This is a genomic window from Neobacillus sp. D3-1R, assembly GCF_052180215.1.
GTDB lineage: Bacteria > Bacillota > Bacilli > Bacillales > Cytobacillaceae > Pseudoneobacillus.
This window is the reverse complement of record NZ_CP197471.1, coordinates 2,593,538-2,651,208: the sequence shown is the minus strand read 5'-3', so window position 1 is coordinate 2,651,208 and position 57,671 is coordinate 2,593,538. Positions and strand designations below refer to the sequence as shown.

The window sequence follows — 57,671 nt, the reverse complement described above, 5'->3', positions numbered from 1 at the left end:
TACAAAAAGAACCATTAATAAAAAGGAATGGCCTCAAAGGGGCTGGATATTATGTGGAATATCGTACAGACGATGCCAGACTAACCATAGAGGTAACGAAGGCAGCTTTTACTCATGGGGCATTAACAGTGAATTATACAAAGGTTCAGTCACTTAAATATGAAAACGGTAAAGTAAGAGGAGCATTTGTAAAAGATAAACTTTCAGATGAACTCTTTGAAATTCGTGCAAAATATGTGGTTAATGCTGCAGGTCCGTGGGTTGATTCTATTCGTGAATTTGATCAATCTAAACAAGGGAAATTTTTAAGACTTAGTAAAGGTGTTCATATTGTCGTAGATCAAACACTTTTTCCATTAAAGCAGGCTGTGTATTTTGATACTCCAGATGGGAGGATGGTTTTTGCTATTCCGAGAAGTACAAAAACTTATATAGGAACAACTGATACTTTTTATGATGATGATCCCATCTCTCCCGCCACTCAGCTAAGTGACTGCACCTATATTCTTAATGCCATCCAATATATGTTTCCTAACATCCATATAACAGAGAAGGATGTGGAATCCAGTTGGGCAGGAGTTCGACCCTTGATTTTTGAAGAAGGGAAAAAACCTTCGGAAATTTCTAGAAAGGATGAAATATGGGAATCCAAATCAGGATTATTAACCATAGCAGGCGGAAAGCTTACAGGATATCGGAAAATGGCAGAAACGGTTGTTGACTTGTTAGCAGATAAGTTTAAAAAGCAGAGCGGATTAACGTTTAAATTATGTTCCACTAAAGATTTACCGATTTCTGGAGGGGATTTTGGAGGATCTGTTAATCTAGATGAATTTATTAAAAAACAAGCTCTTCTAGGAAAAAACTTCGGATTGACTGAAGAAGAAGGAAGAGAGTTAGCTGAAATTTACGGGTCAAACTCCTCGAGTGTGTTTAAACTGATACCTGAGGCAGATATACTTTCCAAAGAGTATAACATAGCCCGTTTAGTAGTGTTAAAACTGCTTTATGCTATCCATTTTGAAATGATTGTAAATCCTAATGATTTTTTCTTTCGAAGAACAGGAGAATTATTATTCGATACGGTAAGTGTAAGGAAAAATAAAATGGCCGTAATGGATATTATGACTAACTATCTTCAGTGGGATCGTCATACAAGAAGCAACTATCTTGAGGAATTAGAACGTACGCTTCAGGCTGTTCAATATCCTTTCACGTAATGTGAAATGATTTAATATCATTAATAATTGATTCCTAATATAAAGTGTAATGAAGAAATATACCTGAGGAGTTGAGGTCATGGATAACAATAAGTATAACATTTTAATGTTTGTTGATTCTGGTGTCGATGATTCTTTAGCATTAATGTACGCTTTGCTTAATCCGAAATTAAATGTCGTCGGGGTTGTAAGTGGATATGGAAATATTACAAAAGAGCAGTCTGTCAATAATACAGCATATTTATTAAAATTAGCTGGTAGAGAAGATATACCGATCATTGCGGGAGTAGCGGGCCCCTTATCAGGAGAATTAAGTAAATTCTATCCTGAAATTCATGGTACAGAAGGTTTAGGACCTATTCAACCACCCCCAGATTTTAAAGGGCTAAAAGTGTACGATATTGATAAAATAATTGAAATTGTCAATCAATATAAAGATAATTTAGTTATTGTGGCTGTTGGAAGACAAACTGAATTAGCGTTACCTTTTATTATATATGGTAGAGATGCTTTAAAGGATATTATGGCCTTCTATATTATGGGAGGGGCTTTTTTAGTACCTGGAAATGTGACAGCCGAAGCCGAAGCAAATTTCTACGCTGATCCAATAGCAGCAGATTCCGTCATAGAAAAAGCCCATAATGTCTTTTTACATCCACTTAATATAACTAATAAAGCAATTATTAAGCCGAAAGATATTGATTACTTGGCAAAGAATAGTCAATCCCCCTTTAAAGAATTAATTAAGCCTGCTTTTGATTACTATTTTAAAGCTTATCAAGATTTAGTACCTGGCATTCAAGGAGCACCTTTACATGATGTAGTTCCACTGTTCGCATTAACTAATCCAGGAGCAGTACAATATGTACCAAGACAAGTTCGAGTAGAGCTTTTTGGAAGATCAAGAGGAAAGACGATTGCAGATTTCCGTCCAAAACCAGAAGAGGCACCAGAAGAGAAGAAGGACTGGATAGGTTTGGTCATCGACCTTGATAAGTTTAGAGACGACTTTATGAAAATATTTCTTCAAATAAGCTAGGGTAGGATCATCCACAGTCATAGAGGCTGTGGATGATTTCATGCAGGGAAATAACCATGATAAGAGGAATTTTTAATAACTATCTCGAATCTATTATAGTTGGAAAATAGTAGACTTTAAAAAAGGGGAATATCAATGAAAAAGGCATTAGTATTGGGTGGAACGAAGTATTTCGGGAAAAAACTAGTCCACCTTTTAATCCAAAATGGAATAGAAGTAACGATAGCTACCAGAGGAAGGGAAAAAGATGATTTTGGTGAAAAGGTGAATAGAGTTATCATTGACCGTGAAAGTCTTCCTTCTCAAGAAAAGGCTTTTGCCAATCAGACTTGGGACGTTGTATTTGATCAAACCTGCTATTCACCAAAAGAGGTTGCGGATACTTTACAAGCTTTAGAAGGAAGAGTTAATCGATATATTTTTACATCGTCACAAGCCGTTTATGATTTTGGTCTAAATCATAGCGAGGAAGATTTTAATCCTTATCATTTTCAATTTGAAATGAAAACTAGAAGTCAATACCCAGGGATTGTCGGATATCAAGAGGCAAAAAGAGCTGCTGAGGCTGTGCTTTTTGCACAATCTGATATTGAGGTAGTAGCGGTTCGTTTTCCAATTGTTGTGAGTAAGGATGATTATACGGAAAGATTAAAATTTCATGTAGACAAAGTGTTAAAGGATGAACCTATCGGCATTCCGAATATAAAAGAACGATATAGTTTTATCGATGCAAACGAAGCGGCAAAATTTTTATTTGACATAGCTTATTCTACCTTTACAGGGCCCATTAATCCTGGTTCTAAGGGTAGCATTTCATTAGAAGAGATCATAAAAAAGATAGAGGGATTAACTGGAAAAACAGCTTGTGTTGAAAAAGAACTAACAAAAGAAAATGCCTCACCATATGCAATGCCCGGCAGCTTTGAAATCAATACAGATAAGGCAACTGGTTTAGGCTTTAAGTTTTTTAATTTAAACGAAATGATAGATGAATTACTTTCTTTTTATGTTGAAACCTTTAAATAAATTCAAAAAACAGCTCATCCTATTGTGGATTGAGCTGTTTTCATCTTATAAATTAGTAGTAAGATGGGTTATCCCTTCCATCTTTCAAACTTTAAATAACGTGTTCCTTGAAAGGTTAGGTTCCCAAAATCTCCTTCAATATATTGTCCATAATCATGATCGCTAACCTTTAATTCCAAACGATCGCCACTATCAAATTCAAATGTTAAAAAATAACTCGTACTTGAGTGATGATGTACATGATTATCATGATTGTGTGCATGTCTACTTACATGAGTCCGCTTTGAAACCAGTTTAGCATTTACTGTTAATACTGGTTGTTGATTATTATAATTCCATTGCTTTACGCCCTTAAAAATTTGAAAAATAATGAAACCAAAAACGAAGAGGAAAAATATCGGAAAAATCGCAGAAAAAAAAGAGAACATCCCCATTGGTTCTATACCCATCTTGGTACCTCCAATCTTGTATCACAATAATTTACGTTTAGGTACTAAAAAGGTTTCATTATTCTTTTTATACAAATAAAAAAAGGACGAAATCATCGTCCCATTCTTTAAAAATTTTGAACTTCTTTGTCACACATTTCTTTAACTAAAGCTTCTTCTTCATCCTCGAGGCCCATATCAATATATTTATTTGTATCTTTTTCATAGATATGATAATGAGAAACTCGTGAGCCGTTTTCATCTACTACATATACTGCTTTCAGTAATAATCCATTTTCATGAAAAAGTTCATCATCCTCAGGTACTTCTAAGTTAAAGAAAATTTCATAACGGTCACCAGATAAAATACCAAACGGATCCTCTAGTTTTTCGATTGAATGTAATGTTAGATTCATCATTTATTCCTTTCTTGCAAACATTTTTATATAGTTATTATACACAAAAAATCTTTACACCAAAATGAAACGCTATAAATTGCTAGAAGCACCCATTACTTTTATCAACATAATATATAGATGATTGATGAGTAGGAGGTGTGGAAAGGATGTATGACCCGTACACTATAGCTTATAGACAAACTAACAAGTTAATCAATGACTTGGAAAAAGCAATAAATGGAGAATTTACAGCTGTACAATGCTATTCTCAACTCGTTCAGATGGCACCAACAGATATGGAAAGAAGAAGAATAATGGAAATTCGAAAAGATGAGAAGCGTCATCTTAGACAGTTCTCAACGATTTACAAAATGCTAACCGGCAAAGATGCTGCACCTCAGTTAAAAGAGGGGTGCCCGAATGTTTATGTAAATGGGTTACATTTCGCATTTGTTGATGAGCAGGAAACAGTTGACTTTTATTTAGACATTGCTGAAAACACAAGTGATTCGTATATTAAAGAAACCTTTAAAAGAGCATCAGCAGATGAACAAAATCATGCGGTATGGTTTCTTCACTTTCTTACTATGAAAAGATAGATAAATAAAAGATACTAACAATTGTTAGTGTCTTTTTTATGGAAATTTTCATTTTTACAATTATTAAATTAAAAAATATATTTTTCCACTAGACATAAATCATGATATTTCTTATAATTTGTATATTCAAAAATTCAAATATACAAATATAGAAAAGAAGGGTCATACGTGAGAAAGTATCAGTCAGAAAGATTCATTCATTACTCATTACAAAAATTTCAAAAGGATTTGTTTTCGGGATTAATCGTAGGGGTCATTGCAATACCTCTAGGTATGGCATTTGCCATAGCATCTGGGGTAAAACCAGAGTATGGGATTTATACTACCATTATTGCAGGTATACTCATTTCATTATTTGGTGGATCAAAATTCCAAATAGGTGGCCCTACTGGTGCGTTTGTTCCAGTGCTTTTGGGAGTTGTTATGACCTATGGATATGAAAATTTATTAATAGCAGGGTTTTTGGCTGGAGTCATGCTATTTTTAATGGGACTATTTAGATTAGGAGTTCTTATCAAATTTATTCCTAGACCTGTAACAACCGGCTTTACAGCTGGAATTGCTGTTATCATTTTCACAGGGCAAATAGCCAGTTTTCTTGGATTAGAAGGAATTAAGAAGCATGAAGATTTTATTTCAAATATGAAAGAAATAGGGTTGCATATCCATTCAATTAATCTTTACAGTTTGATCGTAGCGCTAACTTGCTTTATTCTTATTTTGTTAACTCCTAAAATATTTCCAAAAGTACCAGGACCACTAATTGGACTAATTATTTCTAGTTTGGTGGCAACTGTTTTTTTTCCGGAGAAAGTGGCGACTATCGGTTCTACCTATGGGGCTATTAAAAGCGAATTACCTAGCTTACACTTGCCAGAAGTAAGCTTTGAACAAATCAAACAATTACTTCGCCCGGCATTTGTTATAGCTATATTGGGAGCGATTGAATCTTTACTATCTGCTGTTGTAGCAGATGGAATGACTGGAAATAAACATAATAGTAATCGAGAATTAGTTGGGCAAGGTATAGCTAATATGATTACTCCCTTGTTTGGGGGAATTCCAGCAACAGGTGCAATTGCAAGGACCGCAACCAATATAAAAAATGGAGCCACATCACCGATATCAGGTGTTATTCATGGTATAGTGGTTCTGATGGTGTTAATGGTCTTAGCTCCTTATGCATCGAATATTCCATTGGCTAGCATGGCTCCTATTTTAATGGTTGTTGCCTGGAATATGAGTGAAAGGAAGGAATTTCTTCATGTCCTTTCGACTAAGACAAGTGATTCTATTATTCTTTCTATAACCTTTATACTCACAGTATTTACAAATTTAACATTAGCTGTTGAAGTAGGTTTAGTTTTAGCGGCTGTTCTTTTTGTCTTAAGAATGAGTAAAATTCTTACTGTTGCAAAGGTTTTACCAGATCCAAATGATAAAAATATGAAAGTAAGACCAAATATGGTGAATCAAGGACACGATTGTCCTCAAATCAGTATTTATACTATTGAAGGAGCCATATTTTTTGGTGTAGCTCAATTCTTTGAAACATCCATTATGAGTACGATTAATCATCACCCTAAAACGTTGATTCTCAGAATGAGTAAGGTACCCTATATGGATACAACAGGTGAATCTAACTTAACTAGTCTAATCCGGCATTTTAAGAAACAAGGAGGTACCATCGTCATCTCCGGTCTTCAAAAGCAACCAGAAGAGGTCATGAAGAGAACTGGATTATATAAGGAGATAGGACCTGGGCATATTTTTGAACATACAGGTGATGCGATTAATTTTGCCTTAAAGAACTTAGATGAAAATAAATGTTTGGGATGTAAGCATTATGCATTTAAGGAATGTCATAGTCTTTCAAAAATAGAGGTAAATGAAAGAAAGGATATGAGTTCAATATTAGCAGATGTACATGAAGCCTAGAAATGGAGGGAATACATGAATCTGGAACTTCAACAATTTAAAGCGGATTTCTTCAAAGCACTTGCACACCCTTTGAGAATCCGAATTTTGGAATTATTAGCAGAAGGTGACAAGAACGTTAATGAACTTCAAACATTAATCGGTTCTGAAGGCTCAGCCGTATCGCAACAATTAAGTATTCTCCGTAACAAAAATATTGTTTATGGTACAAAAGAAGCGAATAGAGTGACATACTCCCTCAGGGATACGATGATAATCGAACTCTTAAGTATTGCGAAGCAGATATTTAATAATCATCTTATTGACCAGGCATCTATGTTAGACAAATTTAGTGATGATTTTACGAAAGAACCTGAGGATACTATGACAAAATAATACTTTTAAAGACCTTGCAAAGTTGCAAGGTCTTTTTTTAAAATCCTCTTAAATTGACATTGAATTAGTTTTACTCTGTTCTTTCCTTTGCTGTTTAAAGAAAAATAATTCATAGATTACCGGTATTAATATTAAAGTTAACAAAGTGGAAGAGGTAAGTCCTCCAATGACAGTGATGGCTAATCCCTTTGAAATCAATGTTCCAGATGATGTGGTTAGTGCTAATGGAATTAACGCAGCAATCGTGGCAAAAGCTGTCATTAGAATAGGACGTAATCTTGTTTTTCCAGCTTCAATAAGCGCTTCGCGTATAGGCATTTGTTTTTCGTCACGATTCTGACCAATACGGTCAACCAGTACAATGGCATTAGTTGTCACAATCCCTATTAACATTAATAATCCAATCATGACGCTGACGGACATTGGTTCGTTGGCTAGATAAAGGCCTAAAAGGGAACCAATTGGCACAAAAATGAGCGACGAAAGAATAATAAAAGGAATCCTTGCCTTACCGAATGTAATTAACATCGTTAAATAGACTAATCCTATAGCAATAATCATGGCTAGGCCAAGCTGAGTAAATGTTTCAACTGTATCGTCACTTCCACCGCCGCCTTCGAAAGATACGTTATCAGGGATATCTACCTCATTCTTCACCCCTTCAATAACCCTAGTGGAAACAGCTCTAATATCATTAGAATCAATCACAGCTGAAATTTGTGCAAAAATTTTGCCATCCAATTTCTGAATGGATGTGAATTCATCTATTTGGGTAATTTTTGCTACTTCCTTTACTTCAATAGGGCCTTTTGAAGTAAACAATTGGATGTTCTTTAATTCATCTATAGAATCTGTTTGTAGGTCGTAGGATAATTGAACACTCTGATTTTTACCGTCTAATTCAAGTGTTCCAACTGTGATCGGTTTTGTCATATCACTGATTGTTGCCAATAGTTGATAGCCAGAAATGCCTAATCTTGAAGCCTTTTCAGAATCAATATCAACAACAATTTGTTTTTGTTTCTCTGAAAAATTGTTTGTTACATATTTTAAATCCTTTTGCTTAATCATGAAATTTTCAACATTTTTTGCTGCTTGCTGTAAAGCAACTAAATCAGTTGAGTAAAGATTGATATTAACGTTGTTATTAGATGGTGGGCCACCTGTTGATTGCTCTTGTAATCCTAATTTAGCTTTTGGCTCTTGAGCTAGAACAATATCTTCCATTTCTTTCCCTAATTGTTTAATAAACTTAGTTACCTTTATATCATCTGCTAAACTAATAAAATAGTTTGCTTGATTTTGTCTTTTTACCCCTGTTTGAAAATCACGACTGCCAATTCCAGCTGTAACTTCCTTAATTTCTGGCTTGCTGTCAAACATTTTTTCCACTTCTAGTGAAATGTCATTAGTTCTCTCTAGAGATGTTGATGCTGGAAGTTGGACAGTAGCAACGAGTAATTTTTGTTCTTCATTAGGTATGAAGGTAAAGCCTAGTCTTGGTACAAGAGCTCCAGAACCAAGTAATGTTAATAGTGATAAACCAATGATGATTGCCTTACGATTTAATGCCCAATGTATTAATTTTTCATAAGTACGTTGAAGGATACCCTCTTTTTCCTCTTTTGGAACTTTCTTAAACGAAAATTTCGCTAAAATCGGTACAAGGGTAATGGCTACAATCAAGGACGTTAATAACGAAAACACGATGGTCAAAGCAAATGGTAAGAAGAATTCGCCGGTAATTCCTCCTACAAACCCTAGAGGTAAAAATACTACCACTGTGGTAATTGTAGAAGAGGTGATAGCCTTTAAAATTTCCTTAGTAGAATTTTGAATTAAGTCATTTGATATATTGGATTTTTCTTTACGGACACGTCTGAAAATATTTTCAATGACTACAATACTATCATCTACTACGCGACCAACTGCAACTGCCATTCCACCTAAAGTCATAATATTTAATGAAATATCTAGCTGGTATAAAAAAATAGATGAAACCAGTAATGATAAGGGGATGGAGATGATCGCAATGATGGTAGCTCTAAAATTGCGTAAAAATACTAGTACTGCCATAGAAGCAAATAAAGCCCCAAGTAATCCTTCTTTGATTAAAGTGTTTACTGACTTTTCGATACCTTGAGCCGAATCAAATCCTATGGCGAAGTCTAACTGATCCTCATATTTCTTTAAAACTTTTAAAACTTGCCCCGCAACTTCAACCGTATTGGCATCTTGTTTTTTCGTCACTGCCATTGAAAGGGAATCTTTCAAGTTAAATCGAGTGATTTCAGCCTTAGAGGTGATTTCTTCTATATTAGCAATTTGAGATAATTTTATTGCAGGACTATTGGGGACAAAAGGTGATTGTAAGATTAAATTTTGAAGGTCATTTACGACATCAACTTTTTCCTGAACGCGTATCGGAATAATGACGTCGGTCCCTTTAATGCTCCCTGCTGGAAAAGAGAATTGTTTTTGATTGATTTGGTCTTTAATTTGATTCAAGGTTAGACCATACTGAGATGCTTTATTCTTATCCACAGTGATTTGTAAAAGATCCTCTGTTAAGCCACCAATAGAAATACTATTTATTCCTTGAATTTTGTTTAGTTCTGGAATGACTTCATTGTTTAACAAATCTTGCAGGTTTGAATTTTTCTCTGAAAACAATGAAATATTAAAAATGGGAAACGTTCCAAATGAAAAGCGATTCACATCAATCTGCACATTTTCAGGAAGATTAGCTTCCTTTATTAAACTATTTACATTTTCTTCTACCGAATCCAATTCAACATTAAATGGAAATTCAAGGTTGATGATGGAAATGCTTTCATAGGAGGAACTCTGTAGTTTTTTTAATCCTTCAATTCCTTTCAATTTATCTTCCAGTTTTCCTGTAACTTGTTCATTAATATCCTTGGGGGAAGCACCAGGATAAACAACTTGTATGGATAATTGTGGAAACTCAATATTAGGCAGTAAATCAACCTTTAATTTCGAAAAAGAAAAAAGCCCACCTAGTATGAATAGAAAAGAAATAATAAAAATCGCAAAAACATTTTTTAGACTAAACTTTGTCAGAAAGCTCAAATGAAATCCACCCCTTTAATTGTTGGTTTAATTAAATCCTAGTACTCATAACTTCTTCAATCGAATTGGTAACACGAATGTTGTGTAGCACAGTATCTTTTGTATATTCCATAGCTCCTGCTCCACCAAGATAAAATTCTATCTCCTCAAAGTTTTTTGCAAAGTTATCCAGATTTTCTAATAAATTAGGATTCTTCTTAAAAGGAAGTGTCGTTGTTGCAGAAAGGAGAACCTTAGCGGGTTTTAATTTTTTGACCATAGCTTCAATGGAACCAGGTGCGGGAGAAGAACCTATTAAATGTGTTTTCCACCCTTTAAGCATTACTTGAAGTAGAAGTAAATGTACTGGTACCTCATGTTGCTCATCTGGAAGGCATGCACCCAGGATTAAAGGAGCTTCTTCTTTCATTTTATAATTTCGTCTAATGGGTACTAAATAGTCTCGTATTGCAAGACTGGAAAGGGCTTCTTGGTGTTCATCCCATTGCCCCTTTTCCCAACGATTTCCTATTTCTTTTAATAAAGGAATGATAATGTCTTTTATTAATTTTTCGAGTCCTAGATGGTTATAAGCTTGTTGTAAGATGAGATGTATCCCAACCTCATTACAGTGTGTTCCTTCTTGTAATAGCTCTAATACATATTGATTTATTAATTCAGGTTTATACATTGATTGATTGCTATCATTTTTCTTTATGTTCAAAGATGCATCATGATCAATCATCATGGTTGCCTGTTTAATCGTGTAGCCCTGGTCAGAAAGTGATTTTGCTGTAAGAAGAATATTTATGTCCTTTTCATTATAAATTCGATATCCATTGTCCAATCTTTTAGGTTGAATTAATTGATATCTTTCTTCCCATTTTCGAATTAATTGTTTTGATAAGCCTGTTATATCAGCGACCTGTTGTATACTATAAGCCCCGTCAGTTGGTGCATTGTTCATCAATTTCATCCTTCCCTAGGATATAGGTTTGTCATTATCCATATTTTTCTTATAGATAGTATACCTAATAAAGACTTATTTGTAAAACGTTTTAGCGAATAACTTTATACAAACATTATACGACTATAAGTATGTTTTCTTCGTACGAATAAATAGGCTTCATATTCAATTTCGTTATGTGGAATACTCTTTATATTCAAGTGTTGGATGAGTGAAACAGATATAGGGGGGCTTTTATAAATGGATCAGTTTAAGAAAGAACAAAATGATGTGGAAATAACATTGGAACAAATTAGTCCGTTTGAATTAAAAAATGAGCTTATTGATCTTGCTGAAGGCAGAAAAAAAATGACAAGAGCGATGCTTGATGCAGGACGTGGAAATCCGAATTGGATTGCAGCGACCCCTCGTGAAGCATTCTTTGTACTTGGTCAATTTGCGGTTTCAGAATCCCGAAGAACCTGGAATGAGAATGACCTTGCTGGAATGCCTAATCGTTTAGGAATAGCGGAACGATTTGATAAGTATGTCAAAGACCATCCACAAGTACCCGGTATACAGTTGTTAAAAGAAATAATTGACTATGGTATTAAGGAGAAACAATTTGACCCAGACACATGGGTTTTTGAATTAGTGGATGGAATAATAGGCGATAATTATCCAGTGCCTGATAGAATGCTTATACGTGTTGAACAAGTAGTTGAGGATTTTTTAGTTCAGGAATTATACGGAAAAGAAATGAGCGGACAGTTAAAAATCTTTGGAGTAGAAGGGGCAACTGCTGCCATGTGTTATATTTTTGATACTTTAATCGAAAATTATTTACTTCCTAAGGGATCAAAAATAGCTATAATGGTACCTATTTTTCCACCTTACATAGAGATTCCGCATCTAGTAAGATATGATTTTGAGGTTGTAGAAATTCGTGCATTGGCATTAGATGCAGAAGGGCACCACACATGGCAATACCCAAATCCTGAATTAGAAAAGCTTGCTGATAGAAGCATAAAGGCTTTGTTTTTAGTGAATCCAAGCAACCCACCGTCGGTTGCGATTGCTCCAGAATCAATTGAACGTATGAAGGATATTGTGAAACATGATAATCCGAACCTGATGATTATTTCTGATGACGTCTATGGAACATTTGTAGATGGTTTTCGGTCTCTTATGACTGAATTGCCTTTTAATACGATCGGTGTATATTCCTTTTCTAAATATTTTGGAGTCACAGGTTGGCGGTTAGGTACCATCGCAGTTCATGAGACTAATTTATTCGACACTTTATTAACTCAATTAACGAAGGAACAAAAGGAGAACTTATATCATAGATACTCTACACTTACTCAGCACCCGGAAGAACTAAAGTTTATTGACCGTTTAGTAGCAGATAGTAGAACGGTTGCTCTAAATCATACAGCCGGACTTTCGACCCCGCAACAAGTCCAAATGGCTTTTTTTTCCATTTTTGCCATACTTGATAAAAACAATCGATATAAACAGCAGACAAAAGAAATCTGTCAGAGAAGAATGAACCTTTTATACGAAGGTTTAGGATTAACACGACCTAACTTGCCTTATGATGCAAATTATTATACAGAAATAGACCTTGAAGAATGGGCGAATCAACATTATGGTAGGGAATTCACTGAGTACCTTCAAAAGAAATATACACCTGTGGATATTCTAATGCGTTTAGCGGAAAGATCATCTATTGTATTACTAACTGGGGGAGGATTTCGAGCACCTGAATGGTCCATTCGAATTTCTCTTGCTAATTTGGATGATGAAGCTTATTCAAAAATTGGACAAGAATTACACAATACTCTTGAGGAGTATGTAAATGAATGGAAGCACTCAATAGAATAAAACCTACCTGAGTATTCAAAAGGAAAAAGTAACTATTCCATCCTTCTGAGAAAAAAGGGGAATAGTTACTTTTTTAAATAGATTTAATATTTCATGACCATTTCTTCCTTAGATTCATATTGCCCATTATAGACACAGTTGTGGCCATTGTTTTTGGCATTGTAGAGAGCTTTATCACACGAGATGTAAAGGGTCTCTAATTGTGAGTTTTTATTGGGAATAATAGTTAGATAACCTATACTTATGGTATAAGATTCAGGAACCCCTAAAATGACAGCCTCAGCGATTAATTCTCTCACTTTTTCAAGATAATCATAAGTTGCTCTCGAATCCAAACCGGTAAGAAGCATAGCAAATTCGTCACCACCATACCTGCCGAATAGATATTTGGGGTCTAAGAAACTGTTGATCCGCTTTGAAAAGTCCTGTAGGATACGATCTCCTACCTCATGACCGTATTTGTCATTGTATTTTTTAAAGTTATCTATATCAAACAATACAAAAGATAATGGCTTTTGTTCCTTCTCACATTCAAGAAGGTAGTTCTTTGCCGTAGAAATAAAAATTCTTCGATTTAATGTACTAGTTAGTTCATCATAGTAAGCCATTTGAATTAATTCCTCATCAGCACGTTCCTTCAATAAAAGAATAAATCCAGTATTTCCAAGAAACATCACGAGATAAAGGGTGAAAAAAGATATTGTTTGAATGAATCCGGGAGTAAATAATCCAATACTATTGGTTGATATGATGGCTGCTGAACCTCTTAAAATAAAAGAAATGATAGCAAGAAAATATAAAGAACCCATAATTTTCATTAATAGTGAGGAGGGCTTCTTTTTCATTAGTTGATAGGCTGGAATCAGAATAAATGCTGCGGTCCCGAATGAAGCGAAGCAGATTCTAATATTCTCTTCATTTATAAACAATAGAATGAGATGAAATCCTAAAATATTAGAAGTTGTCAATATCATATATATCTTCTTAATGAAGGAGGTAAAACTTTTCATTACTAACATTATAGCAATCGTTTCCAAAGAAACACCTAAAAATAAAAGAGTGTTGGAAATGGAAATGGTAGAAATATCAGGGATACCCCCTTTAAGAGTCAGCAGCAACCATGCAAGAGCTTCTACAGACTTAGCCAAAAAGAAAGTATTGAGAGATGAGTCTCGTTTATGATTACGCCAGTAAGCACTAATTAATATAACAGTAAATAAATGCCCAGCTACTAAAGTAATAAAAATAGTTTTCATATCTAGTAGAAAATTCATTGTTCGTCACCCTGCTTTTTTATAACGTTTACCTGTTTCATAAATTAATATTTTTTAATTCTATCACTTTCGCCTATACTATCCTACATAAATTTGTTATCAATTAAATAAAAAGGAATTAATGGGATTTTATGGTATAAGTATATAAAAATATTTCTTTTGGAGAGTAAATAAATGAAAATAAACGGCTTAGATCATTTAGTTTTGACTGTATTGAATATTGAAGTCACTTGTGAGTTTTACTCGTCTGTTTTAGGGATGGAAGTGCAAACTTTTGGTGATGGAAGAAAGGCCATTAAATTTGGAAATCAGAAAATAAATCTTCATCAAAAAGAGAAGGAATTTGAACCGAAGGCGCAAAATCCAACATCAGGTTCTGCAGATTTATGCTTTATTACAGATACACCAATTGAAGAAGTAATTCAAGAATTGGAAGAGCAGAATGTTACCCTTCTAGAAGGGCCAGTTTACCGGACGGGTGCTTTAGGGAGAATATTATCTGTTTATTTTAGGGACCCGGATTTAAACTTAATTGAAGTTTCCAATTATTTAAATGGGAATGAAATTTTATAACCTGAATTGATTAAACGTTATCTTCCTATTAATAGTTAATAAATGTATATAGTAAAAAAGGATGGGGAAATTACACCCATCCTTATTTTTTATTAACTTGTTTTCCACTTTTCTTTTGACTTTGGCTTTTACTGTTACCTATTTGAAATTCAGAACCTAATTCAATGTCATTTCGACCTGCTTGTCTAGCTAATGATTGAGATGTTTGATTTTTATCCTGTCTACCTTGTTTAGACATATCCTCACTCCTTTCTACCCATTACTTAGTATGAGTAGAAAATAAGCGTTTATTATAGTATATATTTTCTGATAACGTTCAAAAACGTTCATAATTTTGATTGTTTTTGAAAGAAAATGATTGAAAAGTGTAATCGGTTTCAGTATACTAAATTTATCAAATCTCGATTAGGAGTGTTTGAATGCTAACAGAGGAGCGTCACCGCTTAATTCTACAGCTATTAAAAGAACGTAATGTTATTAAAATAAATGAAATAGTTGAACTAACAAATACTTCTGAATCCACTATCCGCCGTGATTTAACACAATTAGAGGAAGGCAAATTCTTAAAAAGGATTCATGGAGGAGCAGCAAAGCTTCAAGGAAAACTTCAGGAACCAAGTATGTCTGAGAAATCTTCCAAAAACACTCAGGAAAAACGTCAAATCGCTCAGTATGCAGCAAGTTTAGTTGATGTGGGTGATTGTATTTATTTGGATGCAGGTTCAACCATTGCTGAAATGATTGAGTTTTTACCTAAGAAAGATATTGTCGTTGTGACAAATGGATTAATGCATCTTCCGTTATTATTGGAAAATGAGATTACCACCTATTTAATTGGCGGTTTAGCAAAGGGGAAAACGAATGCCGTTATTGGAAGAGGGGCTTTATTATCACTAGAACAATATCGATTTGATAAATGTTTTATTGGTGTAAACGGAATCCATATTGAATTTGGCTATACAACCCCTGATCCAGAGGAAGCAATGGTGAAACAAAAGGCTATTTCTTTAGCACGAGAAGTGTTTGTTTTGGCAGATCAAACTAAATTCTCAGAAATTGCTTTTTCAAAAATTGCGGATTTACATGAATCAACTATTATTACCAATGAATTAGACTCTACAACAAAACAACAATATGCAAGCAAAACATCTATAAAGGTCGTGACAGCATGATTTACACACTTACCCTAAATCCTTCGATTGATTATATTGTAGAGCTTCCAACACTAAACTTAGGTGAATTAAATCGAACAACTGGAGAAACAAAATTTCCAGGTGGAAAAGGGATTAATGTATCAAGAGTTCTTGAAATAAACGAAGTGAAGAATATCGCATTAGGATTTATTGGCGGTTTTACGGGTCTTTACATTGAATCTTATCTTCAAAATGAAAGAATTTTAACTGACTTTGTTCAAGTAGATGGGGATACTAGGATAAATATCAAGCTAAAAACGGCAAAAGAAACGGAAATAAATGCAAATGGACCAATTATAAGTAAGGATCATATTGCACAATTATTGAACAAGATTGAAGCACTTCAGCCGGGTGACATTTTAGTCTTAGCTGGCAGTATCCCTTCTACAATGCCTAAAGATATTTACGAAAGCATCGTTAAAATATGTCATCGTAATCAAGTCGAATTTATTGTAGATGCTGAAGAAAAACTGTTAAAAACCGTTTTACCTTATAAACCATTTTTAATAAAACCAAACCACCATGAATTAAGTGAATTCTTTGAAACGGAAATAATGGATATTAATGATGCACTATATTATGCTCGTAAACTATTAGATTTTGGTGCGAAAAATGTCATTGTTTCTATGGCAGAAAAGGGCGCTATCTTTGTCAATCAAGAAATGGAATTAGTTGCCTCTGTTCCAAAGGGAGAAGTGAAAAGCTCGGTTGGTGCAGGAGATTCGATGGTGGCTGGATTTTTAGCAGCTTTTCAAGATTCAAGTGAATTTATTGAAGCATTCCGATACAGTGTTGCTTCCGGATCTGCAACTGCATTCTCATTAGGTTTATGTGATAAAGAAAAAATTAAACAATTGGTAGAGCAGATAGAGATTCATAACCTTCAAGGGTAAAGGAGAAGACATCTATGAAGATCACAAAATTAGTAACAGTAGATACCATTCTACTATCGATGAGTAGTACTCAAAAACATGATGCGATTGACGAGCTAGTTAAGGTACTCGATGCAGCAGGAAAAATTTCAGATAAGGATGCATTTAGAGAAGCTATATTAAAAAGAGAAGCTCAAAGCACAACTGGAATTGGTGAAGGAATTGCGATACCACATGCTAAAACAGCAGTTGTAAAAGAACCAGCAATCGTTTTTGGTAAATCAGTAAATGGGGTTGAATATGAAGCATTAGATGGACAACCATCACATTTGTTTTTTATGATTGCTGCCCCTGAAGGTGCCAATAATACTCATTTGGATGCACTTGCTCGATTATCAGGAATGCTAATGAATGAAGAAGTTAGAGAAAAATTATTAAAAGCAAGTACTAAAAAAGAGATCCTTGATATTATTGATAGCTATGATCAAGAGGAAGAAAACGAAGATAAACCAGAACAAGTGCAACAGGGGCGAAAGAAAATTGTCGCTGTAACGGCATGTCCAACTGGAATAGCTCACACCTATATGGCAGCTGACTCGCTTAAAGCAAAAGCAGCAGAATTAGGAGTAGATATTAAAGTAGAGACAAACGGTTCTGGTGGAGCCAAAAATATCTTATCAGCATCAGACATTGAAGAGGCAGAAGCTGTCATAATTGCTGCTGATATAAATGTTCAAATGGAACGATTTAATGGTAAACATGTTATACAGGTACCGGTTGCAGATGGAATTCGACGTCCAATCGAATTGATTGAAAAAGGTTTAAAACAAGATGCACCTGTTTATCATCATGTGGCGAGTAAAGAAGATTCAAGCAGCCGATCGAAGAATGGGAAAGTAGGTTTTTACAAACATTTAATGAATGGTGTCTCCAACATGCTTCCTTTCGTAGTAGGTGGCGGGATACTGATTGCCATTTCGTTTATGTTTGGATTTAATGCATTTAAACCTGAAGATCCAAGCTACAATAAAATTGCTGAGGCATTAATGACCATTGGTGGAGGAAATGCGTTTGGATTAATTGTTCCAGTTTTAGCTGGGTTTATAGCATTAAGTATTGCAGACCGTCCAGGTTTTGCCCCTGGTATGGTTGGCGGTATGATGGCAGCAAGCGGTGGTGCTGGTTTCTTAGGCGGTATTATCGCTGGGTTCTTAGCTGGTTATGTTGTGGTAGGATTAAGAAAAGCTTTCTCAACATTGCCACAATCCCTTGAAGGGATAAAATCCATTTTATTATTCCCGCTATTTGGAATTGCCATAACTGGCTTCATTATGTTATATGCAGTAAACGGACCAGTTGGAAAAATAAACACCGGGATTACGAATTGGTTAACCGACTTAGGAACAGGTAATGCTATTCTATTAGGAATTGTGTTAGGTTTAATGATGTCCTTTGATATGGGTGGACCTGTTAACAAAGCTGCATACGTTTTTGGTACGGGTCTTTTAGCAAATGGTGTTTACGAACCAATGGCAGCAGTAATGGCAGCAGGGATGGTTCCTCCATTGGCGATTGCTTTAGCAACAACATTTTTCAAAAATAAATTTACTAAAGAAGATAAAGATGCTGGAAAAGCAAATTATATTATGGGATTATCCTTTATAACGGAAGGTGCTATTCCATTCGCAGCAGCTGACCCATTACGTGTTATTCCATCTATGATGGCAGGTTCAGCATTAACAGGGGCACTTTCCATGATGTTTCATATTGGCTTAAGAGCTCCGCATGGTGGATTTTTCGTAGTACCTCTTGTTGAAGGAGGAGTATTGCAATATATCATCGCTATTTTAGCTGGTTCTATTCTTTCAGCCATCCTTTTAGGAGTTTTAAAAAAGCCAGTTAAATAAAGAAGAAGGAGAGTGACTTTGGTCGCTCTCTTTTAATGTTCTAAAGACATAACCTATCCCCCATCTGAATACATTTAATACGGTTATCTTTGATTCGGAGGGGGAGTGCGAATGTCCAATCAATATGAGGAAGTTGCCCAATTTGAACATCGATTTTGGCTACAGATTTTAGGAGATCACGCCAGATTTATTCATGATTCATTAGCAGTAAGTGAAAAAGAGGCACTTGAGAAAGCGAACCATTTTATCCATGTTTTTGATCAGCTTTTACAGAGTGTAGGTCAATCAGATTTATTAGATATTAGTAACATGGCTGAAAAAGAAGTTTTGATGTTAAAGGAATTTAAATTAAAGTTGCTTGAGCGCCTACTGATAGGGAAGATTAAAATACATCTGTCTCCAACCTTTTTTAACCATATGGTGAATGAATTGGAGGAGTATCAACGACTTCTGGCCTTTTTAAAAGAAGGTAAGGTTCCACCTGTTTTTCATGAGCTACATCATCATTTAGTATGGCTAATAGATGCAGCCGGTCATGCAGGAGCCATTAATGATAATTTAGATCATGTAGAGAAACGATTAAAGAAAACGACAGATGAGTTTGTAAAGACATTTGAGCATTTTTATATAAAGGCGGTCGAGTTGGCAGGTTATTTGAGAACCAATCTATCTTCATTTCCGGCATTAAAAAAGTTTAATCAAGCTGTTTATTTAGAAATGCAAGTTTTTAAAGGTTTTTTACATGAAATAGAAGAGATGGGGCTTACAAAAGAAATGTTAGGAACATTTGCTCCTCTAATGGCTGACCATATGGCCAGGGAGGAATGCTACTATATGACAAAACTAGCTCAGGTTACTGAACTTCCTGATCCTAATTGTGACCCAACAAAGCCGCGCCTGAAGGAATAACAAACTTTGACTAGGGAAAAATAAATCTGAACCACTAAAAAAGGAGTGTTTCGGATGACAAAAAGAAATCTTAAATCAAAGTCTGGTTTACAGAGTGCAAAAAGTTTAACTAGTCAAGAATTTGCCGGTGAAATTCGTCCACAAAATAAAAAGGCAGAAAAGCAAAAACCAAATACTTAATAAAGTTGAAACCAGGGCAAGATAAGATTGCCTTGGTTTTTATTTTGTCAAAAAGGAGGTTCTTGATTTGCCTATATGTCCTTATGAAAATCGTCAATTGTATTTTGAGGATAAAGGGAAGGGTACTCCTATTCTATTTATTCATCCTCCAGGTATGGGGAGAAAGGTCTTCTTTTATCAATACTTATTAACCGAAGATTTTCGCATTATTTTACCAGATTTAAGTGGACATGGAGACTCTAAAGGTAGACAAGAGGAATTTTCCATTCGTGGATATGCAGAAGAAGTGAAAGCTATATTAGATCATCTTGATATTCAAAAAGCAGTAATCTGCGGGTATTCATCAGGGGGGATTGTAGCGCAGGAGTTTGCGACTCTGTATCCTGAACGTATATTAGGCATGATCTTATCAGGAGGTTTTCCGGAAGTAAAGTCAACCTTATTAAAGTATGAACACTTAGCAGGAATGTTTCTGTTAAGGAAGTATCCAAGAGCTTTGATGAAAATTATTGCCGGAAGTCATACGGAAAATAAAGAATTAAAACAAGTACTAATCGATCACATGGAAAAAGCAGATCTCAATGTATGGTATCAATTTTATCAGGAATCATTGGATTATTCCTGTTTAAATAAAGTGGAACAATGGGACTTCCCATTACTGCTCATTTACGGGTCAAAGGATTTTATAAATAAACATATCCGAAACTACCCTAAAGGAAAATTTAAGGCGGAATTTATTGCCAACGCTTTTCATCAACTACCTATGAAAACATGGAAGTCATTTAACCATATTGTTTTCCATTTTATGATGAAAATAAAGTGTAATAAAGAAACACATTGATTTTTCTAATCAATGCGTTTCTTTTGCTTGTGGCTTAATTGCCTTAAATATAATAAAAGCGGCAACAATACTTAATGCACTTAAAAGAATAAATAGTGCTTTTTCATTATTTTTCATCATCAAAGCAACGACAGGTGGTCCCGCTGCTACCCCTATAAAACGCATCGAACTATAGATAGAAGTGATCGTTCCCCGTTCTTCTTTCTCAACACCTTCAGTTATTAAGGCATCCAAGCAAGGCAATCCAGCTCCAATACCTATTCCGCTAACAATAAACATGGAGATTAAATACCAGAGATTATCTGATATCATTAGAAGAGCGCTTGAAATGGCCAATAATAAAATACCAATTAAGGTAATCCATTTCATTAATACTTTATTTTTTTTTATAACCTTACCGGTTATATACGATGATAGGCAAAGAGCACCTAAAGGCAGTGCTAAGAATAATCCTTTTTTTAAGTCTTTAATATCGTAAACTTTTTCAAATATATCCGAGAGATAAAAGAGGATACCAAATAATACAAACATTAACGCAGCGCCAACAAAAAAGATAGCGTATAACCAACGACCTTTTTCAGTAAACGTCTTTTTAACATTGATAAAGAATTCTTTAAAAGGGACTTTTTTGTCATCGTTCTTCGGGCATTTTACTAAAAAAAACATTAGTAAAATGGAAATAGCACAAAAAACAGGAATAGAAAAAAAAGGAAGAAACCAAAGAAAACCTGCTAAAAAAGCACCTAGTATCGGGCTTAATACTTTTCCTAATGTGTTGGAAGTCTCTATTAACCCTAAGGTACTACTTACATCTTCATCATTTTTAAACATATCTCCAACTAACGGCATCACAATTGGAGCAGCTCCAGCAGCCCCTACACCTTGTAAAGCACGTCCGATTAAGATTAACCAATAAGCACCATCCATCTTCCATGCGGCAAAACCAGAAATAAGTCCGCCAATACCAGCGATTAATAAGCTTGGGATAATTACTTTTTTTCTGCCAAGGTGATCGGAGATATAACCTGCGACTGGTATTAGCAAAATAGCTACAATAGAATAGACCGTTATAATCATACTGGATTGAAAAGAGGAAATATTAAGTTTTTTTTCCATAGTGGTAAGTACAGGAATCAGCATCGAATTACCTAATGTCATGATAAGTGGTATAGATGATAGAGAGATAATGGCCCATTTTTGTTTCGCCACTTCGCCACTTTTGGATGATGCTTTTTCATTCTTACACATATTCAATTGTTCAGTATGTTCCATTATATAAATAACCGCCTTTACAATGTGATACTGACATTGCTATTATTATCTGCATTGTTTTTATAAAAAATCTTATGTTTTTTTGGTAATTTTTCCTTTATGTTATAATGATTCAAAATTAACAATCTTTTATTGAAGGGAATCGTATTGATGCAAATACATAAATTGGCTGTTGGTGGGGTAAAAACGTTTGAGTGGAAAAATAAAGTGGAAACTTCAGCAATTGATAAGCATGAAGTGGAAGAGGTGTTCCTTTCATATAATGGATTCGAGGGAGATACTGTTGCTAATCCTAGTTTTCACGGTGGCCCAGAAAGAGCCGTTTGTCTTTATCCATTAGAACATTATCAGTTGTGGGAATCTGAATTTGGTGTAAGTATACCAAAGCCTGGATTTGGTGAAAATATTTCTATTCAAGGTATGAAAGAAGATCAGGTTTTCATTGGTGATACGTATCAAATAGGAGAGGCTGTTATTCAAGTAACTCAGGGGAGAATTCCTTGTTCGACCATATCAAAGTTTAATCAGATAGATGGATTACTAAAGAGAGTAGTCCAAACTGGATATACTGGTTACTTTTTTAGGGTCATACAAGAAGGTGTCATTAAAAATGACTCCAAAGTATCTTTAATCCACCGTAATCCACATCAAATTTCCATTTTATTTGCGAACCAAATTTATTTTCATGATCGATCAAATAAACAAGCAATTGAAAAAATCTTAAAGGTGGATGAACTTGCTGCAGCATGGCGTGAAATTCTTTCTGAACTTCTGACTAAATAGAATTTTATTAATTTTCTAAATTAACACTTGACTTTTATGCTTTACCGTAATAATATAAAAAACAACTTAATCTTATTCGGCGTTGACGAAGAGTAGTAACGATTAAAAGAAACTTAAGAGAGCTGATGGTTGGTGCGAATCAGTGTGGAAATAATCGTGAATGGACTTCCGAGCCTCCAAACCGAACCTTGTTTAGCAGTAGGCTTTGGCGAGTTGTCTTCTCGTTATAAAAGACGGGTATTCATAATTGGATACTGTCAAAGCGAGCTGTTAATCAGCTAATGAAGGTGGCACCACGGGTCTCTCGTCCTTTTTAAGACGAGGGCCCTTTTTGTATTTATTTTTGGCTCTTTTCTGAAACTTTATTGCTTTTTGTTACTAATAAATAAGCATTTCACCAAATAGGGTGTTAAACTCATATGAAAATGAAGAAAAGAGCTGAGCACTTATTAAGAGATCCTGTAAAAATCCGGCTTTAGGGATTTTTACGAAAACGACAAACTATACGAAAACAGCTTTTTTTAAAAATAAAATAGGTAAATCGATGAGTAAGAAGAGTAAATAATGATGAATGTCACAGAGAGTCGGACATAGGTGGGAGTCCGATACAGGAGTCATTATCGAATGGGCTTACGAGAGGCAACCTGAACTTTTAGTAGGGATGCACGGATTTCCACCGTTAAAAGGATAGGATATCGGAATGACCATGCTGTTTTCCCGTATCTGAAGTGGGATTAATTTTAATCCAATCGAGGTGGCACCGCGGTAAGCAATCGTCCTCTATATGCACTATTTTTGTGCATATAGGGGACTTTTTTATTTTCTTTTATGTGACGGGAGGTTGTACCAGATGAATCAAACAGTTCAACATGAGGAATACCTGATTGAAACAATTGAGGGCGATACATTTACACCAATATCACTTTTTCAAAGATTGGTTGGTAATAAAAAATTTTTACTGGAAAGCTCTGCAAAACATGAAAAAGCAGGTAGGTTTTCTTTTATTGGCTCTAATCCTTTATTCGAATTAATTGGAACAAATGAAGGAACAAGTATTTTATATAGTAACGGGAGTCGTGAAAATTTTAATGAAAATCCAATAACTAAATTAAAAGAATTAATTCCATTCAAACAAGGTATGAAAATAGGAGACATTCCCTTTAGCGGGGGAGGAATTGGATATGTCAGCTATGATATCGTAAGACAATTTGAAGAGATTGGCCCTATATTATTGGATGAAATTCAAATGCCAGATATTTATTTTTTGTTTTATGAAGTTTTCATTGTTTTTGATCACTTAGAACAGAAAATTCATCTTATTGGTCAGCCTTTAACAAAAGATACGAAATTGGACGATTTAAAAAAGAAAATCACACAGTTGAAAAATGAAATTATGACGGAGCAAATTCAAAAGGAAAAATCAAATATTAGCTTTTCTCCGTTTACTTCAGAAATCTCTCAAGATGAATTTATGAAAAAAGTTGAGACAGCTAAAAAGTACATTCAAAAAGGTGATATTTTTCAAGTAGTTCTGTCACATCGAATGAAAGCAGCATATGAAGGAGATCCCTTTGAATATTACCGTAAATTGCGAATAAAAAATCCTTCTCCCTACATGTACTTTATCGATTTTGGCGACGCAGTGGTTGTGGGGACCTCGCCAGAAAGCTTAATAAAGGTAAAAGGTAATGAGGTGGTTACCAATCCAATTGCTGGAACTAAACCGAGGGGATTGACAGATGATGAGGATTTAGAAATTGAAAAAGCACTACTTCAGGATGAAAAAGAGCTAGCTGAGCATAAAATGCTTGTTGATTTAGGAAGAAATGATCTTGGTAAAGTATGTCAGTTTGGTTCCATTACTCTGGAAAAATATATGGTAGTTGAAAAATACAAATATGTGATGCATCTTGTTTCTGAAGTTAGCGGAATGCTGCAAGAATCCTATACAGCACTTGATGCACTTATTTCTTGTCTACCGGCTGGTACAGTATCGGGTGCACCAAAAATTAGAGCGATGGAAATTATCAATGAACTTGAGGAGTCGAAAAGAGGTGTTTATTCAGGAGCAGTTGGGTACATCTCTTTGAATGGTGATATCGATTTTGCATTAACAATTCGAACAATGCTGTTGAAAAAAGGGATTGCTTATATTCAAGCAGGTGCGGGAATTGTATATGATTCTATACCAGAGCAGGAATTTCAAGAAACTCTAAATAAACTAAAAGCGTTTTTGGAGGAGACGTCATGATTATATTAATTGATCATTATGATTCGTTTACCTATAACCTATATCAACTTTTAGGGGAGCTGGGAGAAAAAATCCACGTAGTAAGATATGACAAAATTAGTCTCGATGAAATAAAGAGATTACAACCGAAAGCGATTATTCTTTCTCCAGGACCTGGGCATCCCGAAGAAATTCCAGAAACAATCGAACTAATTCAAACTTTTTATAAGAATATCCCTATTCTTGGCATTTGTTTAGGGCATCAGGCAATTGGTTATGCGTTTGATGCAAGCATTACAAAAGCGAGCTCAATCATGCATGGAAAAACCTCAAATATTACCCACAATGGGAACGGCTTATTTGCTTATTTATCACAGCCAGTTGAGGTTATGAGATATCATTCTTTAATCATTCAGAAAGAAAGTCTCCCATACAGTTTTGAAATACTTGCTACAACTATAAGTGACAAAGAAATTATGGCAATAAAGCATAGGGATTATCCGATTTTTGGTATGCAATTCCATCCAGAATCCATAGGAACCAAATATGGGAAACAGTTACTATCTAATTTTTTAAAAGAAATAAAGGAGGAACTAGGAAATGAAAGAGTATCTTCAACGATTAGCTAATCGAGAATCATTTTCTGAAATAGAAATGCAAAAGGCAGTTCAAGAAATGCTGGGAAATGAACAGATATCCGATAGTGAAATTGCAGCATTTTTAGTAGCTTTAAAAACAAAAGGAGAAACGGTAGATGAAATAGCTGGTTTAGTAAGGGCCATAAGAAGTAACACCGTTCCTTTCCAGCGTAAATTTAATAATGCTATTGATAATTGTGGAACAGGAGGGGATGGTGCTTCAAGTTTTAACGTTAGTACGACTTCTGCATTTGTTATTGCAGGATGTGGAATTACAGTAGCTAAACATGGTAATCGAAGCATTTCAAGCAAAACTGGTAGTGCGGATGTATTAGAGGAATTGGGAGTGGAATTAAGTTTACCGACAGAAATGGCTGAGGAGCTATTAGAGGAGATCGGAATTGCCTTTTTATTTGCACCTTCCGTTCATCCAAGGCTTAAGAGAGTGATGAAAGTAAGACGGGAGCTTCAAATACCAACCATCTTTAATTTAATTGGTCCATTAACCAATCCAGTCGATTTAGACACTCAACTACTAGGAATTTATCGTCGCGATTATTTAGAAATTTTTGCAGAGGTATTAAAAAAATTGGGGAGAAAAAGAGCCTTGGTATTAAATGGTGCAGGTCACCTTGATGAAGCGACTCTTGCAGGGGAAAACCATTTAATACTTTTGGATAAAGGTGAAATATCCAGATTGACCCTCCATCCTGAAGAGCTAGGTTTCTCCATTTATCCTAATTCAGCTATTAGAGGTGGAGATTCAAAAACGAATGCGGACATTCTCTTACGAGTCTTAAAGGGAGAAAAAGGACCTTTCAGAGATACAGTACTTTTAAACGCAGGTTTAGCCATTTTTACTTCTGGTGTAGTTGAAAGTATTCCAGAGGGAATTAAAAAAGCTGAAGAAAGTATTGAGTCTGGTGCCGCCTACGAAAAGCTAGTTAAGTTGGTTGAAAAATCACGAGATTATCAGAGAGAGGTTATATAAATGGAAACCATTTTAGATCGGATTATTGCAGAAAAGCGAAAGGAAGTTCAGGATTTACAGGAATTCGCTCAGCTCCCTATAAGCTCTAATAAGGAATATTCGTTCATTAGGTATCTAGAAAAAGCCAATCATTTGGGCGTTATCGCAGAATTCAAACGAGCCTCACCCTCCAAAGGAAATATTAATATAAGGATTGAACCGGATAAACAAGCTAAACTTTATGAAAAAAATGGGGCTGCTGCCATTTCTGTTTTAACCGATTCAACCTTTTTTAAAGGATCATTTCAAGACTTAAAAGCAGTTCGTGATGCAGTTGATTTACCAATACTTTGCAAAGATTTTATTATTGATCCCATTCAAATCGAAATGGCTAAAAATCATGGTGCAAATATTATTTTACTTATTGCTGCAGCTTTAAGTCATTCAGACCTTGAAAAATTATATCAATATGCAAAGCTTCAAAATTTAGAGGTTCTTGTGGAAGTACATGATGAGGAAGATGTCGAGAAGGCTTTAAGGGTTAATCCCAGATTATTAGGAATAAACAACCGAAATTTAAAAACCTTTGAAGTAGATTTAGAGGTAACGGAAAGATTACTTCCTATCATCCAGCCAACTGGTGCTTTTGTGATAAGTGAGAGTGGTATTTTTTCTAGGGAAGATGCCCAAAGGGTTAGAGATGCGGGTGCAAAAGGGATATTAGTCGGCGAAGCCCTCATGCGCAGTAGCAATCTTTCTCTTAGTCTTAAGGATTTAATGGTTCCTACCTCAAAGGGGGCTATCAAGTGAAAGTAAAGATATGCGGAATTCGTGATAAACAAACAGCAAATATATCGGTAAAAGCTGGGGCTGATGCGCTAGGATTTGTCTTTGCTGAAAGTAAAAGACAAATAAGTATTAGTAAAGCTAAAGAAATTATTGCGTCTTTACCAAAAGAGGTTCTTAAAATAGGTGTGTTTGTTAATGAAACGAAAGATAATCTAGTAGAAATTTTTGAAGAAGTAGGATTAACGCATGTCCAGCTTCATGGAGATGAGTCCCCTGAGTTTTGTAACAGTTTAGATTTACCAGTCATAAAGGCAATCTCGATTAAATCACAAGAAGATGTCAAAAAAATAGAAAAATATGATTGTGAGTATATTTTAGTCGATAGTCCATATGGCAAGTATCGAGGTGGAAATGGAACAACGTTTGATTGGCATCTTCTATTAAATCAGGAATTCCAAAATAACAGATTGATTTTGGCAGGTGGGTTAACAATCGAAAATGTCCAAGAAGCGGGTGTCCTAGTGAATCCTTATATGGTGGATGTTAGTAGTGGTGTAGAAACAGAGGGAGTAAAGGACATGAATAAGATTGAATTATTTATCAGAAAAGTTAAATTAGGGGGAGCAAACAATGACAACTTATACACTTCCAGATGAAAAGGGACATTTCGGAACATATGGAGGGAAATATGTACCAGAAACACTCGTTCAAGCCATTACCGAATTAAACGAAGCTTATCAGAAGGTCAAACTAGATCCAAGTTTCTTTGATGAAATGGAAAAACTGCTAAAGGATTATGTTGGAAGAGAAACGCCACTTTATTATGCTGAAAACTTAACGAATCATGCAAAAGGTGCCAAGATTTATTTAAAAAGAGAGGATTTAAATCATACGGGAGCCCACAAAATTAATAACACTATTGGGCAAGCGCTATTAGCATTAAGAATGGGAAAACGAAAAATAGTTGCAGAAACAGGTGCTGGGCAGCATGGGGTAGCAACCGCTACAGTATGTGCCTTATTAAATTTAGAATGTATCGTTTTTATGGGTGCAGAAGATGTTCGTAGACAAGAATTAAATGTGTTTCGAATGGAATTATTAGGTGCAAACGTAGTTAGTGTTGAATCAGGCAGTGCTACTCTAAAGGATGCTGTTAATGAAGCATTGCGTTATTGGGTGGCAAATGTAGAGGATACACATTATTTATTAGGTTCAGTTATGGGACCTCACCCTTTTCCAATGATGGTGAGAGATTTTCAAAGTGTTATAGGTAAAGAGACTAGAAGTCAATTTTTAGAAAGATACGATAAGCTCCCGGATGCCGTTGTCGCATGTATTGGCGGCGGCAGCAATGCAATGGGTATGTTTTATCCATTCATTGAAGATGAAATGGTCCGATTATTTGGAGTGGAAGCAGCAGGACACGGCATTGATACGGATAAGCAAGCAGCCTCATTAACAAAAGGTGTACCGGGAGTGCTTCATGGGGCACTCATGTATCTTCTTCAAGATGAGCATGGACAGATACAAGAAGCCCACTCCATTTCTGCTGGATTAGATTATCCAGGAGTTGGCCCAGAGCATTGCTACTTAAAAGATATCGGCAGAGTGAAATATGAATCTATAACAGATGGTGAAGCACTTGATGCCTTTCAATTGTTAGCAAAACTTGAAGGCATTATTCCTGCTCTTGAGAGTGCACATGCTGTGGCCTACGCTATTAAACTTGCAGGTACTATGGCCAATGATGAAAGTCTAGTCATTTGTCTATCAGGACGTGGGGATAAAGATGTACACACCATTAGAGAAAAGTTGAAAGGGGAGTAATAAGAATGAATCGAATCGAACAGCAATTTTCAGAACGTATGATAAAAGGTGAAAAGCTCTTTGTCCCGTATATTATGGCGGGTGATGGGGGACTTGAAGTGTTAGGGGAGCGTCTTACTTTATTAGAAAAATTAGGTGCTTCTGCCATTGAAATTGGCATTCCATTCTCAGACCCTGTTGCAGACGGTCCTACCATTCAAAAGGCAGGAATTAGATCATTGAAAGCTGGTACAACTTTAAAAGAAGTAATTGAAACATTGGCCGATATTCGATTAAAGGTTCAAATACCACTTGTGGTAATGACTTATATGAACCCTATTTTAGCTTATGGGATTGACCGTTTTGTGACTGATGTCAAACAGTCCGGCATTGATGCATGTATTATTCCGGATTTGCCGATAGAGGAAGAAGACATCATTGCGCCAAAGCTTGAAGCAGAAGGAGTTGAATTGATAAGGCTGGTGACAATGCTAACACCAAAAGATAGAATTAGAAAAATTGCCGAAAGAGGCAATGGCTTTTTATATACAGTTACAGTTAAAGGGATAACGGGAGCTCGAAATGAATTTGACCAAACTCTAGTAAGCTTTTTAGAGGATGTAAAAGAAATTAGCAACAAACCTGTTTTGGCTGGATTTGGTGTATCTAGTCCAGAACAGGTAAGAGAGCTTAGTCAGCATTGCGATGGAGTAGTAGTAGGAAGTCGGATAGTTGATTTATTTCATGAAAACAATTTGGAGGGGATTAAAGAATTAGTGGAAGCTAGCAAATACACTGGTAAATTAGTGTGAGAATGAAAGAGATTTATAACCCTAATGGACAAAATTGCATCAAATAAAAAAAGGAATGTCCATCATAAGGTCTATGATGGACAGAACTGAATTAAATAAAAAGGAAAATGTCCATCATAAGGTCTATGATGGACAAACCTGTAATTGTTTTTCCTGAATTTGTCCATCATTTCATAATAAAAACAACTAAACTACCTCACTTCAATTCCCTCTTTTTCAAAAACGGCACGAATTCTTTTGGCAAATTCTACAGCAAGTGCTCCATCGCCATGCAAGCAAATGGTGTCTGCAACAATAGGAACCAAATCTCCATTCAGTGTCGTAACACGCTTTTCCTTAACCATTTGAATAGTTTGTAAGATTGCTTGGCCTTCTTCTGTGATCAATGCCCCTTTTTCTGTTCTTGGCGTTAAAGTGCCATCATTTTGATAGGTTCTGTCCGCAAATACTTCTTGTGCGACAGTTAACCCGTATTTTTTTCCAGCAGTGATTAATTCACTATTTGCTAAACCGTATAGGATTAAGGTAGGGTCAAAATCGTAAACCGCTTTCGCTACTGCCTCAGCTAAATAAGGAGTCACTGCACACATATTGTATAAAGCTCCGTGAGGCTTTACATGATGTAGCTTAGTTCCTTTAGCTTTCACAAAGGCATGTAGCGCTCCAATTTGATATAGAACCATGGTATATACATCCGTTGCAGATAGATTCATTTCTCTGCGTCCAAATCCTAAAAGATCAGGTAATCCTGGATGTGCGCCAATTTTTACACCGTGATGGATAGCCATTTCTACCGTTTTTTCCATTATTGACGGGTCACCAGCATGATAACCACATGCAATATTCGCAGAGGTAATGTATTTCATCATTTCAGTGTCGTTTCCGACTTTAAATGCACCAAAGCTTTCGCCTAAATCACAATTAAGATCAACAGAAAACATCTATAATTCACTCTCTTTCCATTTTGCTAAAATAATTTTTTTGAGTACTTGTATTTCATAATGTTGTTGTAATGCTAATTGCTGTGCCTCCACCAAAGTAACTTCGCTAAAAGAAATAGAATCACCGATATTAAGCTGAGCTAATCTAGGTAAATCAGCTTGAATAACTTGGGCAATTTTCGGATATCCTCCTGTCGTTTGTCTATCTGCCATCAAGATAATCGGTTGACCGTTGGCAGGAACCTGAACTGAACCAAATGCAACCCCTTCAGTAATCATTTCTTGTTGTTTGCGTAAAGTTAAGTCAGGACCTTGCAACCGAAAACCCATTCGATTAGAGTCTTTTGTAAGAATAAATGACTTAGTCTTAAAGGTTTTAATACTTTCTTCAGTAAATAAAGCATGTTGGCGTCCTTTTATAAACCTGATAGGCTCTTCTTTGAAAAGCAATTGGCTGAAGTTTGAAGATATACGCCAGTTCAATTTTCGATTAGGAGAGATAGAAAAATCCTTTATAGGCAGCAAGTCATTTTTTAATAACGGTCTGCCGTTAAATCCGCCAAATTTTGCTGGAATACAGGTACTTTTACTTCCCAATACTTTTTGGACTGGAATGCCACCCTTAAAAGCAATATAGCATCGGCTACCTTGTTGAACTGTACCAAATTCCAATGTATCTCCTTTTTGGACTATCAATGGTTTATACATAGCAACAGGAATGCCATTTATCGTCGGCGAAAAGTTACCGCCACATATTGAAATCAGTGTATTAACGGAAAAAATAAGAGTTGGACCGATTAAAGTAATTTCTAAAACAGCTTCTGTCTCCTTATTTCCAATAAGGATATTTGCTAGCTTCATAGATAAAGTATCCATAACGCCAGATACCATAATTCCATCTCTCTGATAACCAGTTCTACCTAGGTCTTGTACGGTTGTCAATAAACCTGGTTTTTTTACGATTACTCCCATGGCTTATCCTCCCATTGAAAGTATTCTTTTAATGTAATTGGATAAAATTTTATTCGGTCCCCAGCCTGAAAAAGGGTAGGTTTTTTATTGTTAAAGTTAAATAGTTTAACAGGTGTTCGTCCAATTATCTGCCATCCTCCAGGTGAATCTAGCGGATAAATACCAGTTTGTTTTCCAGCTATCCCAACAGAACCTTGGGAAACTTTTAATCTTGGAGATGTTTTTCTTGGATAAAAGAGCTTCTCATCCAGACCATAAAGAAACGGAAATCCGGGTGCAAATCCAATAAATACAACATCATAAACAACCTTTGTATGTAGCTGAATGATTTCTTCTTTCGTGATTTGTATACTTTTAGCTAGTTCATCTAGATCAGGAGAAAATTCACCTTCATAGCAAACGGGTATTTCAAAATATCGTTTATTTTCATCCGCTAAAGAATGGTAGGAATGGAGAATCTTTACCATTTGTTTTTTAACGTACTGGTAGGGGAAGGGGTCCTTTATGATAAATGGATTATAATAAACTGTAATGGTATTATAGGCAGGAACAACTTCTCGAAATCCATCAAATGGAAAAGCTTGAAGTGTATAAATAACTTGTTGAATTTCTTGGATTGTCGCTTTTAAATTGTCAGGATTACTACCAAACTGAATAAGGATTGCATCTTCACTTAACGGAAGGATGGAATATTCCATGTTTGATTCACTCTTTTCTTAATGCTTTATAACTTAAAGATAACAAATAATTATGAAAATGATAATGGAAAAGTGATAAATACTTCCATTCCCAATCGTGTAAACTTTGTTTAAAATAATAATAGTATAATTTGTATGCTTGAGAGGCGAAATAGCATGTTAAAAGAAATATCAGTAGAAGAATTCATTAAGTTAGCAAAAGCTGTTGCCATTGATGTTCGTTCCCCAATTGAATTTAAAGAAGGTTCTATTCCAGGGGCCATCAATTTACCATTATTCTCTGATGAGGAAAGATCAGAAATTGGAACAATATACAAACAGCAGGGACAAGAAAAGGCAAAATGGAGAGCAATGGAAATCGTATCTCCAAAGATACCGTATCTTATGTCAGAGGTAAAGAAACTGCAGGATAAATCCACGATACCTGTTATTCATTGTTGGCGTGGGGGGATGAGAAGTAAAGCTGTAGCTACCTTTATGGAGTATGCAGGTTTACCTTCTTTAAGGTTAACAGGTGGATATAAAAGTTATCGACAATATATATTAGATAAAACAGAAGAATTACTACCTAATAAAGCAATCGTATTACATGGCAAGACAGGAGTAGGTAAAACAGCGATATTACATCAACTACAGTCGAAGGGATATCCAGTTCTTGATTTAGAGGGAATAGCTGGGCATCGCGGTTCAATTTTTGGATCCATTGGAATCGGTGAAGGAAATAGTCAAAAGAATTTTGATGCACTTCTCTTTTCTGAGTTGGAAAAATTAAAGGATTTCCCATATATCATTATGGAAGCCGAAAGTAAACGAATTGGAAGAGTTGTTCAACCACAAGGGCTATTGAAATTAAAGGAAAATGGACATCATCTTTATTTGGAATTACCTATTGCAACCCGTGTTGATCATATTATGGATGAATACGTTTATCCTTTCAAGACGTTACCATGGTTTAAAGATAAAGTTCAAACAGCTTTAGAAAAAATTGAAAAAAGAATGAAGGACTCCGAGCGTAGATTAGAGTTAAATCAATCTTTTTTAGAAGAAAATTGGCCGTTATTTATCAAAGTTTTATTAGAAGATTATTATGATCCTAGGTATGACCATAAGAAATTAGAATATGCAGGGAATTTTGTTATGTTTGAAGCTGAAGATATTAATCAAGCCGTAACAGACATTGAGAAATATTTAATTAAATTAAATGTACCAACAGCTAAAGCTGTTCTGAATTAATATACTTGAAACAAAAAAGCCGCTGCTATTTGCAGCGGCTTAGCTTATTTACTCGTTTTTTCATTTTTAAATGGTTTCAACCCTCGTCTTCTTATTTCATCTTTTAGAATACGTACCCATTCTTGTTCCTTACCCGACTTCAAAGCATCTCGATACGAAAACACTAATTGCTCGTTACTTAAAATTTTCACTTGCAAACCTCCTCGGATAGGATTTTGAATATTCAGTTTTTTATATTGTAAACCTTTATTTCAAATTTGAAAACCCTAATAAACAATTTATTTATAAATTTAATCTGTTTGTAAATAAAGATTGTCTTCATTTTGAATACGTTTTTAAAATATTGAATATTCTGAAATATGAGATACAATAAAGAAAGGAATGTTATTTTTGGAACTATATGGGAGGGGATAAAATGACAAATTTACTGAACGTAACTATTGGAAAATTACTTGAGGAGAAAGCGGTAAAACATCCTAATCATGAGGCAGTTGTGTATCGTGAGCCGAATATAAGAATGACCTATAAAGAATTTGATGACTATTGCTGTAAAGTAGCGAAGGGATTAATGAGTTTGGGGATAGAAAAGGGCGATCATATTGCCATATGGGCCTCTAATACCCCAGAATGGCTTGCCTGCCAATTTGCAACAGGTAAAATGGGTGGAATACTTGTTACGGTTAATACAAACTATCGGACAGCAGAACTTGAATATCTTTTAAAACAATCAGATTCTAGCACGATTATTTTGATGAATCAATTTAAAGACGCCTCCTATATAGACATGCTTTATGAAATCGTTCCAGAATTAAAATGGTCCAAACCTGGAGAATTAAGCAGTTCGAAATTACCTTATTTAAAAAATGTTATTGTATTAGGTAACCATTCCTATCCTGGAACGTTTAATTGGGAAGATATTATTAATCTGGCAGATGAAATAGATGACAAACGGTTTCAACAGCGGATGGAGTCGTTAGACCCGCATGATGTGATTAATATGCAATATACGTCTGGAACCACAGGATTTCCTAAGGGAGTCATGTTAACCCATTCTAATATCATTAATAATGCTTATAATATCGCAAATTGTATGAAATTAACAGTCGAAGATAGACTTTGTATCCCAGTACCATTTTTTCACTGTTTTGGATGTGTTCTTGGAACAATGGCATGTGTCTCAGTTGGTGCAACTATGGTTCCTGTACAGGAATTTAGCCCAAGAAAAGTTTTACAAATTGTCCAAGATGAAAAATGTACAGGTTTACATGGGGTACCTACCATGTTTATAGCGGAGCTCAATGACCCTGAATTCTCATCATTTGATTTATCATCTCTACGTACAGGCATTATGGCGGGATCTAATTGTCCAATTGAGGTAATGAAGGCTGTAATCGATAAAATGGGAGCTCATGAAATTACCATTGCTTACGGACAGACAGAATCGTCCCCTGTTATTACCCAAACTCGGACGGATGACCCTCTGGAAATAAAAGTAGAAACAATCGGTCGTGCTCTTCCAAATGTAGAAGTGAAAATTGTAGAACCTGGAACCAACAAGGAGGTACCTAGAGGAAATCAAGGGGAATTATGTACACGTGGATATCATGTAATGAAAGGTTATTATAAGAATCCCGAAGCAACATTGGAAGCAATTGATGAAGATGGCTGGCTTCATACAGGAGATTTAGCGGTAATGGATGAAAATGGCTACTGTAAGGTTACAGGCCGATTAAAAGATATGATAATCCGTGGAGGAGAAAATATTTATCCGCGTGAAATAGAAGAATTTTTATATCAGCATCCAAAAGTATTGGATGTTCAGGTTGTAGGAGTACCAGATGAGGTATATGGGGAAGAAGTAATGGCGTGGATAATCCTTAAAGAAGGAGAAAAAGTGACAATAGATGAAGTGAAAGAGTATTGTAAGGGGAAAATTTCAAAGCATAAAATCCCTCGTTATATTCATTTTACGGATCAATTTCCAATGACAGCTTCCGGGAAAATTCAGAAATTTCGTCTAAGAGAACAAGCGAAAGATTTAGTTGATTACATAAGTCCTCAGTCATAAGAAGGAGATCTTAAGCTATAGATTCAATCTAAAGTTGGAGCTTAATTCATTCGCTTTACCAATGTTTACAATTTGTATTTTTAATAAGATAAAAGTACAGAAACAAATGAAAAACATTGGAAGGAGCGATTAAATATGTACGATCATTTATATGTGATAGGAGAATTAGTAAGACAGAGAGAGGAAGAAATTGCAAAAATGGTTTTTGAAGCCAATGCAAAAAGTAAGAAACCATTCATCTGTTATATACCTATTTTAAAAGAAAATAAACAATGTGATTGCTATTAGGGGGCAGGGTTTCTGCCTTCTCTTTTTTTGTTTAAACACTAAAAGAAGCAGAAAATTTCTGCCTCTTTTAAGTTAAAAGTGAACCACGTCCATAATGATTCATTTCTGTTAATTCTATTATATAGTCATAATTAAGGATGGTTTTTTGCAGATTTTCTTTTTCTTCATTAGATAAATTAGGATTGACCATTTTCATTTCTAATTCCAGTTTTAATGCCTCTAATTTTGCTTTAATTTCATTGTAGTTCATTTCCAACCCACCCTTTCACTCTTTTTGAAAATGATGATATGCATTTCTTAATAGGTAAAGAAGATTAACTGGATATGTGAAAGCGTTTTCTTATCTACTATTATTATACAAGTAAAACTTTTATGGTTTTCATTGTATATATTATAAAATTGTGAATTTTATCTTAAATTATTTCTTAAATAAAACTGATAAAGTGTGTTATTCTAGTTTTAAAATAAGGGGGAAATGGTTGTGGAAAAACTTCTAGTATTTGTATATGGTACCTTAAGAAAATATGAACGGAATCATGGTTTATTAAAAACGGCGAAAATCATATCAGAGCAGGCCTGGACTCAGGGCGAATTGTTTGATACTGGAAGGGGTTATCCAATGATGAAACCTTCAGAAAATGAAAAAGTATATGGGGAACTCTATGAAGTTAGTTCAAGCCAGCTATCTAGTCTTGATGCATTAGAAGATTATCAGGTTGGTAGAAAGAATAATCTATATGAACGTGTCACTCAAATGATTTATACCGATTTGGGTACATTTGAGGCTTATGTCTATATTTCTGAAGAAGTGGATCATCAACACCGAATCCCTTACGGCGATTGGAAGGTCTATCAGTTTACAAAAGAAAAACCAGAAAAAGTATTCTATTTTGCTTACGGCTCCTGTATGGATGTTGAAAGATTTGAAAAAGCAGGCGTAAATAGATTCTTTGAAGAAGTGGTGGGGGCTGCGACTTTACAGAATTATTCTATGAAATACCTATTTACCACACATGATGGTGGTCGCGCAGACATCGTTGAGGATGGCGGAATAACAGAAGGGATATTATACGAATGTCCGTATGAGGCTGTGGAATATTTATTTACGCGCGAAGGTTATTATACAGGATGGTACAGAGCTACATTTGTTGATGTATATATTGATGGCAAGTGTTATCCAGATGTATTAACTTTTCATGTTTATGAAAAAAAGGATGAAGTGGCACCACCGGAGCATTACGCTACGGAAATTTTAAGAGGTTCCAGAAATAGAGTAAGCGAAAATTATTACGGGACGCTAATAAAGCAATTAGAAAATTTAAAGGTATCATTTGATTTGAGTAATTGGAAATAAAAACAAAATAAATAAGTACTTGCACCCAAAACTTAGATGATGTTTGAAACAAGCAAATATTGTGGTAAAGAACAAATGCCATCATCTAAGAAAGAGGGTAGATATAGATGACTATTTTTTCTGATTGTGGCTATTATGAAATGGATTTTCAGAATATGCATTTTAGACATTTACAGTTTGTGAGAATGGATAAAATATGTGAAGTCTTGTATGTCACGATGAAAAATGTGCTAACAGGAGAACTGTTAACCTTTGAGCATAATGAAATAAATTGGATTCGAAAAATGGCTTTGACTTCTGAACTTGTTCCTTTACATATAGTAGGTATTGCACAAACACAGGAGCATTCATTATACTAGAAAAAGGAACTAGAAGAAGGAGTGGCAAAATTGATACACCAAATATGGCAAAATAAAGAGACTGTTAAAAAGGTAAAATGCGTTCATACAGATGCAAAGAAATACATTGTTAACAATGCTCTAACCGTTGGAAAAGAGTATGAAGTAAAGAATGAGACAGAAGAATTTTACTTCATTATTGATAACTCAGGAAAAGTTGGCGGATTTTATAAAGAGTATTTTCAGGAAGCATAATCGAAGAAATCAGTACGCAAATAGGCGTGCTGATTTTTTTTTGCAAAAATGGTTGTGTTTTCCAAAAGGCTAACATATAATCAAAGTGTACTAAGGTAAATAATACAGTTAATACACACCGAACAGATAGCAGGAAGGAGGTTTCTAATGTTTGATTTAGATGTTCGTAGTCGAATACCAATCTATGAGCAGTTGGTGGAGAAACTAAAGGACTTAATTATTCATGAAGTTTTTAAAGCCGATGAGCAACTGCCATCTGTTAGAACATTATCAAAAGAACTAACAATAAATCCAAATACGATTCAAAAAGCATACCGTGAGTTAGAACTCCAAGGATATATCTATTCAGTTCCAGGTAAGGGGAGTTTTGTTGCCCCAGCATTAGAATTAACGAATGAAAAGGTGGAGAAAATGAAGGAAGCTTTAATTAAGCTCATTTCGGAGGCGTTGTACTTAGGGATGAAAAAGGAAGATATTGTTTCCTTACTCGAATTGGCCGAAGTTAGTGTGAAAGGCAGTGATAAAAGTGATTGATGTGAATGGTGTATCTAAACGATTTGAGGATATAGAAGCATTAAAAGAGGTTAGCTTTCATGTGAAAAAAGGGTCCATTTATGGATTATTGGGAACAAATGGCGCTGGTAAAACAACGCTGTTAAAAATTCTTGCGGGTATATATAGAGAAGGTAAGGGGGAGGTTTTGATTGATGGTGAAAAGGTATTTGAAAATATCCCCTTAAAACAAAGGATCATCTATCTCCCGGATTCCCTTTACTTTTTCTCACAAGTAACCATCAGGCAAATGGCTAGTTTCTATCAATCTACTTTTGAAAATTGGAATCAAGAGCGTTTTGAATTACTAAAAGATTCGTTTCCTATTCAAATGGATAAGAAAATCCATCGACTTTCAAAGGGAATGCAAAGACAAGTAGCATTCTGGTTAGCTCTTTGTGCCATGCCAGATGTGATGATTTTAGATGAACCGTTAGATGGTTTGGATGCAGTCATGAGGCATAAAGTAAAAAATTTATTAATTCAGGATGTAGCTGAACAAGAAATGACTATTTTAATATCCTCTCATAATCTTAGAGAGGTAGAAGACCTATGTGACCATATTGGTATTTTACATCAAGGGTCTTTAGTGATTGAAAAAGAACTAGATTCATTGAAATCTGATATTCATAAAATTCAGGTGGCTTTTTCAAAAACGGTCTCTGATGATTTCCTAAAGGGCTTTCAAGTTCTGCATCATGAAAAACGCGGAAGTGTAACAATTTGGATCGTAAAGGGGAATAAACAACAAATTGAAGCTGATATTCGCAACCATAACCCCGTCATTTTTGATTTATTACCGCTAACTTTAGAGGAAATATTTATATATGAAATGGGGGATAAGGGTTATGCCATTGAAAACATTGTCGTTTAATCAAGGAATACTTTCGCAAAATGTAAGAAACCTTAGTTGGATAGGTATCATCTATTTCCTTATCCTTCTATTTGTCATACCATTACAATTTGTTCTTCTCTACAATAACGGACGAAATCAATACAGTTACTATCATTGGGAAAATGTATTTGCATTAATGGAACCCATTCAAGTTTTCATTATGTTTATCATTCCTGTATTGTTAGCCGTTGTATTATTTCGGTATCTACATGTAAAAGGTGCTGCGGATTTTTATCATAGTCTTCCGGTGAAACGGGAAATTATTTACACGCAGAACGTGGTTTTCGGATTATTTACCTTAACAATCCCCGTTTTTTTAATTGGTCTAATTTTAACGGTATTTTATAATAATCTTCACGTGGTTGGTTCTATTTCAATAACTGAAATATGGAATTGGGTTGGTGTAACCCTGCTTTTTAACTATTTTGTCTTTTTTACCAGTGTGTTTGTCGCAATGGTTACAGGTATATCTGCAGTCCATGCCATTTTAACCTATGTTTTATTTGTATTACCAGTTGGGATTTTTACATTTTGCATTTTAAATCTTGAATATTTCTTATTTGGTTTTTCTTCGCAGTATTATATCAATTCAAATGTTGAACGATTTGTACCGTTTGTAAGAGCTGTTGATTTAGCAAGAATGCCATTATCTGGGCTAGAAGCGCTTACCTATTCTGCGATAACCATCTTAATGTCTGTTCTTGCATTAGCCATCTATAAAATAAGAAGAATTGAGTCAGCCCAACAGGCGATTGCTTTCCAAAATTTAAAGCCATTTTTCAAATATGGTGTAGCTTTTTGCTGTTTATTAGTAGGTGGTTTTTATTTTGGGGAATCTCAGGATCAGTTGCAATGGATATTATTTGGAATGTTTGCGGCTTCTTTAATTGGTTTTTTCGCAGCGGAAATGGTCCTTCAAAAAACATGGAGAGTTTTTAAAGAGTGGAAAGGTTTTGTATTTTTCATAACCGCAATGGCGTTAATAGGAGTCCTCTTTCATTTAGCATCGGCTAAATTTGAACATAACCTGCCAAATGTAGCGGATGTAAATAGAGTGTACCTTGGTGAATCAGCTATATTTATTAAAAGAGATATAAACCAAAATCAATACGAGTTTAATACCAATCCAAACTTCTTTCTAGATGAAAAAGAAAATATACAAAGAGTCTTTGATATTCACAAATCCATTATTAATGGGCAAAATAGATTAGAGGGTATACCCAGTTACGATACAAGGTCTGTAGTGATAGGGTATGAACTAAATAATGGTAAAATGATTGTTAGAGAATACAATATCCCAGATGAAGAATATAACCATTATTTTGCGGAGATTGTGGAGACAAAAGAGTATAAATATAATCATTTTCCTTTGCTTGGCTTTACTAATACACAAGATATTAAGAAAATCTCCTTTCATCCCAATGGACCAGTGAGTGACAGTGTTGTCCTTACGGATCCGGAAGAAATGAATGAATTAGTAGAGATTTTAAAAGATGAAATGCTAAATGAAAGTGCCTCTACGATGGTTAATACGAATGAACAGGAATCATGGGCTTATCTTGAGATTTTTGCTTCACCTAATGTTCATTTCCAAGTTGATTGGAAGAAATCGTATCAAAAAGTGGAAGCATGGTTGAAAGAAAAGGAATTACTTGATCATGCACGTTTAACCTCAAAGTCTATTTCAAAAATAATAGTGGCTAAAAATGATCAAAAGTTAACTGAAATGGAAATGAAAGGGTACGTTGATCGTACTGCTTACCTAGAAAAACTTGAAAATAAAATAGTCATCACTGATCCTGCCCAAATGGATGAAATTCTCAAAAAAGCGAACTGGTACGAAAATGGGGACTATATTGTCGGTTACTTTTTTAAGGATAATAATATCGAACCTATGCTTCAAAGTTTTACAAATGAAAATGTACCTGATTTTGTAAAAATGTCCCTTAAATAATAATCATCTTTCCTTAATGTAATAATCTTTAAAGGCCTACCAACCTTAACTAAAGCTGACCTTATGAGAGGTCAGCTTATTTTCGTTCATTCTAGAAATATATTTTACAAATAATGGGGACAATAAATATATCAAAGCTTAGGGAGTGTAATGATGGACGATACTTCATTAAATAGATTTGAGGAAATGATACCGCCAATGACTTCTATTAGAAGCGGTGTTGGGCAGTTGATTATGCCTGATATTTATTGCTATTGTAATCAGATTGTTAATTTATTTTTTATTGGAGAGATTGGAAATTCTAATAATTGGGTTTTAATAGATGCAGGGATGCCTCATTCAGCAAAGGAAATTATCGATGAGGTAAAAAATCGATTTGGAGAAGTTAATGCTCCCAAAGCGATTATTTTAACTCATGGGCATTTTGACCATGTAGGAAGTATCGCTGAACTTTTAGACCATTGGAATGTTCCTGTATATGCACATCACCTTGAGATTCCATATTTAACGGGTGAAAAGAATTATCCTCCTGGTGACTCAACTGTAGATGAGGGCCTAGTCAGTGAATTATCACCGATGTTTCCCAATCATGGAATTGATATCTCAAAACATGTAGAAAAATTACCGGATGATGGAAGCGTACCTGGAATGCTAGGGTGGAGATGGATTCACACTCCAGGTCATACGCCTGGACATATTTCTCTTTATCGAGATGAAGACCGTGTTCTTATTGCAGGTGATGCATTTGTCACGGTAAAACAAGAATCATTATATAAAGTAATGGTTCAAAAACAAGAAATAAGTGGTCCTCCAAAATATTTTACAACTGATTGGGAAGCTGCCAAACGAACAGTGGAAAAATTAGAAGCATTAAAGCCATCCGTTGCAGTAACTGGGCACGGATTACCGATGACAGGTGAAGAACTAGCCAATGAATTAAACAAACTGGTACAGCATTTTGATGAAATTGCTCTACCAGAGAACAGAAGATATACGTAAGAACCTCCACGTAATGTGGAGGTTTTATTTTTTAACATCAAATACAAATCTTTACCTTGTGAACGAGTATTTACTATATAATATTACATGTACTGGAAGAGGAGGATTTTTTTATGAAGTTATGGGACGAGCTTTTTGAACTAAACGGGGAAACCATTAAACTGGTACCAATGCAACTAGATCAAATAGACGATTTATGGGAAGCAGCAAAACCAGAGATCATTTGGGAGTTTACTTCCGGTAAGATTGGAAGTCTTGAGGATTGCCGTAATGTGGTTGGAAGTGCAATGATAGATAGGGATAAAGGAACATCATACCCTTTTGTTATTATAGATAAAAAAACAAATCAAGTAGTAGGTAGTACTCGATTCTTAGATATTCTTCCATTCCATAAAAGTGTAGAAATTGGTTGGACATGGTATAACCCAAATGTTTGGAGAACAAGGGTTAATACTGAGTGCAAATTACTATTACTGGAACACGCGTTTGAAAAGTGGGATTTAAATCGAGTTCAATTGAAAACAGATCTTCGCAATGTCCGCTCCCAAAAAGCCATTGAGCGAATTGGTGGGATAAAAGAGGGTATTCTTCGCCAGGATCGAGTGATATATAGTGGATATACAAGAGATACTGTTTTTTATAGCATTTTAAAACAAGAATGGCCGCAAGTTCGCGGTAACTTGCAAAATAAACTAGTGAAATAGAAAAATGCCGGGATAATATTCCCGGCATTTATTTATGACTATGACTGTTGCTGTTGTTGATTAACTTTAACCTCTTCGCTTTTAACTGTTGGATACATTTTTCTTCCAATCATGGTTTGGATGATGAGGAAGGTTCCTCCAACTGTCCAATAAAGTGGAAGGGCGGCAGGGGCTTTAAAAGAAAAGAACATAATCATTAGTGGAGACATAAGCCCCATAATTTTCATTTGTTGCTGTTGTTGAGTTGGCATATTTGCCTGGGAAACCTTAAATTGAAAATAATAAATTACACCTGCTATTATAGTAATCACTGTGTCCGGTTGACCAAGACTAAACCATAAAAAGGAATGTGTTGCAATTTCTTGGGAACTTCTGATCGCATAGTAGAAACCCATTAGGATAGGCATTTGAATCAAGACAGGTAAGCAACCCATTGATAAAGGATTTACACCGTGTTTTTGATATAACCCCATCATTTCCTTTTGAATTTCTTGTTTCTTCTTTTCATCTTTTTCAGTCTTTAATCGCTTTTGAATAGCATCCATCTCAGGCTTTAATCGATCCATTTTGACTTTCATTTCGGCTTGGTTTTTGTATTGCTTTAACATTAACGGTAATAATGCGAATCGAACAGCTAACGTTAATAATATGATTGCAATACCAAAATTACCACCAAATATATCAGCTGTAAAATGAATAGCTGTTTTAAATGGCCCCACTAAATAATGTTGAAACATTGAGGGGTCTTTACTGTTATTTGCAGAACATCCTGTTAGAGTTAATATTAATAAAGTTATAACAATTCCTAGATATTTTTTCATCGTTTTTCCGTTTCCTCCTAAAATAAAAAATTATTATGGGTTAAGGAAAAACGATACTGTCTGTTTCGTCGGAAGGGTTTTCTTTTCTCCTGACAATTTGGATAATCCAATTCACTAATAAATTTGATTTAGTTGCGTATTTTTTTAATATGATTTTTGGTGAATGTATGCGGCTTCCAGTTAATTCATGAGTAAATGAAGTAGAGTCCCAATATTCATATTTAATTGATGACCAAACGTATTTAATGGCGAGACCAAGTATGATTCCTGTATATATCGCATCAAGAGTGTTCATCTCTGAAAATTCAAGCAAAAATTCAAACATTAGTCTCACCTCATTTTTAAACGAATGTATATAGTGTAATCTGCTTTTCAAAATAATACAATAGAAGGTTTTTTCCTATTTGTACATACGTGATAAAAGGTTGAAAGGTTTCATTTCAAGTTTGGTAAATATTATAATATGAAAAATTAGAAGATACTAAGTAGCAGGGAGGAATTAAATGAATGAATTAGATTTGCACCATGTATTTGAATTAAGTTTATTTCTAGTAATGATTGCGGCAGGCGTGACAGCCATTGCTAAAAAGTTTAATCAACCATATCCAATTGCTTTAGTCATTGTAGGCGCTTTAATTGGACTTTTTAACATTCCTATTCTTGAATCGGTTAAACTTTTTATAACCGAAGGAGAGGTATTTAATTTTGTTATTATCACATTATTTCTGCCAGCATTACTAGGAGAAGCTGCATTAAAATTACCTTTTCATCATTTGCGTGATAATAAAAATCCCATCTTGTCGTTATCCTTTGGTGCTACCTTTATATCATTTTTAATTATCGGCTTTTCAGGGTATTATTTTTTAAAATTGCCGCTATCGAGTGCTTTCGTCTTCGCGGCTTTAATGAGTGCAACAGACCCTGTAAGTGTATTATCTATTTTTAAAAGTGTTGGAGTAAAAAAACGATTAGCCATCGTGATTGAAGGGGAAAGTCTTTTTAATGATGGTTTAGCTGTAGTTTTATTTAAAATCTCCGCTTTCTATTTATTGACCTATATAGATGCTGGATGGTTAGGGCTTGGCATGGGACTATGGGAGTTTATTAGAGTGATTTCACTTGGCTTAATCATTGGGGGATCATTAGGGTATGGATTTTCCATTTTAACAAAGTATTATGATGATTATCCACTAGAAATCATTTTTAGTGTGATTTTATTCTATGGGTCGTTTATTCTAGCTGAAAGTGTTCATGCTTCCGGTGTTATTGCTGTGGTGGTAGCAGCCCTGATTTTTGGAAATTATGGAGGAAGTATTGGAATGACTCCAACTACTAAATTAAACATCAATAATTTTTGGGATGTAGCCGCACTACTAGCTAACTCCATTGTTTTTTTAATGGTTGGATTAGAAATCACTCGGATATCTATCTTGGATAAATGGGGGATTATCGTTTTCGCTATTTTGATTGTTTTAATTGCAAGGAGTATTGCTGTATATATTGGATTATCTTCGGTCAAAAGTTTCCCGAAAGAATGGAAACATATTATTAATTGGGGCGGTTTAAAGGGGTCACTATCTATTGCTTTAGTTCTTAGTTTGCCTCGGGACTTTCCTGCTCGAGAAGATCTATTATTACTTGCTTTCAGTGTTGTTTTATTTTCCTTGATCCTACAAGGACTGACGATTAAGCCATTGATTCGTTATTTCGGAATAACTATACAGACGGAAGAGGCTCTTGAGTATGAAAAGCTTTTGGCTGGTATGTTTCGATATGAAACCGCGCTGAGTGAAATTCAAAGTCTAAAAAGAAAACTGTACATTACAGAACCTGTAACTAGACAATTGGTTGAGGAATATGAAAGTAAAATTGAAGCTACACAGGAGAAAATGAATGAACTATTTAATCGTTTTCCGCACTTAAAAGAAACTCAAACTGAGGCGATTAAAAAAAGATTGCTTTATGCGGAACATGAAGCGATTCGTAAATTAGAAAAAGATGAAATAATTTCTAGCGAAATCGCAGAACAAGAGCAAGAAGAAATAACCGATCAAATCATAAGATAAAATTAAACAAGGAAGTAATAAGGTAACGCAGTAAAGCGGTGGGGGTCTGACCCCCACTGCTTTACTGCGTTACCATGTGTATGGGATTATTTTGTTGGAAAAGAGGTTGGTGTCTATATTACAGTTTTTGGCTTCGATTCCATATTGCCAGCCAAAGAGTAATGAATCTTTTGGTCCTTGTGGTTTAAAGGTAGGTTGGTTCTTTTTATTTGTAACACCAAGGTGTGGAGATGCAGTCCAAATAATCGTGTTCTTTTGAATATTTGGGTTGTTTGAAACAGCATTTTGATAGGCTGCTAATAATTTATTTTCGGGATTAAATAATCCATAAATCCCTGCACGATATTCAGACTGAGAAAGTTCGTCAACCCATCCCTTGATGAATTCGGAATCAACTGGATAAGTGGGCTCAATATCTGCAAATAACGCCTTACCTTTAGGTATTCCAAGTTTAGCAGTTAGGCTAATAGCTTGTTTCGCTTCTTTTTTTCCATTTTCATAGCCTGTAGCATCAACAAAATGATTATAAATCAGTAAGACCTTTACTTTTTTGCTGTGGAGAAGGTCAATTTCTGTCTTTGTTAGTCCAGATGATACATTGTCCTTTGTACCTATATATCTTCCCCAAATGGCCGGAACTCCATAATAATCTCGTGTGCATTTCAGTAATTTAGCATCGACAGTACTTGCAGAGTCTACTCCCCAAAGGAGAGCTGGCGTTTGCTCTTTTTTAGTAGGATTATGACTAGAATTGTTCCTTTCGGTGGTTTTCTTATCTCGTTCACCCATCAAATAATTTTGTTGGAAAACAGGAAAATATTGCTTAGAGGGATAGAGCTTGTCTGTAGATTTTATTGCTGAATGGTTTGTTGTAAGAAAAGGAAGGATTAATAAAATTATAATGGGGATCAACATACTAAATAACCATTTCCATTTCATAGGTGTCTTCACTCCATTTTCGATAACATCATATTCACAATGGGGAATGGAAGTTCAAATACTGTTAATGGAAATAAATGGGTTTATAAAAAAGACTGATAACTAAGTTATCAGTCTTCATCCATCTTTTTTTCATTTAAAACATTTTTAAGTGCTTGATAAAAGCGTTCTGGTTCATCGACTGTTAAAACAATACGATCTACTTTTTTGGTAAAGCCGTATAAAAGGTTTGCTGTTAATGGCTCTTTTAGTGTCACTTCAAACGTAGGTTTTTCTGTAATAAAATCATTGATCCTAGCATCAAAGGTATGTTTTAATTCTGTCTTACTCAAAGGATCTGGACCTGAGTAGTATGATATATTAGCAATTTGATTAATCGGTACTGTTATTCTTTTCATTAAACCAATTTGAAGGTTTAATTTTTCGGAATTTAATTGAATAGGCGAAAGACGGATTGCTTGAATTTCAGCTAAAAATAGCAAAACGGTATATACATTTAAAATTAATAAAATATAAGAAAGGATAGGATTCATTTGATGTAATAAATAATGAAGTCCAATCGTCTCGATTGCTATCGCATGAATAAGCATAATATTAAGGGCAATAGAGCTTGTCTTTAAATGATAGGTAAACGTATTGGTAGTGCTGTATTTCAATTTTTTGCGATAAGAAAACAATGCATAATAGTAGATAGCTGCTTCAGTTGACATAATTCTTTTCGTTAGTGAATGGGGCATAATATGTTCTATCACAATACTGATGTTTTCGGGAAAATAAATTCCGTTCTCGCGTCTTTCCTTAAATTCCTTCACTAATTTTGGAAATTTGGTCACTATTTTATAAAGTAGATAAATTTCCATTAGGACTATGATTAGCTCACCTGCAATAATGAACCAGGTAACTTGGGAGTAAGAACTTAATAATTCATCTGGGATGATTAACTTGGCAGCACCATAACCACCAAGAACGGGTATTCCAATCATCTTTAATGAATATCTTTTTCTGATTATGAAAAGGTAAGTCATAACTGGAATAACAATAATAAAATCAATTAAGGAAGCTATAACGATTTTATTATCTAAAGGGAAAAAGATAGGTTGATGATAGATTGTATAGTTTGCGGTAAATATTAATAGTATTAGTGTTGAAAAGATTCCCCATTTGGTTTTACCAGTTTGGTAGACCATTTGTCATCACCTCTCGATTCCATTATATAGAAACTTTGGAAAATAATAAATAAAAAAAGTGCCACACCTTCGTGCAGCACATAAATAGGGGGAGTTAAAACAATTAAGAAGTAAACTGACACTTCCCTTTTAAAATATGCAAAGCCTTTTCAACTTGTGAATCATTCGGTGGCTCTATTTCTTTTAGTGGATATTGAAGCCCGAGTGCTTCCCATTTATAGACCCCAAGTTTGTGGTATGGAAGTATTTCAATCTTTTTTACATTGTTAAGTGTAGAAATAAAATTTGCCATTTCATTTAAATCTGTTTCATCATCTGTGATGGTTGGTACCAAGACGTGGCGAATCCAAACAGGTACCTGCTTGCTGGAAAGCAGCTTAGCAAACTCAAGGATATGGTCATTAGGCATTCCAGTAAGCTGTATGTGTTTCTTTCGATTAATATGTTTTAAATCGAGTAAGATTAAATCCGTATATTGAAGGAGTTCTGCCAATTGTTCTTGAAATAGTTTTGCATTTGAATAGCATCCGCCAGAAGAATCAATCGTTGTATGAATTCCTTTCTTTTTACATTCCTTAAATAATTCGATTAAAAACGGTAACTGTAATAAAGGCTCGCCGCCACTAACTGTAATACCGCCACCGGAAGACTGAATAAACGGGAGATAAGAAATTAAGTCATTCATGAGTTCGGAAACAGACATTTGCTTACCAGTCCCAATCTCCCATGTATCAGCATTATGACAAAACTGACAGCGTAAGAGACAGCCTTGTGTGAAGACAACATAACGAATTCCTGGTCCATCAACAGTTCCTAAAGTCTCGATAGAATGTATATTTCCTAGCATGATAGTAATCTCCCTTCGATTGGGAAGTCTCAATGGAAGGGGAGACCTCGATCCCTTAATTAATGGTTTTACAAAGATTCATGGAATGTACGATTAATAACATCCATTTGTTGTTCCCTCGTTAATTTAATAAAGTTTACGGCATAACCAGAAACCCGAATGGTTAATTGTGGATACTTTTCAGGATGTTCCATGGCATTCAATAAAGTTTCACGATTAAATACGTTTACATTTAGATGATGCCCCGCTTTTATTGCATACCCATCTAAGATAGAAACAAGATTACGAGACTGACTCTCTTCTTCTTTCCCTAATGCCTTTGGAACAATGGAGAAAGTATTAGATATGCCATCCAATGCAGATTGATAAGGAAGCTTTGCAACAGAAGAAAGCGACGCCAAGGTTCCTTTTGTATCACGACCATGCATTGGATTAGCTCCAGGGGCAAATGGTTCACCTGTACGTCTTCCATCAGGAGTGTTTCCTGTTTTCTTTCCATACACAACATTAGAGGTAATGGTTAAAATAGACATCGTATGAATAGATTGACGATAGGTTTGGTGCTTGTGCAGTTTTTTCATAAATCGTTCCACTATATCAACGGCAATGCTGTCTACCCGATCATCATTATTACCGTATTTAGGAAATTCACCTTTTGTTTCAAAGTCGACAGCGATTCCATTTTCATCACGAATAACCTTTACTTCACCATATTTTATAGCGCTTAAGGAATCGGCTACCACACTTAGTCCAGCAATCCCTGTTGCCATCGTTCTTACTATTTCGGAATCATGCAAAGCCATTTCGATACGTTCGTAGCTGTATTTATCATGCATATAGTGGATGATGTTTAGAGTATTAATATATAAATCTGCAAGCCATTCCATCATTTGCTCAAATTTTGTCATGACCTCATCAAATTGTAATACTTCAGAGGTTATTGGAGCAAAATCAGGACCTACTTGGATTTTTAATTTTTCATCTATTCCACCGTTGATAGAATAAAGCAGTGCTTTAGCTAAGTTTGCTCGAGCCCCAAAAAATTGCATTTGTTTACCAATTTCCATGGCAGAAACACAACAGGCAATCCCGTAATCATCCCCATATTCTGGACGCATAATATCATCATTTTCGTATTGGATTGAGCTTGTTTTAATTGACATTTTTGCACAATATTTCTTAAATTTTTCTGGTAACTGTGTGGACCAGAGTACGGTTAGGTTTGGTTCTGGAGCAGGTCCAAGGTTGTCTAATGAGTGTAAGAAGCGGAAGGACGTTTTGGTTACTAGTGAACGTCCGTCTAATGCCATTCCGCCAATTGATTCTGTTACCCAAGTTGGATCACCGCTAAATAATTCATTGTAATCAGGAGTCCGTGCAAATTTTACTAGACGGAGCTTCATGATAAAATGATCTACTAATTCTTGTGCTTGTTCTTCCGTTAAGGTACCGTTTTGTAAATCTCGTTCAAGATAGATATCAAGGAAGGTGGAAACTCGACCTAGGCTCATTGCTGCCCCATTTTGTTCTTTAATGGCTGCTAGATACCCAAAATATAACCATTGAAATGCTTCAAGAGCATTTTTAGCAGGTTTGGAAATGTCAAAACCATAAATGGTACCAAGCTCTTTCAATTCAAGAAGTGCCCGGATTTGTTCTGAAATTTCTTCACGAAGGCGCATATTTTCTTCAGTCATTACTTTACTTGTTGAAACAAGATCTTTTTTCTTTTCATTTATTAAAAAGTCAACACCGTATAAAGCCACTCGACGGTAATCACCAATGATTCTGCCGCGTCCGTATGCATCTGGCAGACCTGTAATGATTCCCGCTTTTCTTGCCAGCATCATTTCATCTGTATATGCATCAAATACGCCTTGATTATGTGTTTTTCTATAGTCAGTAAAGATCTTTTCAATATCTTCACTTAATTGATAACCATATGCTTCACAAGCTGCTTTAGCCATTCTAATACCACCGAACGGTTGTAGTGAACGATTAAAAGGCTTATCAGTTTGAACTCCTACAATTTTTTCTAAGTCTTCATTTAAGTATCCTGGGCCATGGGAGACAATCGTAGATACGGTTTCAGTATCCATTTCGAGAACTCCGCCTTTTTCTCTTTCCTGTATTGTTAATTCCATTACTTGTTCCCATAGTTTAGTAGTTGAAGGGGTAGCTGATGCTAGGAAACCCTCATCACCTTCGTACGGTTCCATATTTTTTAAAATGAAGTCTCTAACATCGACCTTTTTTGCCCATGTTCCAGTAGTAAAACCAATCCATTGATTATTCATTGTTGTACACCTCGTATATATAACAGATTTGATATTTTTATCTTATATCTTATATAACAGATGATAAGTGAAAAACATCACAAATAATAGATGGTTTAGCCTAGTATTTGTTAAGATATTGTGAAAACAGGGTTAATTCACACTTTGGACAAAAAAGTATGGATTAAGGAATGAGCGGTTTTGAAACTGTATTATAAAATAATCGCATTTTTTGAAATCTGTTATATATATTAAGAGAGTTGATTTGGATATTATTAATATACGAAATAAGGGAGATTAATAAGGTTGTTACTATTTTTATAGTAAAAAAATGAAACAGGAGTTTGTTCTCCTGTTTCAGCTTTACTTCTAATCGACGACAATATACGCAATCATTGGTCCATTTGTTGTTTTGTCAGCGTGTGTGTGACAAATTAGACGATACGTGCCTTCCTTGCTAAATTGAAGGGGGACAATTGTTTCTTCCCCTTTTTTGACAGTACCTTTAATAGTAGTACCTTCAATCGTAAATGGATGCTCAATTCCATTTACTCCGTAAATAACAAGATTAACTTTCTCATCCTTTTCCATAAAAATAGTACCAGGATCCCAACGATAAGCTTCGATTTCGTTCCCTTTTTCTGTCTTAGCTTTAAATTCCCCAGTTACCATATGGATTTCTCTCGTATTTGATTCGGCTTGAGTTTTAAAAACAGGTACATTAGCTGACCTAAAAATAAACCAAACGGAAGCTGAGATGATCGTTATTCCAACAAGGAAAAAAATAAATAATGATCTCTTTTTAAGAACTAAAAATGGCATTTTCTTCACCTCCAATCATGTGATGTTTAGGAAGCCTTCAGGTGATTATTCTAGAAATCGTAGAATGGATGCTCGTCTACTTTATCTATATGCATAATGATGGAGGAAACTTGTCTGTTTTTTCTGAAATAATCTTTACAAAACCTAGTGAAAAGTTAATATGAAAGTTAGGGGGTGAAAACTTGGTACATGTATTGATTGCTAACAGAGAACGGTATGAAACGACAGGGATGGAATGGTTATTAAAATCAAATGATGCCTCTTTATCAATTGAGCTGGCCTTTACTATATCTGAGCTTCTAGATAAATTAGAAAGTTTTCCAGTTGATATTCTAATCTTAGAAATGGAGCTTCTAACCCCATTAGAAAACAAAAATTTAAAGAAATGGTTAAAGGTATTAAATCCAAAAGTGGTTGGTTTAACATTAGAAGCAACATTCGAAACGGCTATGAAGGCAATTGACATAGGAGTAAAACCGTTGCTGCTAAAACCAGTTTCACCTGAACAACTGCAACGAAATATTCAATACTTAGTAAGAGAAATAAAATCCAAGCACTCTTTGAATCCAATTGAAAAAAAATCTGAAAATAGAATAGACATCACTCAGATATTTAATGATAATTTAACTTCTGCCAAAGATTTTGTGTTTTTAGGTTTTAAAACCGAGGAAAGAGGATGTATCAAAAAGCTGACTACTTTTCTAAAAAATTACTCTTTTAAAATGGATGTTGAATTTTATTCATTATCGGATTCGATTATTGGGATTTCAAAATTAAATGAAGATTCTTGGTATGAAGAATCTCAAAGATTATTACGAGACTGGCAATTGTACGAGCCTGAACCTATTTCTATTGTCGTATATCTTCCTACAGATAAAAATTTGTCTATACATGAACGGTATATTGAAACAAAGAAAATGCTTGAAGTTACATTTTTTATAGGGTTTAACCAGGTAACCCAATATGCAGAGGAGATTAAATGGCAATTCATTGATCCTTTCCTTACTTCTAGTGAGCAAAAGCTTTGGATAGATTTTTTAAATCATTCTAATTTAACAGGGATTCGTGAATGGTTGTATAAAGAATTTCTTCACCTAGCAACACCTTATCCGGACCCTGGTCTTATACGAATACGGATAACGAGTATACTTGCCCAAATTCGCAGATATATGAAAGAGAATTCTATATTTATAGAACTTGAAAGTGACTATCTTAATTTGTTCAATCAGGTTTTATATTCAACGATCATATATCGCAATGTTCAGGAATTAATTATATTTATATCCAAGATTTTTAATTTAAAGGAACAAATGAGTGAACATAAAAAGGATTTAATCGGAAATTGTATAGACTATATTCATACCCATTATTGGAATTCCCAATTAACCTTGGAGGGAGTGGCTACTCTCCTGAATCGAAACCCTACTTACTTAAGTAGTATATTTGTACAAAAGACAGGAAAAACGTTTAGAGAAACATTGAATGAAGTTCGAATAAATAAAGCAATTAAACTATTAAATGAAACCGAAATGTCAATAAAAGAAATTGCAAGGTTATGTGGATTTACACATCAACAATATTTCACAAGAGTGTTTCGGCAATTGACAAATATGCCACCTAAACAATTTCGGAACCATAATTCCTAGTTAGATGATGGCTGTTTAACACATTAAAGCGTCGGGGGTCAGACCCCCGACGCTTTAATGTGTTAAATTGAAAAATCTAAAAAATCTTTAAAAACATAAGAAAATTATAAAAAAATAAAATTAAAATCTTAGTTTATTACTATTAAGTTAACAAAATTATAAAAATTCAATAAAATATTACATACTTAAATGAAAAAAATCATCTTACACTATTAATATATTTAGAAACGGAGGGATAGAAATGAAAGCGGATACAAAGAGAGTAATCAAAAATTATACTGGAACAGAATTGCATACAAAAGGCTGGATTCAAGAAGCTGCTTTAAGAATGCTGATGAATAATCTAGATGAGGAAGTAGCGGAAAGACCGCATGATTTAGTCGTTTATGGTGGAATTGGCAAGGCAACTCGAAATTGGGATTGCTACGACGCAATTGTGGAAACCCTAAAAAATTTAGAAAATGATGAAACACTATTAGTCCAATCAGGGAAGCCTGTTGCTGTTTTTAAAACACACACAGATGCACCTAGAGTCTTACTAGCAAACTCAAATCTAGTACCTGCATGGGCAAACTGGGAAACTTTCCATGAGCTTGATAAAAAGGGCTTAATGATGTATGGCCAAATGACAGCAGGAAGCTGGATTTATATTGGCAGTCAAGGGATTGTTCAAGGAACATATGAAACATTTGCTGAATTAGCACGTCAGCATTATTCAGGTACATTAAAACAAACCATCACCTTAACAGCAGGTCTTGGAGGTATGGGTGGAGCTCAAACGCTTGCTGTCACGATGAATGAAGGTGTATGTATAGCGATAGAGGTGGATGAAACAAGAATTCAACGTCGTTTAGATACAAAGTACTTAGATGTTAAAACTGATTCATTAGATGAAGCTATTCAGATGGCGAAGGAAGCGAAGGCTGCTGGGCGTCCATTATCAATAGGTCTATTAGGAAATGCGGCAGAGCTTTTACCATTAATGCTTGAAAAAGGCTTTATACCTGATGTCCTAACAGACCAAACCTCTGCCCATGACCCATTAAATGGATATATTCCAGTTGGTTATAGTTTAGAAAAAGCAGCTGATTTACGAAAGTCGGAACCAGCAGAATATATAAAACTTTCTAAACAAAGTATGGCAACTCATGTTAAAGCAATGTTAGAGATGCAAAAGAGAGGTGCGATAACTTTTGATTATGGTAATAACATTCGCCAGGTAGCGAAGGATGAAGGAGTAGCATCAGCTTTTGATTTTCCTGGTTTCGTTCCTGCCTATATTCGACCATTATTTTGTGAAGGAAAAGGTCCTTTCCGTTGGGTAGCGCTGTCAGGTGACCCGGAGGATATCTATAAAACAGATGAAGTTATTTTAAGAGAATTTGCGGACAATGAGCATTTATGTAAATGGATAAAAATGGCGCAAGAAAAAATTCAATTCCAGGGTTTACCTTCTCGAATTTGCTGGCTTGGCTACGGGGAACGTGCCCGATTTGGAAAAATCATTAATGACATGGTGGCAAAAGGTGAATTAAAAGCTCCAATCGTCATTGGACGAGACCACTTAGACTCTGGATCAGTTGCTTCTCCTAATCGTGAGACAGAAGGGATGCTAGATGGAAGTGATGCTGTTGCGGACTGGCCAATTTTAAATGCGATGATCAATGCGGTTGGTGGTGCTAGCTGGATTTCCGTACACCATGGCGGTGGTGTTGGGATGGGATACTCTCTACATGCTGGAATGGTGATTGTGGCCGATGGTACGGAAGCTGCAGAAAAACGTTTAGAAAGAGTATTAACAACTGACCCAGGGATGGGAATTGTTCGACATGTGGATGCAGGCTATGATTTAGCCATAAAAACAGCAAAAGAAAAAGGCGTAAATATACCGATGATGAAATAAGGGGGATTTACTTTGCAACGAAGACCGCTTTTTATTGAAAATGCTGACCAGCTAATCACATTACAGGGCCATTCGGATCGACCTGCAACACATAAGGCCATGAGCGAATTATCTATTATCGAAAAAGGAGCTCTATGGATTGAAAATGGGGAAATAATTGCGATTGGAACAAGTGAGGATCTTAGAACAAGATATCATTCTAAATTAGAAATAGCAGACGTTATTGATGCAACTGGTAAGGTTGTTCTTCCTGGCTTAGTTGATCCTCATACTCATCTGGTGTTTAAGGGTACTAGAGAAGAAGAGTTTAATATGAGACTAAATGGTGCTACCTATATGGAAATCATGAACGCTGGAGGTGGAATTCATTCTACTACTTCCAAAACAAGGGAAGCAAACGAAGAGGAACTTTTTTCAGAGAGTATCAAGCGATTAGATAAGTTTCTTTTGCATGGTGTAACGACCATTGAAGCCAAAAGTGGTTATGGAATGGATTGGGAAACGGAATATAAACAATTAAAGGTTGCTAAACAACTGGATGAAAGTCATCCGATTGATGTGGTAAGAACTTTTATGGGGGCTCATGCCGTCCCAAAAGAATATAAAGAAAATCCCGATGCATTTGTTGAATTAGTTATACATGAAATGCTACCAAAAGTAGCCAAGGAAAAGCTTGCGGAGTTTAACGATGTTTTTTGTGAAAGAGGAGTTTTTACCCCAGAGCAGTCCCGCCTAATTTTAGAAGTTGGAAAAACATTTGGGCTTATTCCTAAAATTCATGCGGATGAAATAGAACCTTATGAGGGAGCAGAATTGGCGGCAGAGGTAGGGGCCATTTCTGCTGATCATTTGTTAAAAGCATCTGAAAAGGGTATTAAAGCTATGGCAGAAAAAGGGGTAATAGGGGTTCTTCTTCCAGGAACAGCCTTGTTTTTAATGACTGAAGCAGCAAACGGTCGAAAAATGATTGATTTAGGTTTACCGGTAGCTATCTCAACAGATTGTAATCCGGGCTCCTCTCCAACGGTTTCAACACCATTGATAATGAACTTAGCATGTCTGCATATGGGGTTAACGCCTGCTGAGGTAATAACAGCGTCAACAATTAATGCAGCCCATGCTATTAACCGTGCTCATGAGATAGGGAGCTTGGAAACAGGAAAGAAAGCAGATGTGTTAATTGCAAATGTATCAAATTATATGCAGCTTCAGTATCACTTTGGTATGAACCATACAGATACTGTCATTAAAAATGGAATGGTAGTAGTTAAAGGGGGAGTAAGATGTTAAAACTTCCGCTTGAACTTCCTTCCTTTTATTGGTCGCAAAATAAGACAGCGATAGATATAAAGGTAAAGGATTGGATCGAACAGCGTCTTCCTAATAGCGATGAATCACTATTGGAAAAACAGTGGGATATTGTATTATTAGGCGCACCGCTGTCAAGGTCCTCTATTAGTGCATCGGCAGCATCAGAATTTCCAGATCATTTTCGGAAAATGTGGAAAGGGTTTGGTACTTATAATATTGATACTGACCAAGATTTAAGAGATCTACGTGTTCTTGACTTGGGAGATATTGAGATGCATGTGACAGACATAAGTAAGTGTCACTCAAATATAAAGAAAGTGATGAATGGTGTAAGTAAATCCTTTTCGGAATCCCTTATATTTACGATTGGTGGTGACCATTCAATCACAGCAATGCTGGTTTCGGGCTTAAAGGATGTAGATCCTTCGAAAAAAATAGGAATCCTTCAATTTGATACCCATCTGGACTTGAGAGACTTAAAGGACCAAGGCCCATCAAACGGCACTCCGATTAGAAATCTAATAGAAAGCGGGATAGTGGAAGGGGAGAATGTTTATAACATAGGTTTACATGGCTTTTTTAATGGCCCTTCATTGATTAGTTATGCGAAAGAACAAAAGGTTAA

57 protein-coding genes and 2 other annotated features (2 of these 59 running past the window's edge) are annotated in these 57,671 nt (G+C 35.2%); of the genes, 38 read left to right on the top strand and 19 right to left on the bottom strand.

Annotation, left to right across the window (positions count from 1 at the left end; all coding sequences use genetic code 11):
• From ACSBPO_RS13565 to ACSBPO_RS13555, 3 genes are all read left to right on the top strand, one after another.
• A protein-coding gene (locus ACSBPO_RS13565) for a glycerol-3-phosphate dehydrogenase/oxidase (protein ID WP_442594115.1) crosses the window boundary here: on the top strand, nucleotides 1–1,220 show its 3' portion. Its footprint begins 436 nt before the window's first position; 1,220 of the gene's 1,656 nt are visible here — the last part of the coding sequence; its start codon lies off the left edge, out of view; it ends in the stop codon at nucleotides 1,218–1,220.
• Between the two features lie 79 nt (nucleotides 1,221–1,299).
• Nucleotides 1,300–2,259: a nucleoside hydrolase gene (locus tag ACSBPO_RS13560; protein ID WP_442594113.1), complete on the top strand. Its 960-nt coding sequence runs from the start codon at nucleotides 1,300–1,302 to the stop codon at nucleotides 2,257–2,259.
• Between the two features lie 135 nt (nucleotides 2,260–2,394).
• Entirely contained in the window at nucleotides 2,395–3,285 is an 891-nt protein-coding gene (locus ACSBPO_RS13555; RefSeq protein WP_442594111.1) for an NAD-dependent epimerase/dehydratase family protein, read from the top strand.
• Nucleotides 3,286–3,353: 68 nt separating this feature from the next.
• On the opposite strand, the gene ACSBPO_RS13550 is transcribed toward ACSBPO_RS13555, so the two are convergent.
• The gene (locus tag ACSBPO_RS13550) at nucleotides 3,354–3,734 is read right to left on the bottom strand and encodes a DUF2500 domain-containing protein (RefSeq protein ID WP_442594109.1); all 381 of its coding nucleotides are present in this window, start codon (nucleotides 3,732–3,734) and stop codon (nucleotides 3,354–3,356) included.
• 107 nt (nucleotides 3,735–3,841) lie between these two features.
• The gene (locus tag ACSBPO_RS13545; protein ID WP_442594107.1) at nucleotides 3,842–4,129 is read right to left on the bottom strand and encodes a DUF6509 family protein; all 288 of its coding nucleotides are present in this window, start codon (nucleotides 4,127–4,129) and stop codon (nucleotides 3,842–3,844) included.
• A 149-nt stretch (nucleotides 4,130–4,278) separates the two neighbouring features.
• Here ACSBPO_RS13545 and ACSBPO_RS13540 point away from each other — a divergent pair, with 149 nt between their 5' ends.
• The 3 genes from ACSBPO_RS13540 to ACSBPO_RS13530 all read left to right on the top strand — a co-directional run bounded on the left by ACSBPO_RS13540 (nucleotide 4,279) and on the right by ACSBPO_RS13530 (nucleotide 7,023).
• Nucleotides 4,279–4,710, top strand: coding sequence for a ferritin-like domain-containing protein (locus ACSBPO_RS13540; protein WP_442594105.1), 432 nt, complete (start codon nucleotides 4,279–4,281; stop codon nucleotides 4,708–4,710).
• Between the two features lie 168 nt (nucleotides 4,711–4,878).
• Complete coding sequence (locus tag ACSBPO_RS13535) at nucleotides 4,879–6,648, top strand: SulP family inorganic anion transporter (RefSeq protein WP_442594103.1); 1,770 nt, start codon at nucleotides 4,879–4,881, stop codon at nucleotides 6,646–6,648.
• A gap of 15 nt (nucleotides 6,649–6,663) precedes the next feature.
• On the top strand, nucleotides 6,664–7,023 hold the full coding sequence (locus tag ACSBPO_RS13530) for an ArsR/SmtB family transcription factor (RefSeq protein ID WP_442594101.1): 360 nt from the start codon (nucleotides 6,664–6,666) through the stop codon (nucleotides 7,021–7,023).
• A gap of 48 nt (nucleotides 7,024–7,071) precedes the next feature.
• On the opposite strand, the gene ACSBPO_RS13525 is transcribed toward ACSBPO_RS13530, so the two are convergent.
• Together ACSBPO_RS13525 and ACSBPO_RS13520 are read right to left on the bottom strand one after the other, a co-directional pair.
• Nucleotides 7,072–10,116, bottom strand: coding sequence for an efflux RND transporter permease subunit (locus tag ACSBPO_RS13525; RefSeq protein ID WP_442594099.1), 3,045 nt, complete (start codon nucleotides 10,114–10,116; stop codon nucleotides 7,072–7,074).
• A gap of 31 nt (nucleotides 10,117–10,147) precedes the next feature.
• Nucleotides 10,148–11,062 carry a MerR family transcriptional regulator gene (locus ACSBPO_RS13520; RefSeq protein WP_442600367.1) on the bottom strand — a complete coding sequence of 305 codons (915 nt, stop codon included), beginning with the start codon at nucleotides 11,060–11,062 and terminating at the stop codon, nucleotides 10,148–10,150.
• Nucleotides 11,063–11,302: 240 nt separating this feature from the next.
• On the opposite strand from ACSBPO_RS13520, the gene aspD reads away from it, so the two are divergent.
• Nucleotides 11,303–12,928, top strand: coding sequence for an aspartate 4-decarboxylase (aspD, locus tag ACSBPO_RS13515; RefSeq protein ID WP_442594097.1), 1,626 nt, complete (start codon nucleotides 11,303–11,305; stop codon nucleotides 12,926–12,928).
• A gap of 83 nt (nucleotides 12,929–13,011) precedes the next feature.
• On the opposite strand, the gene ACSBPO_RS13510 is transcribed toward aspD, so the two are convergent.
• A complete protein-coding gene (locus tag ACSBPO_RS13510) occupies nucleotides 13,012–14,202 on the bottom strand; it encodes a GGDEF domain-containing protein (RefSeq protein ID WP_442594095.1) in 1,191 nt (396 codons plus the stop codon).
• A gap of 174 nt (nucleotides 14,203–14,376) precedes the next feature.
• Here ACSBPO_RS13510 and ACSBPO_RS13505 point away from each other — a divergent pair, with 174 nt between their 5' ends.
• Complete coding sequence (locus ACSBPO_RS13505) at nucleotides 14,377–14,775, top strand: VOC family protein (RefSeq protein WP_442594093.1); 399 nt, start codon at nucleotides 14,377–14,379, stop codon at nucleotides 14,773–14,775.
• Nucleotides 14,776–14,857: 82 nt separating this feature from the next.
• On the opposite strand, the gene ACSBPO_RS13500 is transcribed toward ACSBPO_RS13505, so the two are convergent.
• The gene (locus ACSBPO_RS13500) at nucleotides 14,858–15,013 is read right to left on the bottom strand and encodes a hypothetical protein (protein WP_442594091.1); all 156 of its coding nucleotides are present in this window, start codon (nucleotides 15,011–15,013) and stop codon (nucleotides 14,858–14,860) included.
• A 181-nt stretch (nucleotides 15,014–15,194) separates the two neighbouring features.
• On the opposite strand from ACSBPO_RS13500, the gene ACSBPO_RS13495 reads away from it, so the two are divergent.
• From ACSBPO_RS13495 to ACSBPO_RS13470, 6 genes are all read left to right on the top strand, one after another.
• On the top strand, nucleotides 15,195–15,947 hold the full coding sequence (locus ACSBPO_RS13495; RefSeq protein ID WP_442594089.1) for a DeoR/GlpR family DNA-binding transcription regulator: 753 nt from the start codon (nucleotides 15,195–15,197) through the stop codon (nucleotides 15,945–15,947).
• The gene (pfkB, locus tag ACSBPO_RS13490) at nucleotides 15,944–16,861 is read left to right on the top strand and encodes a 1-phosphofructokinase (protein WP_442594088.1); all 918 of its coding nucleotides are present in this window, start codon (nucleotides 15,944–15,946) and stop codon (nucleotides 16,859–16,861) included. The genes ACSBPO_RS13495 and pfkB overlap by 4 nt, the downstream gene beginning before the upstream one ends.
• Before the next feature lie 14 nt (nucleotides 16,862–16,875).
• Nucleotides 16,876–18,747 carry a PTS fructose transporter subunit IIABC gene (locus tag ACSBPO_RS13485; protein ID WP_442594086.1) on the top strand — a complete coding sequence of 624 codons (1,872 nt, stop codon included), beginning with the start codon at nucleotides 16,876–16,878 and terminating at the stop codon, nucleotides 18,745–18,747.
• A 111-nt stretch (nucleotides 18,748–18,858) separates the two neighbouring features.
• The gene (locus tag ACSBPO_RS13480) at nucleotides 18,859–19,656 is read left to right on the top strand and encodes a DUF2935 domain-containing protein (protein ID WP_442594085.1); all 798 of its coding nucleotides are present in this window, start codon (nucleotides 18,859–18,861) and stop codon (nucleotides 19,654–19,656) included.
• Between the two features lie 54 nt (nucleotides 19,657–19,710).
• Nucleotides 19,711–19,836: a hypothetical protein gene (locus ACSBPO_RS13475; protein ID WP_442594083.1), complete on the top strand. Its 126-nt coding sequence runs from the start codon at nucleotides 19,711–19,713 to the stop codon at nucleotides 19,834–19,836.
• A gap of 67 nt (nucleotides 19,837–19,903) precedes the next feature.
• Nucleotides 19,904–20,677: an alpha/beta hydrolase gene (locus ACSBPO_RS13470; protein ID WP_442594081.1), complete on the top strand. Its 774-nt coding sequence runs from the start codon at nucleotides 19,904–19,906 to the stop codon at nucleotides 20,675–20,677.
• Between the two features lie 9 nt (nucleotides 20,678–20,686).
• Here ACSBPO_RS13470 and ACSBPO_RS13465 read toward each other — a convergent pair whose 3' ends face one another.
• Nucleotides 20,687–21,949, bottom strand: a complete 1,263-nt coding sequence (locus ACSBPO_RS13465) for an MFS transporter (protein WP_442594079.1) — start codon at nucleotides 21,947–21,949, stop codon at nucleotides 20,687–20,689.
• 150 nt (nucleotides 21,950–22,099) lie between these two features.
• On the opposite strand from ACSBPO_RS13465, the gene ACSBPO_RS13460 reads away from it, so the two are divergent.
• The 8 genes from ACSBPO_RS13460 to trpA all read left to right on the top strand — a co-directional run bounded on the left by ACSBPO_RS13460 (nucleotide 22,100) and on the right by trpA (nucleotide 29,977).
• Complete coding sequence (locus ACSBPO_RS13460; RefSeq protein ID WP_442594077.1) at nucleotides 22,100–22,732, top strand: MOSC domain-containing protein; 633 nt, start codon at nucleotides 22,100–22,102, stop codon at nucleotides 22,730–22,732.
• Between the two features lie 73 nt (nucleotides 22,733–22,805).
• Nucleotides 22,806–23,047 (top strand) — a binding site (T-box leader).
• 220 nt (nucleotides 23,048–23,267) lie between these two features.
• Nucleotides 23,268–23,516 (top strand) — a binding site (T-box leader).
• 66 nt (nucleotides 23,517–23,582) lie between these two features.
• On the top strand, nucleotides 23,583–24,983 hold the full coding sequence (trpE, locus tag ACSBPO_RS13455) for an anthranilate synthase component I (RefSeq protein WP_442594075.1): 1,401 nt from the start codon (nucleotides 23,583–23,585) through the stop codon (nucleotides 24,981–24,983).
• Nucleotides 24,980–25,591, top strand: a complete 612-nt coding sequence (locus tag ACSBPO_RS13450; protein WP_442594073.1) for an anthranilate synthase component II — start codon at nucleotides 24,980–24,982, stop codon at nucleotides 25,589–25,591. Before trpE ends, ACSBPO_RS13450 begins: the two co-directional genes overlap by 4 nt.
• Nucleotides 25,563–26,591, top strand: coding sequence for an anthranilate phosphoribosyltransferase (gene trpD / locus ACSBPO_RS13445; RefSeq protein WP_442594071.1), 1,029 nt, complete (start codon nucleotides 25,563–25,565; stop codon nucleotides 26,589–26,591). Before ACSBPO_RS13450 ends, trpD begins: the two co-directional genes overlap by 29 nt.
• Nucleotides 26,592–27,380, top strand: coding sequence for an indole-3-glycerol phosphate synthase TrpC (trpC, locus tag ACSBPO_RS13440; RefSeq protein WP_442594069.1), 789 nt, complete (start codon nucleotides 26,592–26,594; stop codon nucleotides 27,378–27,380).
• Nucleotides 27,377–28,015, top strand: coding sequence for a phosphoribosylanthranilate isomerase (locus tag ACSBPO_RS13435; protein WP_442594067.1), 639 nt, complete (start codon nucleotides 27,377–27,379; stop codon nucleotides 28,013–28,015). The genes trpC and ACSBPO_RS13435 overlap by 4 nt, the downstream gene beginning before the upstream one ends.
• The gene (trpB, locus tag ACSBPO_RS13430) at nucleotides 27,990–29,186 is read left to right on the top strand and encodes a tryptophan synthase subunit beta (protein ID WP_442594065.1); all 1,197 of its coding nucleotides are present in this window, start codon (nucleotides 27,990–27,992) and stop codon (nucleotides 29,184–29,186) included. The genes ACSBPO_RS13435 and trpB overlap by 26 nt, the downstream gene beginning before the upstream one ends.
• Before the next feature lie 5 nt (nucleotides 29,187–29,191).
• Entirely contained in the window at nucleotides 29,192–29,977 is a 786-nt protein-coding gene (gene trpA / locus ACSBPO_RS13425) for a tryptophan synthase subunit alpha (RefSeq protein WP_442594063.1), read from the top strand.
• A 191-nt stretch (nucleotides 29,978–30,168) separates the two neighbouring features.
• On the opposite strand, the gene ACSBPO_RS13420 is transcribed toward trpA, so the two are convergent.
• From ACSBPO_RS13420 to pxpB, 3 genes are read right to left on the bottom strand one after another with little or no spacing between them, the layout of a single operon-like run.
• Nucleotides 30,169–30,918 carry a LamB/YcsF family protein gene (locus ACSBPO_RS13420; RefSeq protein WP_442594061.1) on the bottom strand — a complete coding sequence of 250 codons (750 nt, stop codon included), beginning with the start codon at nucleotides 30,916–30,918 and terminating at the stop codon, nucleotides 30,169–30,171.
• Nucleotides 30,919–31,890, bottom strand: a complete 972-nt coding sequence (locus ACSBPO_RS13415; RefSeq protein ID WP_442594059.1) for a biotin-dependent carboxyltransferase family protein — start codon at nucleotides 31,888–31,890, stop codon at nucleotides 30,919–30,921.
• Nucleotides 31,881–32,588: a 5-oxoprolinase subunit PxpB gene (pxpB, locus tag ACSBPO_RS13410; protein WP_442594057.1), complete on the bottom strand. Its 708-nt coding sequence runs from the start codon at nucleotides 32,586–32,588 to the stop codon at nucleotides 31,881–31,883. The genes ACSBPO_RS13415 and pxpB overlap by 10 nt, the downstream gene beginning before the upstream one ends.
• Before the next feature lie 156 nt (nucleotides 32,589–32,744).
• Between pxpB and mnmH the strand changes: the two genes are divergently transcribed.
• Nucleotides 32,745–33,821, top strand: coding sequence for a tRNA 2-selenouridine(34) synthase MnmH (gene mnmH, locus ACSBPO_RS13405; protein ID WP_442594055.1), 1,077 nt, complete (start codon nucleotides 32,745–32,747; stop codon nucleotides 33,819–33,821).
• Nucleotides 33,822–33,865: 44 nt separating this feature from the next.
• Here mnmH and sda read toward each other — a convergent pair whose 3' ends face one another.
• Nucleotides 33,866–34,012 (bottom strand): sporulation histidine kinase inhibitor Sda, encoded by a 147-nt coding sequence (sda, locus tag ACSBPO_RS13400; RefSeq protein WP_442594053.1) that lies wholly within the window; start codon nucleotides 34,010–34,012, stop codon nucleotides 33,866–33,868.
• Nucleotides 34,013–34,236: 224 nt separating this feature from the next.
• Here sda and ACSBPO_RS13395 point away from each other — a divergent pair, with 224 nt between their 5' ends.
• Complete coding sequence (locus ACSBPO_RS13395; RefSeq protein ID WP_442594051.1) at nucleotides 34,237–35,889, top strand: AMP-binding protein; 1,653 nt, start codon at nucleotides 34,237–34,239, stop codon at nucleotides 35,887–35,889.
• 135 nt (nucleotides 35,890–36,024) lie between these two features.
• Entirely contained in the window at nucleotides 36,025–36,177 is a 153-nt protein-coding gene (locus ACSBPO_RS13390; protein WP_442594049.1) for a hypothetical protein, read from the top strand.
• Nucleotides 36,178–36,244: 67 nt separating this feature from the next.
• Here ACSBPO_RS13390 and ACSBPO_RS13385 read toward each other — a convergent pair whose 3' ends face one another.
• Entirely contained in the window at nucleotides 36,245–36,427 is a 183-nt protein-coding gene (locus ACSBPO_RS13385) for a DUF3896 family protein (RefSeq protein ID WP_442594047.1), read from the bottom strand.
• A 225-nt stretch (nucleotides 36,428–36,652) separates the two neighbouring features.
• Here ACSBPO_RS13385 and ACSBPO_RS13380 point away from each other — a divergent pair, with 225 nt between their 5' ends.
• The 8 genes from ACSBPO_RS13380 (at nucleotide 36,653) to ACSBPO_RS13345 (ending at nucleotide 43,228) form a co-directional block, all read left to right on the top strand.
• Complete coding sequence (locus ACSBPO_RS13380) at nucleotides 36,653–37,531, top strand: gamma-glutamylcyclotransferase (protein ID WP_442594045.1); 879 nt, start codon at nucleotides 36,653–36,655, stop codon at nucleotides 37,529–37,531.
• A 107-nt stretch (nucleotides 37,532–37,638) separates the two neighbouring features.
• The gene (locus ACSBPO_RS13375; RefSeq protein ID WP_442594043.1) at nucleotides 37,639–37,890 is read left to right on the top strand and encodes a hypothetical protein; all 252 of its coding nucleotides are present in this window, start codon (nucleotides 37,639–37,641) and stop codon (nucleotides 37,888–37,890) included.
• Nucleotides 37,891–37,920: 30 nt separating this feature from the next.
• A complete protein-coding gene (locus ACSBPO_RS13370) occupies nucleotides 37,921–38,124 on the top strand; it encodes a DUF6501 family protein (protein ID WP_442594041.1) in 204 nt (67 codons plus the stop codon).
• 147 nt (nucleotides 38,125–38,271) lie between these two features.
• A complete protein-coding gene (locus ACSBPO_RS13365) occupies nucleotides 38,272–38,658 on the top strand; it encodes a GntR family transcriptional regulator (RefSeq protein ID WP_442594039.1) in 387 nt (128 codons plus the stop codon).
• Complete coding sequence (locus tag ACSBPO_RS13360; RefSeq protein WP_442600366.1) at nucleotides 38,651–39,550, top strand: ABC transporter ATP-binding protein; 900 nt, start codon at nucleotides 38,651–38,653, stop codon at nucleotides 39,548–39,550. The genes ACSBPO_RS13365 and ACSBPO_RS13360 overlap by 8 nt, the downstream gene beginning before the upstream one ends.
• Nucleotides 39,525–41,525 (top strand): DUF6449 domain-containing protein, encoded by a 2,001-nt coding sequence (locus ACSBPO_RS13355; protein ID WP_442594037.1) that lies wholly within the window; start codon nucleotides 39,525–39,527, stop codon nucleotides 41,523–41,525. The genes ACSBPO_RS13360 and ACSBPO_RS13355 overlap by 26 nt, the downstream gene beginning before the upstream one ends.
• A 153-nt stretch (nucleotides 41,526–41,678) precedes the next feature.
• Complete coding sequence (locus tag ACSBPO_RS13350; RefSeq protein ID WP_442594035.1) at nucleotides 41,679–42,524, top strand: MBL fold metallo-hydrolase; 846 nt, start codon at nucleotides 41,679–41,681, stop codon at nucleotides 42,522–42,524.
• Between the two features lie 113 nt (nucleotides 42,525–42,637).
• A complete protein-coding gene (locus ACSBPO_RS13345) occupies nucleotides 42,638–43,228 on the top strand; it encodes a GNAT family N-acetyltransferase (RefSeq protein ID WP_442594033.1) in 591 nt (196 codons plus the stop codon).
• 38 nt (nucleotides 43,229–43,266) lie between these two features.
• Here ACSBPO_RS13345 and yidC read toward each other — a convergent pair whose 3' ends face one another.
• Complete coding sequence (yidC, locus tag ACSBPO_RS13340) at nucleotides 43,267–44,049, bottom strand: membrane protein insertase YidC (protein WP_442594031.1); 783 nt, start codon at nucleotides 44,047–44,049, stop codon at nucleotides 43,267–43,269.
• Nucleotides 44,050–44,089: 40 nt separating this feature from the next.
• Nucleotides 44,090–44,374 (bottom strand): hypothetical protein, encoded by a 285-nt coding sequence (locus tag ACSBPO_RS13335; RefSeq protein ID WP_442594029.1) that lies wholly within the window; start codon nucleotides 44,372–44,374, stop codon nucleotides 44,090–44,092.
• A 178-nt stretch (nucleotides 44,375–44,552) separates the two neighbouring features.
• Between ACSBPO_RS13335 and ACSBPO_RS13330 the strand changes: the two genes are divergently transcribed.
• Nucleotides 44,553–46,115 carry a Na+/H+ antiporter gene (locus ACSBPO_RS13330; protein ID WP_442594027.1) on the top strand — a complete coding sequence of 521 codons (1,563 nt, stop codon included), beginning with the start codon at nucleotides 44,553–44,555 and terminating at the stop codon, nucleotides 46,113–46,115.
• Between the two features lie 69 nt (nucleotides 46,116–46,184).
• On the opposite strand, the gene ACSBPO_RS13325 is transcribed toward ACSBPO_RS13330, so the two are convergent.
• The 5 genes from ACSBPO_RS13325 to ACSBPO_RS13305 all read right to left on the bottom strand — a co-directional run bounded on the left by ACSBPO_RS13325 (nucleotide 46,185) and on the right by ACSBPO_RS13305 (nucleotide 52,186).
• Nucleotides 46,185–47,054: a glycoside hydrolase domain-containing protein gene (locus tag ACSBPO_RS13325; protein WP_442594025.1), complete on the bottom strand. Its 870-nt coding sequence runs from the start codon at nucleotides 47,052–47,054 to the stop codon at nucleotides 46,185–46,187.
• A 110-nt stretch (nucleotides 47,055–47,164) separates the two neighbouring features.
• Nucleotides 47,165–48,241 carry a hypothetical protein gene (locus ACSBPO_RS13320; protein WP_442594023.1) on the bottom strand — a complete coding sequence of 359 codons (1,077 nt, stop codon included), beginning with the start codon at nucleotides 48,239–48,241 and terminating at the stop codon, nucleotides 47,165–47,167.
• Between the two features lie 103 nt (nucleotides 48,242–48,344).
• On the bottom strand, nucleotides 48,345–49,088 hold the full coding sequence (gene pflA / locus ACSBPO_RS13315; protein WP_442594021.1) for a pyruvate formate-lyase-activating protein: 744 nt from the start codon (nucleotides 49,086–49,088) through the stop codon (nucleotides 48,345–48,347).
• A gap of 68 nt (nucleotides 49,089–49,156) precedes the next feature.
• Entirely contained in the window at nucleotides 49,157–51,385 is a 2,229-nt protein-coding gene (pflB, locus tag ACSBPO_RS13310) for a formate C-acetyltransferase (RefSeq protein ID WP_442594019.1), read from the bottom strand.
• A gap of 348 nt (nucleotides 51,386–51,733) precedes the next feature.
• Nucleotides 51,734–52,186 (bottom strand): hypothetical protein, encoded by a 453-nt coding sequence (locus ACSBPO_RS13305; protein WP_442594017.1) that lies wholly within the window; start codon nucleotides 52,184–52,186, stop codon nucleotides 51,734–51,736.
• 182 nt (nucleotides 52,187–52,368) lie between these two features.
• Between ACSBPO_RS13305 and ACSBPO_RS13300 the strand changes: the two genes are divergently transcribed.
• From ACSBPO_RS13300 to ACSBPO_RS13285, 4 genes are all read left to right on the top strand, one after another.
• Nucleotides 52,369–53,832 carry a response regulator transcription factor gene (locus ACSBPO_RS13300; protein ID WP_442594015.1) on the top strand — a complete coding sequence of 488 codons (1,464 nt, stop codon included), beginning with the start codon at nucleotides 52,369–52,371 and terminating at the stop codon, nucleotides 53,830–53,832.
• A 241-nt stretch (nucleotides 53,833–54,073) separates the two neighbouring features.
• A complete protein-coding gene (gene hutU, locus ACSBPO_RS13295; protein ID WP_442594013.1) occupies nucleotides 54,074–55,735 on the top strand; it encodes a urocanate hydratase in 1,662 nt (553 codons plus the stop codon).
• A gap of 12 nt (nucleotides 55,736–55,747) precedes the next feature.
• On the top strand, nucleotides 55,748–57,025 hold the full coding sequence (hutI, locus tag ACSBPO_RS13290; protein WP_442594011.1) for an imidazolonepropionase: 1,278 nt from the start codon (nucleotides 55,748–55,750) through the stop codon (nucleotides 57,023–57,025).
• Nucleotides 57,019–57,671 carry the 5' portion of an agmatinase family protein gene (locus ACSBPO_RS13285; protein ID WP_442594009.1) on the top strand. It continues 340 nt past the right edge of the window, so only the first 653 of its 993 coding nucleotides appear in the window; the start codon lies at nucleotides 57,019–57,021; the stop codon falls past the right edge of the window. The genes hutI and ACSBPO_RS13285 overlap by 7 nt, the downstream gene beginning before the upstream one ends.

Bases quoted from the DNA above. Each gene is read 5' to 3' on its own strand.
- ACSBPO_RS13560 (WP_442594113.1), top strand. From the start codon at position 1,300: ATGGATAACAATAAGTATAACATTTTAATGTTTGTTGATTCTGGTGTC.
- ACSBPO_RS13555 (WP_442594111.1), top strand. From the start codon at position 2,395: ATGAAAAAGGCATTAGTATTGGGTGGAACGAAGTATTTCGGGAAAAAA.
- ACSBPO_RS13550 (WP_442594109.1), bottom strand. From the start codon at position 3,734: ATGGGTATAGAACCAATGGGGATGTTCTCTTTTTTTTCTGCGATTTTT.
- ACSBPO_RS13545 (WP_442594107.1), bottom strand. From the start codon at position 4,129: ATGAATCTAACATTACATTCAATCGAAAAACTAGAGGATCCGTTTGGT.
- ACSBPO_RS13540 (WP_442594105.1), top strand. From the start codon at position 4,279: ATGTATGACCCGTACACTATAGCTTATAGACAAACTAACAAGTTAATC.
- ACSBPO_RS13530 (WP_442594101.1), top strand. From the start codon at position 6,664: ATGAATCTGGAACTTCAACAATTTAAAGCGGATTTCTTCAAAGCACTT.
- ACSBPO_RS13520 (WP_442600367.1), bottom strand. From the start codon at position 11,062: ATGAACAATGCACCAACTGACGGGGCTTATAGTATACAACAGGTCGCT.
- aspD (WP_442594097.1), top strand. From the start codon at position 11,303: ATGGATCAGTTTAAGAAAGAACAAAATGATGTGGAAATAACATTGGAA.
- ACSBPO_RS13510 (WP_442594095.1), bottom strand. From the start codon at position 14,202: ATGAATTTTCTACTAGATATGAAAACTATTTTTATTACTTTAGTAGCT.
- ACSBPO_RS13505 (WP_442594093.1), top strand. From the start codon at position 14,377: ATGAAAATAAACGGCTTAGATCATTTAGTTTTGACTGTATTGAATATT.
- ACSBPO_RS13500 (WP_442594091.1), bottom strand. From the start codon at position 15,013: ATGTCTAAACAAGGTAGACAGGATAAAAATCAAACATCTCAATCATTA.
- ACSBPO_RS13495 (WP_442594089.1), top strand. From the start codon at position 15,195: ATGCTAACAGAGGAGCGTCACCGCTTAATTCTACAGCTATTAAAAGAA.
- pfkB (WP_442594088.1), top strand. From the start codon at position 15,944: ATGATTTACACACTTACCCTAAATCCTTCGATTGATTATATTGTAGAG.
- ACSBPO_RS13485 (WP_442594086.1), top strand. From the start codon at position 16,876: ATGAAGATCACAAAATTAGTAACAGTAGATACCATTCTACTATCGATG.
- ACSBPO_RS13480 (WP_442594085.1), top strand. From the start codon at position 18,859: ATGTCCAATCAATATGAGGAAGTTGCCCAATTTGAACATCGATTTTGG.
- ACSBPO_RS13475 (WP_442594083.1), top strand. From the start codon at position 19,711: ATGACAAAAAGAAATCTTAAATCAAAGTCTGGTTTACAGAGTGCAAAA.
- ACSBPO_RS13465 (WP_442594079.1), bottom strand. From the start codon at position 21,949: ATGGAACATACTGAACAATTGAATATGTGTAAGAATGAAAAAGCATCA.
- ACSBPO_RS13460 (WP_442594077.1), top strand. From the start codon at position 22,100: ATGCAAATACATAAATTGGCTGTTGGTGGGGTAAAAACGTTTGAGTGG.
- trpE (WP_442594075.1), top strand. From the start codon at position 23,583: ATGAATCAAACAGTTCAACATGAGGAATACCTGATTGAAACAATTGAG.
- ACSBPO_RS13450 (WP_442594073.1), top strand. From the start codon at position 24,980: ATGATTATATTAATTGATCATTATGATTCGTTTACCTATAACCTATAT.
- trpD (WP_442594071.1), top strand. From the start codon at position 25,563: ATGAAAGAGTATCTTCAACGATTAGCTAATCGAGAATCATTTTCTGAA.
- trpC (WP_442594069.1), top strand. From the start codon at position 26,592: ATGGAAACCATTTTAGATCGGATTATTGCAGAAAAGCGAAAGGAAGTT.
- trpB (WP_442594065.1), top strand. From the start codon at position 27,990: ATGACAACTTATACACTTCCAGATGAAAAGGGACATTTCGGAACATAT.
- trpA (WP_442594063.1), top strand. From the start codon at position 29,192: ATGAATCGAATCGAACAGCAATTTTCAGAACGTATGATAAAAGGTGAA.
- ACSBPO_RS13420 (WP_442594061.1), bottom strand. From the start codon at position 30,918: ATGTTTTCTGTTGATCTTAATTGTGATTTAGGCGAAAGCTTTGGTGCA.
- ACSBPO_RS13415 (WP_442594059.1), bottom strand. From the start codon at position 31,890: ATGGGAGTAATCGTAAAAAAACCAGGTTTATTGACAACCGTACAAGAC.
- pxpB (WP_442594057.1), bottom strand. From the start codon at position 32,588: ATGGAATATTCCATCCTTCCGTTAAGTGAAGATGCAATCCTTATTCAG.
- mnmH (WP_442594055.1), top strand. From the start codon at position 32,745: ATGTTAAAAGAAATATCAGTAGAAGAATTCATTAAGTTAGCAAAAGCT.
- ACSBPO_RS13395 (WP_442594051.1), top strand. From the start codon at position 34,237: ATGACAAATTTACTGAACGTAACTATTGGAAAATTACTTGAGGAGAAA.
- ACSBPO_RS13390 (WP_442594049.1), top strand. From the start codon at position 36,025: ATGTACGATCATTTATATGTGATAGGAGAATTAGTAAGACAGAGAGAG.
- ACSBPO_RS13385 (WP_442594047.1), bottom strand. From the start codon at position 36,427: ATGAACTACAATGAAATTAAAGCAAAATTAGAGGCATTAAAACTGGAA.
- ACSBPO_RS13380 (WP_442594045.1), top strand. From the start codon at position 36,653: ATGGTTGTGGAAAAACTTCTAGTATTTGTATATGGTACCTTAAGAAAA.
- ACSBPO_RS13375 (WP_442594043.1), top strand. From the start codon at position 37,639: ATGACTATTTTTTCTGATTGTGGCTATTATGAAATGGATTTTCAGAAT.
- ACSBPO_RS13365 (WP_442594039.1), top strand. From the start codon at position 38,272: ATGTTTGATTTAGATGTTCGTAGTCGAATACCAATCTATGAGCAGTTG.
- ACSBPO_RS13355 (WP_442594037.1), top strand. From the start codon at position 39,525: ATGCCATTGAAAACATTGTCGTTTAATCAAGGAATACTTTCGCAAAAT.
- ACSBPO_RS13350 (WP_442594035.1), top strand. From the start codon at position 41,679: ATGGACGATACTTCATTAAATAGATTTGAGGAAATGATACCGCCAATG.
- ACSBPO_RS13345 (WP_442594033.1), top strand. From the start codon at position 42,638: ATGAAGTTATGGGACGAGCTTTTTGAACTAAACGGGGAAACCATTAAA.
- yidC (WP_442594031.1), bottom strand. From the start codon at position 44,049: ATGAAAAAATATCTAGGAATTGTTATAACTTTATTAATATTAACTCTA.
- ACSBPO_RS13335 (WP_442594029.1), bottom strand. From the start codon at position 44,374: ATGTTTGAATTTTTGCTTGAATTTTCAGAGATGAACACTCTTGATGCG.
- ACSBPO_RS13330 (WP_442594027.1), top strand. From the start codon at position 44,553: ATGAATGAATTAGATTTGCACCATGTATTTGAATTAAGTTTATTTCTA.
- ACSBPO_RS13325 (WP_442594025.1), bottom strand. From the start codon at position 47,054: ATGAAATGGAAATGGTTATTTAGTATGTTGATCCCCATTATAATTTTA.
- ACSBPO_RS13320 (WP_442594023.1), bottom strand. From the start codon at position 48,241: ATGGTCTACCAAACTGGTAAAACCAAATGGGGAATCTTTTCAACACTA.
- pflA (WP_442594021.1), bottom strand. From the start codon at position 49,088: ATGCTAGGAAATATACATTCTATCGAGACTTTAGGAACTGTTGATGGA.
- pflB (WP_442594019.1), bottom strand. From the start codon at position 51,385: ATGAATAATCAATGGATTGGTTTTACTACTGGAACATGGGCAAAAAAG.
- ACSBPO_RS13305 (WP_442594017.1), bottom strand. From the start codon at position 52,186: ATGCCATTTTTAGTTCTTAAAAAGAGATCATTATTTATTTTTTTCCTT.
- hutU (WP_442594013.1), top strand. From the start codon at position 54,074: ATGAAAGCGGATACAAAGAGAGTAATCAAAAATTATACTGGAACAGAA.